Origin of the sequence: Bradyrhizobium sp. RDI18 (assembly GCF_043203335.1) — a bacterium.
In the GTDB taxonomy this organism is placed as follows: Bacteria; Pseudomonadota; Alphaproteobacteria; order Rhizobiales; family Xanthobacteraceae; genus Bradyrhizobium; species Bradyrhizobium retamae.
Window position 1 is genome coordinate 1,973,994 of sequence record NZ_JBICRN010000008.1, and the last position, 55,610, is coordinate 2,029,603.

Here is a 55,610-nt window from a genome sequence, read left to right on the forward strand (position 1 = left end):
AGGGTCGGATCGCAGCGAGACCGTTTCCCACACTGCGACCGCGATCATGATCGCGGTGGTCAGGATCGACAGCATCAACGGCGACAGCTCGCTTGCGAACCAGGCGAGCGCACAAAGCGCGATGATGCCCGCGCCGTGGGAGAGTTGAAGGAAGCCGCGAAAGCTCAGCTTGAACAGGATGGTCCCGAACAGAAACAGCAAGGGGCCACCGATCGCGCTCATTACCGTCTTGAGGTCGGAATGTCCGCCGGGGTGTTTCAGCACCAGTTCGTCCGCCACCGCCGCGACAATGATGCCGGCCACGATCGGCATGTGCAGATAGGTATAGGCCAGCCGCGCCAGCCTTCCCGGCTCGCTCGATTTTGAGAGCTGTTCGGAGCCGGCTTCGGCACCGATGTGGAAATAGATCCACCACATCGCAATGCTGCCGACCAAGGCCGAGACGAACGCCAGAACGTTTTCGGTGGTCCAGGCGAGTTCGGCAAAGGTTGCGCCGATCACCACGACGGATTCGCCGAGCGCGATGATGATGAACAGCGCGCAGCGCTCGGCCATGTGGCCGCCTTCGATCATCCAGTCCGAGACCGAGGACGCGCCATAGCGGGGAATCCAGAACCGCACCGCCGGCGAGATATATTCGATGACGAGCGCTGTGACCCACAGCATCAACCGCGGCTGCCCTTCCGCTATCCCGCCGGCGATCCAGAAGACGGCCGACAGCGAAAGCCAGGCGGCGATCCGGACGGCATTCATGCGCGTCCGCGGCCGCGACGGCGGCGTCGACAACCACAGAAATATCGTCTTGCCGACCTGCATCGCCGCATAGGCGATCGCAAACCACAAGCCGCGCTCGTCGAATGCCTTTGGGATGGATGTCGATAGCACCAGCCCGCCCAGCATCATTGCGAACAGCAGCAGCCGGACCGGAGTCTTTTCGGGATTAAGCCAGTTGGTGATCCAGGTAGTGAATACCCATACCCACCAGACCGCGAGAAACAGCAGCGTGACCTGTAACGCACCCAGCGGCGTAAAGTGAGCCAGCAGCGTGTGCGAAATTTGCGTGATCGCGAAGACGAAGACGAGATCGAAGAACAACTCCGCGTAGGTGACGCGGCTATGCTGGTGCGGCACGATCCGGCGAAACAGCGCGCCGTGTGCGTTGTCTGTCATCGATGCCCCCGCCGTCCGGGACTACCTCTCCGGTACCCCGGGTCCGCCAGGTACCCCGGTCTGCAGCGCCAGCGCATGCAGCAAGCCGCCCATCTGCCCCTTGAGCGACTGGTAGACGATCTGGTGCTGCTGCACGCGCGACTTGCCGCGGAACGACTCCGAGATCACGGTCGCGGCGTAGTGGTCGCCATCGCCTGCGAGATCGCGGATCGTCACCTCGGCATCGGGGATAGCTGCCTTGATCATCGACTCGATATCGTGGGCATCCATCGGCATTCCAGCATGTCTCCGTCAGGTGTTTCAGAATCACGGCCGGCTCGCGCGACCGTGAGGGCCAAACCTAGCGCGTACGCTCTTCTAGGTCACGCCTGGCGGCACTATATTACGGGCCGAAGCGTTTGACACCGCGAGATCGCGTCGCGCCCGATCATTTCGGGCTGACCGAAAAAGAGGCTCAAAATCATGAAATTGCCCGGTCCCGACCATCCGATCACGATTACGGCAAACCCCAAGCGCGTCCGGGTCTCGGTGGGCGGCGTGGTCATTGCCGATACCACCCGCGCGCTGACACTGAAGGAAGCCAGCTATCCGGCGGTGCAATATGTGCCGCGCGAGGACGCCAATATGGCGTTAATGTCCCGCACCGAGCGGACCACGCACTGCCCTTACAAGGGCGACGCGAACTATTTCAGCATCAACGCCAACGGCAAGAGCCTCGAAAATTCGATCTGGACCTATGAGACGCCCTTCCCGGCCATGGCCGAGATCGCCGGCCATCTGGCGTTCTATCCGGACAAGGTGACGATCGAGGAAGTGGCGTAGCAAGCGAGGACGTCATTCGGGGATGGCGCAAAGCGCCAGACCCGGAATCTCGAGATTCTCAGGTGCGCAATTGCGCACCGTAGTTCGATGCTTTCGCATCGCCCCGGAATGACGGCATTGAGCTACACCCTGAATATCGTGAGCCCGAGGATCAGGAGCACCAGGAAGATCACGACGAAGACATAGAACAGGAAGCGGGCGATGTCGGCGGAGGCCTCCGAAATGCCGGTGAAGCCGAGGATGCCGGCAACGATCGACACCAGAAAGAAGATCAGCGCCCATTTGAGAATTGTCATCGCTTGCTCCGGGACTTCCAGGGCCATGCCAGTGGTGGCCCATCAAATTCACCCGACCTAACGGCCGGTTGCACGGCCGGTTCCGATCAGCCCGGAGATGCGGGTTCGCCAGCGCCCCTATTTGGGCCTTGCTGAATCAGGTTCCGGGCGGCAACATTTGACCACATAGCCTGGCTGGGAGGCGCGCATGACATCGATTTCCACCGTGGGGCATGCCGACGTGGGCGCGGTGCCCAAGGCCAAATCGCGAAACCTTTCGCTTGATCGCGCGCGCACCTTCCTGACGCTGGTGGTGCTGCTCCACCACGCCGTCATCCCCTATACCTATTTCGGTCATACCGATCCGAAGTACTTCTTCGGCTTCGACATGATCGTGCTCGCCACTGATAGTTTCTTCATGGCGATGTTCTTCTTCCTGTCGGGACTGTTCGCCTGGTCTGGCATCGCCCGGAAGGGACCGCTGAGCTATTTGGCAGATCGCCTGCTTCGGCTTGGGCTGCCGTTCGTGATCTGCGCCTTCACGGTCATTCCGCTCGCCTATTACGCCATCTCCCTGCGGCACCATCCCGAGATCGGCTTTTCGGAATACTGGTGGAATATGATCACGAAGGGCCCGTGGCCGAGCGGGCCGATCTGGTTCCTTTGGGTCCTGCTCAGTTTCGATGTGGTGGCCTGCATCTTGTATCGGCTGTCACCCAACCTGCTCGATCCGGTCAACCGCCTCTCGCTGTACGGCCGCCGCCGGCCCGCAGTGTTCTTCGCGGTCATGCTTGCCGTCACCGCTGCGTTCTATATTCCCGGGCTGGTTCACTACGGACACAGCAGTTGGTTTGAGTTCGGGCCGTTCTCGGTCCAGCACGGGCGCGTGATGCTCTATGCGAGCTATTTCTTTTTCGGTGCCGGCATCGGCGTTGCGCAAATGGATCGCGGGCTGCTCGCTGCAGACGGCCGGATGGCGAAGGTAAGCTGGGACTGGATGGTGCTGGCGATCGTTCCGTATTGCCTGCTATGGGTGCTGATCTTCATCAAACGCGAAATACTGGGCAACCCGTCGCCATTGCCGGACTGGTATGAAGTGCTCTATGCGATCTGCTTCACCGTCTTCAGCGTGGCCATCATGTTTCTGATCCTGGCCATTTTTCAAAGATTCAGACAATCAGGCTCCGCCAAGCTACTCGATCCGATGCAGTCGGACGCCTACGGCATGTTCCTGGTGCACTACCCGATCGCGCTGTGGCTGCAATACTGGCTGTTCGACTATGACCTGCCGGCGATCGTCAAGGTCGCGATCGGGTTTGTGCTTACAGTCGCGGCGAGCTGGGCGCTGACGCGCGCGTTGCGGCAGATCCCGGGCGCGACAAGGGTGCTGTAGCTGTTTCAACCGTCATTGCGAGCGCAGCGAAGCAATCCATCTCACAGCAAGCGGCGGCATGGATTGCTTCGCTTCGCTCGCAACGACGTGGAAAGAGCGTCGCTAAGCCGCCTTCCCGCTCATATAGGCCGGCAGCCAGTGCTCGAACGCCGTTTTCAGCGCATCCACCGCGACCGGCGCTTCACCGGCAACGGCGATCGCATCGCCGCCCGTGGTGCCGATCCGCGCGCACGGCACGCCTGCGCCCTTCATCTTCGCCAGCACCAGGCCGGCGTCGGCTGCCGGCACCGTTACGATGTAGCGCGCCTGATCCTCGCCGAACCAGTAAGCGTGCGGCACGATCGCGTTCGGCGCCGCCAATAGCTGCGCGCCGATGCCACTGGCAATCGCCATCTCGGCCAAGGCGATCAGCAGGCCGCCGTCGGAGACGTCATGCACCGCGGTCGCGGTGCCAGCATGGATCATGCCGCGGACCACGTCGCCATTGCGCTTTTCGGCGGCGAGATCAACCGGCGGCGGCGCGCCTTCTTCGCGGCCGCAGATGTCGCGCAGGTAGACGGACTGTCCGAGCCAGCCTTGCGTATCGCCGATCAGGAGGATCGCTTCGCCGGCCGCCTTGAAAGCCAGCGTCGCCGATTTGGTGAAATCGTCGAGCAGACCGACGCCGCCGATCGAGGGCGTCGGCAGGATGCCGCGGCCGTTGGTTTCGTTGTAGAGCGAGACATTGCCCGACACGACAGGGAAATCGAGCGTGCGGCAGGCTTCGGAAATGCCCTTCAGGCAGCCGACGAACTGGCCCATGATTTCAGGCCGCTCCGGATTGCCGAAATTGAGGTTGTCGGTAATCGCGAGCGGACGGCCGCCGACCGCGGTGATGTTGCGCCAGGCCTCCGCGACGGCCTGCTTGCCGCCCTCGAACGGATCGGCCTCGCAATAGCGCGGCGTGACGTCGACGGTGAGCGCGAGCCCCTTCGGCCCGTCCTCGACGCGCACCACCGCGGCATCGCCGCCCGGACGCTGCACGGTATTGCCCAGAATGACGTGGTCGTATTGCTCCCAGACCCAGCGCTTCGAACACAGCTCCGGCGTGCCGATCAGCTTCTCCAGCGTCGCGGAAATGCCAACTGGGGGCTCCACTTCGCGTGCCTGCACCATCGGCAAGGCTGCGGATGGGACGTGCGGGCGGTCATACACCGGCGCCTCGTCGCCCAATTCCTTGATCGGCAGATCGGCCATGACGTCGCCGCCATGCTTCACCACGAAGCGCTTGCTCGGGGTGGTGTAGCCGACGATGGCGAAATCGAGCCCCCACTTCGTGAAGATCGCCTCGGCCTCTTTTTCCTTCTCTGGCTTGAGCACCATGAGCATGCGCTCCTGGCTTTCCGAGAGCATCATCTCGTAGGCGCTCATGCCGGTTTCACGGGTCGGCACTGCGTTGAGATCGAGTTCGACGCCGAGATCGCCCTTGGCGCCCATCTCGACCGCCGAGCAGGTCAGCCCGGCCGCGCCCATGTCCTGGATCGCGATCACGCAACCCTTTTCCATGATCTCGAGGCAGGCTTCCAGCAAGAGCTTCTCGGCGAAGGGATCGCCGACCTGCACCGTCGGCCGCTTCTCGGCGGAGTCATCGTCGAATTCGGCCGACGCCATCGAGGCGCCGTGAATGCCGTCGCGGCCGGTCTTGGAGCCGAGATAGACGATTGGCATGTTCACGCCGGAGGCTGCCGCGTAGAAAATCTTGTCGGTCTCGGCGAGGCCGACCGCCATCGCGTTGACCAGGATGTTGCCGTCGTAGCGGGTGTGGAAGCGCACCTGGCCACCGACCGTGGGCACGCCGAAGGAGTTGCCGTAGCCGCCGACACCGGCCACCACGCCCGACACCAGATGGCGCGTCTTCGGATGCTCCGGCGCGCCGAAGGAAAGCGCATTGAGGCAGGCAATGGGCCGCGCACCCATCGTGAACACATCGCGCAAAATGCCGCCGACGCCGGTGGTCGCGCCTTGATACGGCTCGATGTAGCTCGGGTGGTTGTGGCTCTCCATCTTGAAGACCACCGCCTGCCCGTCTCCGATGTCGATCACGCCCGCGTTCTCGCCCGGGCCCTGGATCACCCAGGGCGCCTTGGTCGGCAAGCCGCGCAGATGGATGCGCGAGGATTTGTACGAGCAGTGCTCGTTCCACATCGCCGAGAAAATCCCGAGCTCGGTGAATGTCGGCACCCGCCCGATCAGCTTGAGGATGCGCTCATACTCGTCGGGCTTCAGACCATGGCTGGCGACGAGTTCGGGGGTGATCTGGGGCTCGTTCATGGGTGCCTTAATAGGAAGATCGAGGGGGTGCGAAAAGGCCTTTTATGGCGCATTTCCGCCCTGTCCAGAGCTTTGCGCGGGCGCGCGTTGCGGGATCAGCGTTTGCACATCGTTCCCGGATCGGATTTAAGGGCTGAAACATCGAATTGAAGGTCATTTTTAGTGAACGAACTCCCCCAAAATGCATTTCACCGCCGCCCCGATCTGCATGTCGAAACCGAGGGCGAATTTGCCGGCTGGCGGACCTGGACCCGCGACAGTTTCGAGACCCACAACGGCCCGTTCTGGCACCGCATGGACGAAAACGGGAAGGTCCGCTGCGCGTTCCGGGTCGAGAAGAAGCACCTCAACGGCATGCGCAACGTCCATGGCGGCTGCTTCATGTCGTTCGCCGATTATTGCCTGTTTGCAATCGCCTCCTCCGTGCTGGAGGGGCCCGGCGTGACGGTATCGTTTGCCTGCGAATTTCTCGATGCCGCGCGCGAGGGCGAGCTGGTCGAGTGCGAGGGCGAAATCACCCGCGCCGGCGGCTCGCTGATCTTCCTGCGCGGCGTGCTGAAATCCGGCGAACGGTCGCTGTTCACCTTCTCCGGCACCATCAAGCGGGTGAAGTGGAAGAAGCCGACTGGCACCGGCGCCGTTGCCACCTGACGCGCTACAGGCACGTCGCGGCTGGCGCGACTACGCATTACTGCTCGCGCTGGCGTGCTGCTGGAGCTCGACCTATCCGCTGACCAAGATCGGCCTCGGCTCGATCCCGCCGGTCACCTTCATCTCGGCGCGCTCGCTGATCGCGGCGGGCTTCCTGCTGGTGATCCTGCGCGCCCGCGGTCTGCGGCTGCCGACGGACGGCAAGGCCTGGAGGCTGTTTGCATTCCAGCAGACCATCAACTCGACGATTCCTTTCCTGATGATCACCTGGGCGCAGCAATATGTGGCGGCGGCGCCGACCGTGGTGCTGGCCTCGACCACGCCGATCTTCGCTTTCCTCATCACCTGGGCCATCACAAGGCATGAGCCGGCGACGCTGCTGAAGCTGATCGGCGCCATTCTGGGCCTGGCCGGTACGGCCGTGACCATCGGCCTCGATACGCTCGGCGGGCTCTCCAGCAACCTCTTTGCCGAAATGGTCATCCTGATCGCCACTATCTCGTTCGCCTGCGCCACGATCTTCGGGCTCAAGCTGACCGATTACGACGCGATGGTGGTCGCAGCGGGCTCGCTGTTGTTCGGCGGCACGGTGCTGTTGCCGCTCGCGCTGATCGTCGATCATCCCTGGACCTTGCGGCCGACGCCAGAGGCGCTGATTGCCACGGCCGCGATGGGCATCTTCTCGAGCGCCTTCGGGCTGATGCTGTTCTACATGTGCCTGACGCGGCTCGGCACACTGACCACCAATGCGCAGGGATACTTGCGCATCCCGATCGGCGTCGGCCTGTCGGTCCTGCTGCTCGGCGAACCCGTGCCGCCGAATCTGGCACTCGGCCTCGTGTTGGTGATGGCGGGCGTCGCCGCGATGACCATCCCGCGCGGCCATTATCGCAAATGGATCGAGCGCCTGCGCGGGAAGCCGAAAGGCGGATGAAGATTGTCGCGCAATCAAGCCGATGCTGTTTTTCGGCGATCGAAAGCCACTCCGCCTGAGCCTGCGGGAACGGTGGTGGAACAGCAATCAACCGTGATTGACGCGCTGGAACGCATGCGAGCGCATCGTGTTGCGCCGTTACGCAGCAAGAAGAGGAGCAATCATGAAACTCGCAACAATCGGATTGGCCATGGCGCTGGCATTCACGAACACCTTCGCCCTGGCGCAAGCCGGCGGCAGCGGCGCGGGCGTAAGTTCGGGCACGGGCGGCGCGGCGGCAGGTGGTGCGGCAGGATCCTCCACCAGCGGAACGACCGCCGGCAGTGGAACGGGCGGTAATGCCACCACCGGCATGAGCAACGATGCCGGCAGTGCAGCAGCCGGCCGAAACAGTACAGTGAACCCGTCAGGGAACACCCACATCAACCCCTCGCCGAGCGGTTCGACCCTGTCGCCGACGGGGCCGGGTTCGACTACCGGCCGATAACAAAAGCCCCGCTCTGCGGGGCTTTTTATCACATGATCGCCGGCGCTACTTCTTCTCTTCCAGCAGCTTTTTGTATTTCTCGACGTCGCGCGTCACCAACTGGCCGAGCACTTCGCTCGCGTGCTCGTTGGCGTCGGGCGCAACGGTGGAGAGATCGTGAAAACGCTTCTTCACCGCCTCGCTCTCGACGGCGGTCCTGGCGGCGGCGTTCAGCTTCGCGATGATCGCAGGCGGCGTGCCTTTGGAGCGAACAGGCCGTTCCAGCCCTGCGCCTCGAATTCGGGAAGGCCGGCCTCGGAGGAAGTCGGCAGGGCGGGCAAGGTTGCAAGCCGCACCGTTGAGCCGACGACGAGACCCTTACCAGCTTGTCATCGATCGCCTGCGACACCGACGCGGCCGCGTCGCAGACGCCGTCGATCTGGCCGCCGATCGCATCCGTCAGCGCCGGCGCCGCGCCGCGATAGCCGACCAGCGTGACGTCGATGCCGGCCGCCTGCACAAAGCTCCTGCAGATCAGGAAATTCGAGGAGCCGGCGCCGGCATGGCCGAGATTGACCTTGCCGGGATTTTTCTTCGCATAGGCGATGAAATCCTGCAGGTTCTTGGCGGGGAAATCCTTGCGCAACGCGACGATACCGAACGTCTTGGCAACGACCGCGATCGGCACGAAGGAATCCGGCGTGAACGGCAGTTTCGGATAGATCGTATAGGTCGCGGCGCTGGTGCCGGCATTGCCGATCGCGATGGTATAGCCGTCTGCTTCCGCCCGCGCGGCACGCGTCAGCGCAGTCGAGCCGCCGGCGCCCGCGACGTTCTCGATTACGATCGGCTGCCCGAGCGACTTGGTCATCTCCTCGGCAACCACGCGCGCGATCACGTCGGAGGTGCCGCCGGCCGCGAACGGCACGATCATGGTGATGGGCCGCTTGGGATAATCCTGCGCGTGGGCTGCCACGGCGCATAGCAGCGCCACAACGACAATCGTCAGGCGCGACACCAAGAACCTCACGCGGCTTTTTCCAGATGCGCGGCCAGCCCTGCGAACAAGCCGCGGCCGTCGGTGCAGCCCATGATGTCTTCGACGTGGTTTTCCGGGTGCGGCATCATGCCGAGCACGTTGCCGCGCTCATTGACGATGCCGGCGATCGACTGCGCGGCGCCGTTGATGTTGGACTCCTCGTCGACGATGCCGTCGGCGGAGCAATAGCGGTAGAGCACGCGCCCCTCGCCTTCCAGCCGCTTCACCGTCTCCTCATCGGCCTCGTAGTTACCCTCGCCGTGCGCGACCGGCACGCGGATGACCTGGCCGGCATTGTAGCCGCGCGTGAACGGCGTATCCGAGCGCTCGACCCGCAGGTGCACATCCTGGCAGATGAATTTCAGCCGCGCATTGCGCATCAAGACGCCGGGCAGCAAGCCCGCTTCGCACAGGATCTGAAACCCGTTGCAGACGCCGAGCACGAGCCCGCCATCGGCCGCATATTTGCGCACCGCGTCCATGACAGGCGCGCGCGCGGCAATCGCGCCGCAGCGCAGGTAATCGCCGTAGGAAAACCCGCCGGGCACTACGACCAGATCGGTCCCCTTCGGCAGCGCAGTGTCGGCATGCCACACCATCGCAGCCTCCTGCCCCGAGGCGAGCTTGAGCGCGCGCGCCATGTCGCGCTCGCGATTGATTCCGGGGAAGACGAGGACGGCGGATTTCATGGAGGTTCCCGGTTGGAAACGAGAATCGTCGGCAGAACCGCCGACCCGGCAGAGACATAACCATTTGACGCCGGTTTTTCCAGTGCTAGCGTCGCCAAAACGGCCTGCGCGGCAGCCGTGCTCAACAACAATCGCTCAGGGATGGAAGCCATGAATGTCCCGTCGCGGGCGACCGCTGCGACCGAACCGATGACGTCCGAAGGTGTCGTCGCGGCCGGTGTTTACGTCGACGGCCGCCGCGTCGCCAATATCGCCATCGAGGAGGCTTCGAGCTGGCGCAGCAAGCCCGGTCACGTCGTGTGGATCGGCCTGTATGAGCCGGACCTGGCGCTACTGAAGAGTGTGCAGCAGCAGTTCGACCTGCACGACCTCGCGATCGAGGACGCCAACCACGCCCATCAGCGGCCCAAGATCGAGCAATATGGCGACGGCCTGTTCATCGTGGCGCGAACGGCGCAACTGATCCAGGGCAGGATCGCGTTCGGCGAAACTCATTTGTTCGTTGGCGAAGGCTATCTCGTCTCGGTCCGCCACGGCGCATCGACCTCGTATGCAGCAGTGCGCGAACGCTGCGAGAGCTGCCCCCGCGCGCTGGCGCGTGGCGAGGACTATATTCTCTACGCCATCCTCGATTTCATCGTCGACAACTATTCCCCTGTCCTGGAAACCATCCACGACGAGGTCGAGAAGATTGAAGACGACGTCCTCGCCAGCACCATCACGCGGGCCCAGGTCGAACGGCTCTACATGCTGCGCCGGGATCTATTGCGACTGCGCAATGCGATTGGCCCCCTGGTGGAAGTCTGCCGCCGGCTCGAACACGACAACCTTCCGATGGTGCGTTCGACCATGCAGGCGCTGTTTCGCGATGTCACCGACCACGTCAGGACCATTCAGGAGCGCACCGATTCAATGCGCGAGGTGCTGGCGTTCGCCTTCGAGGCAAGCCTTCTGGTCGGCCAGGCCCACGAGACGGCGGTCTCCAAGAAGCTGGCCTCGTGGCTCGCCATCATCGCCGTGCCGACGGCGTTGGCCGGAGTCTACGGGATGAATTTCAAGCACATGCCCGAACTGGAATGGGACTACGGATATTTCCTGGTGCTGGGGCTGATGCTCACCGCCTGCACCGGGCTGTACTGGCGTTTCCGCAGCGTGGGATGGCTGTGAGTGGCAAGCCCGCCGCTCACACCCTCATCCCAAAAGCTCGACCCGGTAGTTCTCGATTACGGTATTCGCCAACAGCTTGTCGGCGGCATCCTTCAATGCCGCCTCGGCCTTGGCCTTGTCCGAGCCAGAAAGCTCGATGTCGAACACCTTGCCCTGGCGGACGCTGGCGACGCCATCGACGCCGAGCGATTTCAGCGCGCCTTCGATGGCCTTGCCCTGCGGATCGAGGATGCCGGACTTCAACGTAACGGTAACGCGTGCCTTCACGAGATTTGCCCCAGTTCTACTTTAGCTCTTCACCAGCACCGGCCCCGAACCGGCCGGGCGCTCGTTCTCCATCAGAATGCCCAGGCGTTTCGCCACTTCGGTATAGGCTTCGAGCAAGCCGCCGAGATCACGGCGGAAACGGTCCTTGTCGAGCTTCTCGTTCGACTTGATATCCCACAGCCGGCATGAGTCGGGCGAGATTTCGTCGGCGACGATGATCCGCATCATCTCGTTCTCGAACAGGCGGCCGCATTCCATCTTGAAATCGACCAGGCGAATGCCGATCCCCAGGAACAGCCCTGTCAGGAAGTCGTTGACGCGGATGGCGAGCGCCATGATGTCGTCGATTTCCTGCGGCGTCGCCCAGCCGAACGCGGTGATGTGCTCTTCCGACACCATGGGGTCGTTGAGCTGGTCGTTCTTGTAATAGAATTCGATGATCGAGCGCGGCAGTTGGGTGCCCTCCTCGATGCCGAGGCGCTGCGACAGCGAACCGGCCGCGACGTTCCGCACCACCACCTCCAGCGGCACGATCTCGACCTCGCGAATCAACTGCTCGCGCATGTTGAGGCGGCGGATGAAATGGGTCGGCACCCCGATGTCGTTGAGGTGCTGAAACAGGTACTCCGAAATCCGGTTGTTGAGGACGCCCTTGCCCTCGATCACCTGGTGTTTCTTGGCATTGAACGCGGTCGCATCATCCTTGAAGTGCTGGATCAGGGTTCCCGGCTCCGGACCTTCATACAGGACCTTGGCCTTGCCTTCATAAATACGGCGTCGACGGCTCATTGGGATGTACCGTGTTTTGTTGAAATCCATGAAATTGGTGTGCTCCGGATGACAAGGGTTTGCGACCACGACGGAGCTGCCGTGAAGGCCAGGTCCTGAACTTAAGCGACCGGAAACAGAACAAGAACCTCGCCTGATGGCAACCTAACCGATTGGCCCATCCAGCACAATCGACCCGGCCCGATTGGGCCCAACTTATCCCGATTGCCTGCGGCTTAACGGACCGTTGTTTTACCGATTCGCCCCCTCTATCTAGGTAGTCCATCGGGCCGCGACAACGCGGCCTTATTTACCGTTTACGGGGATTGGAACCGAAGAATGACCACTTTCGACAAGCGCGAGGAAGGTTTTGAGAAGAAGTTCGCCCTCGATGAGGAGCAGAAGTTCAAGGCGGAGGTGCGCCGCAACAAGCTGCTCGGTCTTTGGGCAGCGGAAAAGCTCGGCCTGTCGGGCGATGCCGCCACCGCCTATTCCAAGGAAGTGGTCGCGGCCGATTTCGAGCAAGCCGGCGACAAGGACGTCCAGGACAAGGTGGTGAAGGATCTTACCGCCAAGGGCGTCGCCGTCACCGCGCAGGAAGTTCGCGTCAAGATGGACGAACTGATCGCGGTTGCCGCCGCACAGGTGAAGGCGGGGAACTAACCTGCTATTCCGGGACGTCGTGTAGCGATGGGTGCCCCTTGCGCCCCTGGAGAATCTCGAGATTCTCAGGTGCGCTATTGCGCACCATAGTTCGCGTCTTCGACGCGCCTCGGAATGACAGCGCGGGTCAGTGCCCGGGCTTTGCCTTTCCGTACTCCCTTCGAACGATCTCCATCAATCGCCGCGCCGCCGCGCTCAGGAAGCCGCCGCGGCGCGTTACTGTGACGACGTCATGGCTTGCCTTAAGATCGCCCACGACGATTGTCGAAACCGTCTTGTGTCGCAGTTCCTCTGCAGCGTTGCTCTCCGATAACAGCGCAATGCCAAGGCCGGCTTCGACCAGGCGCTTCTGCGCGGTCAGGCTGTCGACCGGCGTCCAATCGATCTCACCCAATCCATGGGTTTGAAACAGCGCAAAGACATGCGCCGCTGTGACCTCGCGCCTGCCAGGCACGATCGGAAAGGCGATCCAGCGCTCGCCGCGCAACCCGGCGAGCTTTGCGACACGGCGGCCGGCGCGCGGATGGTCCAGCGCGCACACCACCTGCAGCCGTTCGGAGACCAGCAATTCGCAGTCGAGGTCGCGCGAGCCGTCGCGGTCATAACGCAGGCCGATGGTCACCTCGCCGCGGCGGACCATGTCGCTGACCTCTGCGCTGGTCGCGGTACGCAGGCTCAGTTCGACGTCGGGATGCTCGGCCGCGAAGCGCCTGGAGAACCGCCGACAGCCGCCCGCCGGCAAGCGTGCCGACCACGGCGAGCGCGACCGGTCCTAAATCCGGCCGCGCCAGTGCGCGCACCGCATTCTCCGCATCCTGGGCCGCAGCCACCGCGCGCTCGGCATGAGGCACCAGCACTTTTCCGGCGTCACTCAACGTCGTGCGCCCCGTGATCCGCTCGAACAGCGGCACGCCGAGCTCCTGCTCAAGCAATGCAATGCGCCGCGAGATCGCCGGCTGCGAGCGGTGCAGCGCTTTTGCGGCATTCGAGATGCCGCCGCGGCGATGAACGGTCAGGAAGGTGAGAAGCGCATCGCTGTCCATGCTTCATCCATGCAAAAAGCTGATAATGTATAGAGAAATAACAACTTTGGCTGATGATCGATAGCCCGCTAGTTTCGTCGCCAACCAGACCCGACCAACCAACGAAGCGGAGATTGCCGATGCGAAGTCAGACGGAAAAAGCCGAAGCGTTTCGCGCGCTGCATGCGCGCCCGGGCGCCTTCATCATTCCCAATCCCTGGGACGCTGGCACCGCAAAGCTGCTCGCAGCGATGGGCTTTGAGGCGCTCGCGACCACGAGTCTCGGCCTTGCCAACACACTCGGCAGCGTCACGGTCAGCCTCGACGCCATCCTCGAGAATTGCCGAGCGATTGCGGAAGCCACCGACCTTCCCGTCAACGCCGACCTTGAAAACTGCGGCGCGGACGATCCGAAGACCGCGGCGAAGGCGATCGCGCGCGCGGCCGAAGCCGGCGCCGTCGGCGGCTCGATCGAGGATCTGACCGGCGATCCGCAGAACCCGATCTACGACTTTTCGCTCGCGGTCGAGCGCGTGCAGGCCGCGGTCGAGGCGGCGCGCGCACTCCCCTTCCCGTTCACGCTGACCGCGCGTGCCGAGAATTTCCTGTACGGCCGCAAGGATCTCGACGATACGATCAAGCGGCTACAGGCGTTCGAGGCCGTTGGCGCCGACGTCCTATATTCACCTGGGCTCTACGACATCGGCACCATTCGCACTGTGGTGTCCTCGATCAGCAAGCCGTTCAATCTGGTGATGGGATTTGCCGATCCGACGTTGACCGTTCCGCAACTCGCCGAGGCCGGCGTCAAGCGCATCAGCGTCGGCGGCGCGATGGAACGCTACGCGCTTGCGGCGTTCTTGAAGTGCGCGCGTGAGATGAAGGAGCGTGGCGCGTTCACGTTTGTGCGAGAGATGGCGCCGATTGGGGAAGTGAGGGCTGCGTTCGGGTGATAGGTCTCTCCCCGTCATTGCGAGCGCAGCGAAGCAATCCATTCCTCAGCACGGGGAAAGATGGATTGCTTCGTCGCTTCGCTCCTTGCAATGACGGCGGATGGACAGTCACTCCTCCTTAAATCCATACTCCGGCACATTCCCGCTCGCGCCGTAATATTTATACGGCAGGAATTTGCCGGACATCGTGATCTTGACCCGGTCGCCCTTGGGATTGGCGACGCGCTCCAATGCCATGTCGAAATCGATCGCCGACATGATGCCGTCGCCGAATTCCTCTTCGATCAGCGCCTTCCACGCCGGGCCGTTGACCATCACCATTTCGTAAAAGCGGTAGATCAAGGGATCGGTCGGCGGCATCGGCGTGCCGGTGCCGCGCATCGGCACCTCGTTGAGCATCGCCGTTTCCGCTTTCGACAGCCCGAACAATTCGGCGGCATTGGCGGCTTGCGGCTTCGTCAGTTTCATCTGGCCCATGATGGCGCCGACGATCAGCACTTCCGAATAGCCGCCGATCTTTTCGCAGATGTGTTTCCAGCTCCAGCCCTTCTCGCGCTTGATGTCGAGCAGCTTTTCGGTGAGGTCTTCGCGCTTCATGCCCTATCTCCTTGTGTACTCGTCATGCCCGGGCTTGTCCCAGGCATCCACGTCTTGTTTCGCATTGCCTAGGCAGACGTGGATGGCCGGGCCACGCTCGGCCATGACGCCTCAATCGAATCCTCAGCCTCCGCAGCCAGCACCAGTTCCGGCTTGCCCGGCCGCACGACCGGCACGTTGCGCGGATCATGATCGGTCACGGTGGCGGCAAACGTCTTGCTGCGGCTGACCAGGAAATCGATGATGTGATTGCGCACCGCGTAATAGAGCGGATGGCGGTGCAGATCGATGCGGCCGCGATCCTTCGGCAGCGGATTTTCCACGATCTCGGCCAACACGGCGCCGGGGCCGTTGGTCATCAGAAAAATCTTGTCGGCGAGATAGATCGCCTCATCGACATCATGGGTAATCATGAACGCCGTCTGCCCGGTCTCGAGGCAAATGCGCCGCACCTCGTCCTGCAGCGTACCGCGCGTCAGCGCGTCCAGCGCCGAGAACGGCTCGTCCATCAGCATGATCTTCGGCGTGATCGAGAGCGCCCGCGCAATGCCGACGCGCTGCTTCATGCCGCCGGACAGTTCCGACGGCCGCTTGTGCTCGGCGCCGGTCAGCCCGACCAGATCGATGAACGTCTGCGCATGCGCCTTCACCTTGGCGCGATCCCAGTTGCGCCACTTCGAAGTCACGGCATAGGCGACGTTGCCGAGCACCGTACGCCATGGCAGCAGCGCATGGCTCTGGAAGATCACGGCGCGATCGAGGCTCGTGCCTTCAATGGCCTGCCCGTCGACGATGACGGCGCCCTCGCTCGGCTGGTCGAGCCCCGCCAGGATATTCAACACCGTGGTCTTGCCGCAGCCGGAATGGCCGATCACGCAGCCGAATTCGCCGCGCTTCATCGACAGCCAGAGATCCTCGAAAATCGTGGTCTCGCCGCCGCCCGCGCCCGGATAACGCCGCGCGATACCCTCGATGGAAATGAATTTGTCGGTCATCGCCATCACTCCGGAAACGTGACCATGCGCGTAAACCGCGCCAGGATCTGGTCGAGCAACATGCCGACGATGCCGATCATGAGGATGGCGATGATGACGTTGGTGATCGAGAGATTGTTCCACTCGTTCCAGACGAAGTAGCCAATGCCGGTGCCGCCCACCAGCATCTCGGCCGCCACGATCACGAGCCAGGCGATGCCGATCGAAATCCGCATGCCCGTCAGAATCGTCGGCGCCGCTGCCGGCAGGATCACCGTGAAGGCGCGCCTGACGGTGCCGACTTCCAGCGTGCGCGCGACGTTGATCCATTCCTTGCGCACCGCGGCGACGCCGAACGCGGTGTTGAGCAACATTGGCCACACTGAGCAGATGAAGATCACGAAGATCGCCGAGATCGAGGAATCCTTGATGGTGTAGAGTGCAAGCGGCATCCAGGCCAGCGGCGAAATCGGCTTAAGGATTTGGATGAACGGGTCGATCGCCCTACTGATCAAGGGCGACATCCCGATCAAAAATCCGAGCGGAATGGCGACGATCACCGCGAGCAGATAGCCGAGGCCGACCCGCGCTATGGAATAGCCGAGCTGGATACCGAGCCCCTTGTCGTTCGGTCCGTTATCGTAGAACGGTTGCCTGAGATGCTCCCACAATTTCGCGCCGACATCTGATGGACCCGGCATCGCCGATTTGCCTTGGGTGGCCGTCAGCCCCATCAGCTTGGCGTATTCCGGCGACATGTTGGTAGTCGCAGCCGTCGGCCGCGTGGCGAGATGCCAGATGCCGAGGAACGTCGCGAACAGCACGATCGAAACGACGGCGGCACGGAAGCGAAGGGAGAAGGTCATTGGCGATAGTCCCTCAGCACGTCGTCCCGGCGAACGCCGGGACCCATACGCCGTGTCGGCTCTTTCAGGCACGATGTTAGAGGCCTTCCTTCGTTACTAACGCTGCGGGGTATGGGTCCCGGCGTTCGCCGGGACGACAGCGGCAAATGTAGTTGCGCCCCTGCCCTCACGACGCCTTCCTGATCTTGAAGCTGGCGAGATAATCTTCGGGCTTCGCAGGATCGAACGTCTTGCCCATCACCGAAAAACTCTTGGTGGTGGCGGCCGGCGGCGTCAGTCCTGCTTCCTTCATCAGCTTGGCGGCGTCGGTGGCGAGATAGACCTGCGCGGCGATGCCGGCATAGTCGATGTCGCCCTTGATCTGCCCCCAGCGCTTCATCTGGGTCATGATCCAGACCGCAAACGACTGCCACGGGAACGGATCGAAATCGACGCGGTTCGGCTGCTGGACGATGTTGCCGAGCCCGTCGGCGAAGGTGCCGGTCAAAATCTGCTCCAGCACGATCGGCGGCTGGTTGAGATAGTTCGCCGGCGCGATTGCCGCCGCAATCTCCTTGCGGTTCTCCGACTTGTGCGCGTACGCGGTGGCTTCAATGATCGATTTGAGCAGCGCGCCATAGGTATTCGGCATCGTGGTGACGAATTCCTTCGACGCGGCGAAGGCGCAGCACGGGTGGCCTTCCCAGATATCCTTGGTGAGGATGTGGATGAAGCCGGCGCCGTCGAACACCGCGCGCTGGTTCATCGGATCGGGCCCGAGGAAGCCGTCGATATTGTCGGCGCGCAGATTGGCGACCATTTCCGGCGGCGGCACCGCGCGGATCTGCACGTCGGTATCGGGGTCGATGCCATGCTCGGCGAGATAGTAGCGCAGCAGGTAATTGTGCATCGAATAGTCGAAAGGCACCGCGAACTTGAAACCCTTCCAGTCCTTCGGATTGCGCTTGTCCTTGTGCTTGATCGACAGCGTGATCGCCTGGCCGTTGATGTTTTCCACGGCCGGCATGGTGTAGGAATCGGATTGGAGCCGGCGCCCATGGTGATGGCGAGCGGCATCGGCGACAGCATGTGGGCGGCGTCGTATTCCTTGTTGATGGTCTTGTCGCGAATGACGGCCCAGCCGGCGGTCTTGATCACTTCGACGTTGAGGCCGTTCTTGGCATAGAACCCCATCGGCGCCGCCATGATGATCGGCGTAGCGCAGGTGATCGGGATGAAGCCGACCTTGAGATCCTTCTTTTCCAGCGGCCCGCCTTGCGCGAATGCTTCCGTCGCCGTCTTGAGCGGGAAGAATTGCGATAATGCCGCCGCTGCGGTTGCCGCGCCCACCGATTTCAAAAACGCGCGTCGCGCGACGTCCTGCGGAAACATCGCGCGCATCACGGCGGAGGCGACCACGCCTTCGTAGCGCTTCTGCTCGCTCTCGATGGCGGACTGGACCTGCAGTTGGGCGGCCTGGTGCTCTGCCTCGCTGACATGCTGGCCGCAGCTACAGCCACCGGCATGAAGCCGGCGGTTGGGATCGAATGGATTGTCGAAGGTAGACATCAGCCCTCCTGCGCGACGTTTGCCCCCTTATTAAGCAAGGCACATGCCAGCCCCGTTCTGCGGCGATAGCTCTGAGATCACAGCGATTCTGCTGACGTTGGCGGCTACGAAAATTCGTGATACACGAAATATCGTAATTGAATTACGAGATTTCGGAGCACCGACTGGATGGATCTGGCCCTCGGCTCAACCGCCCCGCAGGATGTCGAACTGCGCACCGCCGCATTCGAGTTCGCGATCGAGCCCGCGCTGCTGCTCGATCCCCATGCCGACCAGATCCTCGACGCCAATCCGGCGGCCTGCACCCTGCTCGGCTATGACCGCGCCTTGCTGCGCCAGACCAAGGCCAGCACACTGCATGCCGGACAATTGCCTGTTCTGATCGTGTTCACCCAGGCCGTGCTCGACAAGGGAGCGTACTGGACCAACGCGCTCACCCCGCGCCACGCGACGGGGCAAAGCCTGCGCCTCGAATATGCCGGCTCACTCGTGCCGGGCGAAGGCCGCTCGCTGGTGCTGCTCACCATGAGCGATCTCGACGCGCGGCGCCGACGCTATGTCGATGCGGCGGCCGAAGACCACATGCGCGGCGGAATCGCGACCTGGCAGCGGGTCGAACGGGTGTTCCAGGATATCGAGCGCGAAAACCAGTTGATCCTGCGCGCCGCCGGCGAAGGCATTTACGGCGTCAACGCCGAGGGCAAGACCACCTTCGTCAATCCGGCCGCCGAGCGCATGCTGGGCTGGGCTGCGGAAGAATTGGTCGGCAAGGCAATCCACCCGATCGTCCATCACACCCATCATGACGGGCGTCACTATCCCGATCATGATTGCCCGATCTACGCGGCGTTTCGCGACGGCGCCGTGCACCAGGTCGATGGCGAGGTGTTCTGGCGCAAGGACGGCACGCCGGTCTGGGTCGAATATACCTCGACGCCGATCCGCGACCGCGGCGTGGTGGTCGGCGCCGTCATCGTGTTTCGTGACGTCAGCCAGCGCCGCGAGGCCGATGAGAAGCTGCACGCGGCGCTTGCCGAGGTCGATCGCCTGCGCGAGCGGCTGGAGCTGGAAAACGCTTACCTTCAGGAAGAAATCCGCATCGAGACCAACCCGCGCGGCATCATCGGCCAGAGCGAAGCGATCCAGAAGACGCTGCGCCAGGTCAAGCTGGTGGCGCCGACCACCGCCGCCGTGATGATCACGGGCGAATCCGGCACCGGCAAGGAATTGATCGCGCGCGCCATTCATGAAGCGAGCAGCCGCCGCGACCGGCCGCTGATCCGCGTCAACTGCGCGGCGATCCCGCGCGAACTGTTCGAGAGCGAATTCTTCGGCCATATCAGAGGCGCCTTCACCGGCGCGATGCGCGACCGCATCGGACGGTTCGAGCTCGCCGACGGCGGCACGCTGTTTCTCGACGAGGTCGGCGAAATCCCGCTGGAGCTGCAGGGCAAGCTGCTACGGGTACTGCAAGAGGGCAATTTCGAGCGCGTCGGCGAGGAGCGCACCCGCGCGGTCGACGTGCGCGTGATCGCCGCCACCAACCGCGATCTCAAGCAGGAAGTGCAACGCGGCCGGTTTCGCGAGGACCTCTATTTCCGCCTCAACGTATTCCCGGTGGAATCGGTACCGCTGCGCGAGCGGCGTGAGGACATCCCGCTCCTGGCTCAGCATTTTTTGACGCGCGAGAGCAAGGCGCTGAAATCCGAGCTGCGACTATCGGAAGGCGACGCGCGCCGGCTTTCACGCTACGACTGGCCCGGCAACGTCCGCGAACTGCAGAACGTGATCGAGCGCGCGGCGATCCTGGCGCAGAACGGCCGCTTGCGCATTGATCTGCCCGATGTACCGGGCGTGTCGTCCTCCCCAGCCGCGGCGCGTGTGAAAGCAGATAGCCACCCCGCGGTCATGACGTCAGCGGAAATGCGCGCGCACGAGCGCGCCAACATTCTCGCCGCCCTTCAGGCCTGCTCTGGCAAGGTGTTCGGCCCCGGCGGCGCCGCGAAGCTGCTCGACATCAAGCCGACCACGCTGGCCTCGCGCATCAAGGCGCTGGGGATTGCGAATTGGCGTGGCTCGGCTGGCTAAGCTAGGGCATGTACTCATAATCAAGTCAGATCCGCTTTACTCTCGGAGACGGTTATCAAGCCAACATTGGTGCATGTTTGGGCCATCAACGAACGTTAGATCGCATCTGAATCAGGTCCGCTCATTCTTTGTTAGCACTGCAATCGGCTCGCTTTCCAGCATCTCGCACCAAACATCAGAGTTGCGGGCTCTCATAGAGCCGTGGCGCCGCTCATCGCCTCACCGATCACAGTTTCTTCCCCCGGCTCAGGGGACGGTTGAGAGCAGGTCTGCCCAGGCTCTCGCGGCCTTTTGCTCTCCCGATGATCCGAAATGGCAATCGTCGTACCGATCCAGATCGCCAAGCAAGGCGTCTGAGTTAACTCCGCTTCTCAGATTGGCACCGGGATCGGGAAGCGCCAGTTGAGCGCGCGCCACCGCGTTATCGGCAGAGTGGAAGCGCGTTCCTGCGTTGAGTGCTCCCAAACATTTGGTCGCGATGGCAACGTATACCGGCGCCGCGACGCCACGAGACCTCAACGAGCTGACCAGCGACACGAAGCGATCGCGGTAGTCCTTCTCGTTCGTTCCCTTCACGTAGTCGATCTCACCTTGGACCCAGAGGACGTGCGTCACAACATAACCTCGCTGCTGCAGCTGGCTCGCGGTGTCGGTCATGGTTCCGTTCAGATCGCCGCCCGGCGCCCAACGGGAGACCTCGGAGCCGCTTATGGACACGGGAGCCAGTATGACCTGGTCGAACGATCCGCGATCCAGCAGAAGGTTGCCGAGCAGGGTCCAATATTCCCCGCCGATACCGTCAGATCCCAGCAGGGGCGATGCGGCGACATAGCATCGCCCATCGAAGAAGTTGACAATCTTCTCTCCGTGTTCCGAGCGGAACCGCTGCCCCCCGTGATTTCCGGCGTTGGACTGCCCGATCAGCAGCAGCACGGCCGTACGGTCCGTCCGCTGCGGGCAGGCGACAGCTTTCTTCTGATCGCCCGATGCGAGCCGCCCCACTCGATCAAATGTGTAGAGGTCGTCGGGAGCCGTCGAGCCCGAGCGAGTTTTCAGCGCTTGAAGTAACGGGAAGGGAAATAATTGATGGCGAGCGCTGTACGCTCCAAACAAATACGTCGCGATCAAGACAAGAATCGCTAGCAAGAAGCTCGCGCGCGACATCTGCATTCGAACACCTGCAAACTTGGCCCCAGCGCGTTTTGGATAATTAGCGCAACGATTGATGGCGCGAAAGGGCCCTGGCACGCAGTGCGTTGTTCTGACGCCCTGTTTGGCGGAGGGCGACCAGGAGTTGCGGTTTCTTTTTGCTCTTCCCCGCGTGACCTGGTCTAGCCGCTGCCCTCAGGGCGCATGTCCGCTTGGGGGCCACAAGCCGCCGATCACGGTCAGACCGGGTGACTTCTGCTTTGCAGTGGGAAGCCGACGTTTATGAGTGCACGCCCTAGTAGCGGCGGCCGCCGACGGCGAACGGCGAAGCGCCGGGCAGCGAATTGAATTCGCTGTCGAGGCGGCCCGACTGCTGGACGTAGCCGACGCCGAGCGACAGGCTGAGATTCGACGTCGCCTGGAATTCGACGCCGGCATTCACGCTGGAGATCGGCAACGTACCCGACTTGGAGTCGAACGGCGCGAACGGGCCGCCGATGCCGGTATTGTATTTCAGCGTGTCGAACCCGGCATAGAAGGTGACGGGCAAGCCGCTGTTCTTGAGGCTGTAGCCGAACTGCACGCCTTCGCTATAGAGCGAGCCGAAACCGCCGAACGCACTCTGGCTGAGACCGCTGAGGCCCAGGCTGCTGCGCTGGCTGCCGACAAAAAAGCCGTTCGAAAAATTGTACCGCGCATAGGACGAGCCGTTTCCGACGTCGCGGAAGTCGAAGCTCGGAAAATTGCCGTATGCGTTCGGGCTCTCGCCCGCATCCCCGCTGAAACCCATCGGCCAGCCCGGAATCCAATAATTCATGGGAGATGCCTGAGCGTGGGCCGTCCGCCCGCCGAGACAGAGCATCGCGAAAGCGAGTGTAAGACCTAAGCTGCGTGTGAAATTAGACATTCGCGCGACCACCAGTGCGCCGTGATTATACGCACTGGAGGTCGGGAACGCCAGAGCGACGCGGTGGCGCGGTTCCACCACATCGATGTCGAGGCCGCGTGGTTGCAGTCCGATTCCATGGAATCAGACCGCTCCCCTCGGACACGCCGTTACGCCGCCTTGATAGTGAGCTTGGCCTCCATCGGCAGCCCCTCCTCGATCGGCAGCGAGGGATCGCGCGACCATTCGTTCCAGGAGCCGAAATACATTCGCACATCCTTCACGCCGGCGTTCTTCAAGGCGAGGAACGTGTTCGAGGCGCGCGCCCCCTTGAAGCAATAGAGATAGACCGGCGTATTCTGCGTGATGCCGACGGTGGCGCATTCCGCCAGGATTTCGTTCTTGGACTTGAAGCGCGGCCCTTCCGCGGTCGGCTTCATCATGCGGTACCATTCGAGCCAGACGGCGCCGGGGATGCGTCCCTTGCGCGGGCAGAAATCCTTCCCATACGGAGAAGAGCTTTCGCCGATCCATTCGTCGATGTCGCGCACATCGAGCAGCGCAATGCCCGGCTTGCCGACGGCCGCCAGCATGGTCTTGGCATCGATCAGGATGTCGCCCGCTTCAGGCAGAACCGCGAACGACGCCTTCACCGGCGACGGCACCTCCGTGGTCACCGGCAGGCTAGCCGCCATCCAGGCATCGAAGCCGCCATGCAGCACCTTGACCTTGGGATAGCCGAGCATGGTCAGCAGATAGTAGCCGCGGCAGGACTGCCCGAAGCCGGAATTCATCGACTGCTCGTAGATGACCGCGGTCTCCTTGCCCGACAAGCCTGCGGCGCCAAACGCATCGGCGAATTTCGTCTTGAGCTCGTGAATACCTTCCGGCGTCGAGGTCGCGAGATAGGTGAAGATTTCATGGACGTTGATGGCGTTCGGGAGATGCCCCGCGCCGTAGCCTTCCGGATTGCGGGTGTCGATGACGACACACGGCTCTTGCTTGAGGAATTCCGCGAGTTCGCCGGCAGTAATCAGAACGTCCGTCATGGCAGGCCTCTCCTGTTCGTGGTTGCGGGTTGTGGTCGATCGGAAATCAGTGCTCGTCGCCGGCCAGCATCTTGCGCAACTGCTTGGTGGCGGGCGTGACGATGGCGACGAAATAGGCTTCGCGAAGCCTGCGCTGGGCGCGGTGGCTCTTCAAATAACCGCGCGCGCCGCAATGAAGCATCGCCGCATGCGCAGCCGCGACGCTGGCGTCGCCGAGCCGGAGCCGCAGCGCGATGACGCGGCGCCAGTAGCTATCGTCGGAATTGTAGGGGTCGCGCGCCAGTGCCATCGTCTCCTTCTCGAACTCGGCATGGAGTTCATGGAATTGAGTAGGCTGTTGCGGCAAATAACGGTTGATATGGCTCAAGGGCGCGTCGACCTCGTCCATGATCTGGATGCAATCCTTGATCAGGCCGAGCGCCATGCCGGCCTGCAGCAGGATGAAACCGGCGCGGATTTTCTTCACGAACGGTCCCGCCGGTTCGGCGAGGATCAGCCCATCCGGCACGAAGACGTCCCGAAACTGCACGGCATAGGTGCCGGTGCCGTCCATCGCGAGAAATGGTTTGCATGGCTGCAGCGTGATCGCGGGATCGGAGCAATCGGCAAGGAACATGACGATGCCGCCGCCCTCGTCCTCGCGCTCGAAGATGGTGCCGAAGAAGTGATCGGGACCGAGGTTCGACACCCAGGGCAGCGCGCCGCGCACGACGTAACCACCCTCGACCTTGCGTCCCCTGAGTTTGAGTTTCTCGATACCGAAGAAGCTCTTCATCGGATTGGACAGCCCAGTGCCGCCGAGCATCTCGCCGCTGGCAAAGTTGCCGGCGAATTTGGCAACGAGTTTTGGATTGTTCGAATTCGAGGCGTACCAGACCAGCGTGTTCTGGCACCACGCCATGAAGGCGGTGGCGCCGCAGACCTCGCCGAGCACCGCGATCGATTGAATGGCGCAGCGCAGGTCCGCCATGCCATCCGCAGGCTGGTGACTGCCCCACGCGCCGACGTGCCCGAGCCGCCGCAGCAAGGCATCCGGATAGACGGTGCCCTCGTCGATGGCCGCGGCCTGGGGTGCGAGTTCTCTACGCGCAATCGCCGCGACCTGATCCACGATCGATGCCGCGGGGAGATCTTCGGCAACTGCGAGCCGCGATACCGCCACTGAACCCATGAGAACCTCCGCACCCCAGTGCCTGTTGCGACTGCTTATGCGCTGACTTCGAGATTGACGGGCCGCGTAAAGGTGTTGGCGACCGGCGACCATCTCTTGACGTGGGCGACCAGCGCATCGATCTCGCTCTTCGGAATGCCCTCGCATTCCATGTCGACCTTGACGCGCACATCGGTGAAGCCGACCGGCTTTTCGCTGACGTCGCCGGTGCCCCACACCGCCGTGATATTGAGGTCGCCCTCCAGCTCGAGTTCGAGCTTGTTGACGATCCAGCCGCGATGAACGGCGTTGGCGTGCAGGCCGACCGCAAGGCACGAGCCGAGCGCAGCGAGCGAGGCTTCGGAAGGATTCGGCGCGGTGTCGTCGCCGAGCAGGCCCGGCGGCTCGTCGACGATGTAGGGCGCGAGATTGCGAATGTAGTTGGCGTGGCGGAACTTGCCCTCCGCCACCGTCCTGCACTTCAAGGTCTTGATGACCTTCGGATTGGCCTTGCCGTTGGCGATGAGCTGCTCGAGCCCATTTTTGTCGATCGGGGCCAGGCAGCCCGTGAGCACCGTTTTTTGAGCGACCGCGGTCATCATTTCTCTCCCTTGGGTAGGATACCGAACGTTCTGTTTCCTGCATGAAGCGTGCCAGATCAGGCCGAAATCAAAAGCTGAACGTCTCTCGTCGCTTAGTGTGCCTGCCCGGAAATTGGTCAGCGCCCTGCTGCACAGGCGCGAAGCAATTGCCGCGTGCTTGCGATTATTTTCGGCGCAAAGATGCGGCTTGATGATTGCGCCGCGCTCCGATTAACTGCGGCGCATGGGCAAATCAGTCTCCAAGAGGAAAGCTGTCGCGGCGTCGGCCGCAGGCGACGAGGAATCAGCGCGCGGCCGCCTGCTCAATGCGGCGACGCATCTGTTCTGCAAGAACGGCATCAACGCCACCGGCATCGACGCGATCATCGACGAGGCCGGCACCGCCAAGACCACGCTCTACAAATTGTTCGGCTCGAAGACCAACCTCGTCAACGCCGTGCTGGAAAGCGAAGGCAAGGCCTGGCGTGAATGGTTCATCGGCGCGATGGAGGATGGCGGCGGCGATGCGCAGGCGAAGCTGAAGCGGATTTTTCCGGCGCTGAAGTGCTGGTTCGCCGAAGAGCGCTTCTACGGCTGCCCCTTCATCAATGCGGTGGCCGAGCACGACAAGGACGCCAAGCAATTCCGCAACGTCGCGCTGCGCCACAAGAAGGTGGTGCTGACGCACATCGAAAAGCTCGCAAGTGAAATGGGCGCCGCCGAACCACAGGTGCTGGCCCATCAACTCGCGCTGTTAATAGACGGCGCCATCGTCGCCGCCATGGTCTCGCGCGATCCCGGCGTCGCGGATACCGCGGGGCTTGCGGCGGCCAATCTGTTCGGGCCTGCCAGGGTGAAGAAGACAAAGCGCGCCGGTAACCCTGCGGAGCTTGTCGCCGTCTGAGGCGAGCTACAGCGATGCGGAAGCCGTAACGACGAGACTGCGCGCCAGCACCACCCCGCCGGCCAGGATCAGGCCAACACCTGCGATGCGGCTGAGCCACGGGCTGCGGGCGAGCAGCTTCTCGAAGGCGACATAGATCGCCACCGCCGCGATCCACACCAGGTTCATCACGCCGGCAACGAACAGCAGCGCCATCAAAAACCAGCAACAGCCGACACAGTAAGTGCCGTGCCGAAAACCCATGCGCAGCGCGCCCATGGCGCCCGGTTGCCAGTAGCGGCTGAGGAAGAACACCGGGCTCTGGCAGTAGCGCAGGCAGGCGCGCTTGACCGGCGTGAGCTGATAGAGCCCGGCGGCAAGCAGGATGATCCCGGCGAGTGTGCTGCTGGTGCTCGCCATCATGCCGGACAGCAGCCCGGCCTGATCGAGTGCCCACTGCACCGCGACCGCGGCGAGACTAAAGCCGGCCCATATCAGGAGATAGCCGGCGAGAAAGAGCCAGCTCGTGAAGACGGGATTATCCGTCTCCTGCCTGCGCTTGATCGCCGTAAACAGCAGCACCATCGGCGCGGCGCTCGGCACCATCATCGCGACCATCATCACCCACCACATCGCGAACATCAGCGCGGCCTGCGAGGGCGACCATGGCTCGGGGTCCATCGGCATGTCGGCCATGCTCATGTCGATGCCAGCGCCGGCGATCAGATAACCCCAGGCGAAGGCGACGACGGCAGCCATGCCGAATGCCACGATCAGGCGATCGTGGCGCAAGGTCTGTTCAAGCGCAGAGGTCCCGGACATGGACTTAACCTCCGCCACGGAAACGGCGCGTCGAAAGGGTGCCTGCAGCGCTAGGCCGCGACACCTTCCGGCGTCTGGACCACGTTGGCCAGCGAGCTGTGTGCCTTCGGTGTCGAACCTGATGGCGCCGGTCGAGCGGATGTTGGACGAGGCGACCTCCGCAGCCCTGTGTTCGAAGCCCTCAGGCATCACGACCTGGATGCGGTGGGGCTCTCCGGTCACCGGATTCTTGATCGGCTCGACCTCGGTCTCAAGCACACCCTTGGCCACCATGCGCGCGACGCGTCCATCCTTGTCGAATGAAAACTCGATCGGCACAAATAACGGCTCATGCATTTTAGTCACGATCAGGCTGAGAATCTGGAACAGCGTGCCTTCGGCGGAGTTCTGGCCCGACATGATCTTGAAAAGCGCGTCGCGTTGTTCGGGTGTGGCGCGCTCGTCGATGATCGGCTGTAGCTGGCCGTTGCCCTCATGCAGCGCACCCGGAAAATGAACGGTCGCCGCGAAAACCAGACCGTCGAGTTTCGTCTTTTCGAAATGTCCCTTGGTGATCCTCATGCCGACCAGGCCCTTGCAATAGCCGTGGGTCGGCCGCGCATTGAAGTCGCACGGACAGCCAAATGCGCAATTGCAGTTCTTGATCCATTCGCCTTCGAGACGCCAGTCAGATGTCGCCATCGCACACCTCCGATTTGCGTTGTCGATTGGACTGCAGCCGCTTGAATGCGAGCTTACCTCGTTTGTGCCCCAAGGGACAGCGACCGGGTGGGCCAAGCCACCGGATCGCGCGAATGTGCACCCCGCGACGAGCGCAAGGCGCTCGCGGAGTGATGACAGGCTCTGTGCCCACCATTCAAGACAACGGTGCCGACAAATGGTGGGCACGGCGCTAGCGCGCCTTTGCCCACCCTACGGCTTTCTCCAGCCGCTCCAGCTCGGTCGCCAGATCCCGCTCGACATCGGCAACCCGCATCTCGATCACGCGGTAATCCCGTGCCTCCAGCCACGCCTTCCGCCCGGCGCGGTCGGCGACAATTGTTTCCGTCTCGTTCGGGTTGACCAGTTCGATCGCCAGGCGATGCACAAACGAGACGAAATCCGGAATGTGGCGGCCGACCGGGGTCTGGCGCTTGAACTGGCCGGCGAAGCGGCGGTCGCGGGTCAGCGCCTGCCACAGAATGCGCTCGGCATCGGTCGGGTTGCGGCGAAGCAGCCGGGCCAGCCCGCGCACGGTAGAGCTGTCGCCGGGCACCGCCGGCCCCTGCCCGTGCTCGGCCAACAGCGCCCGCAGCCGTGTCGCCTGTTCACCGTCGAGCACGCCGCCCTTGGCCGGTCCCTTGCGTCCCTCGGCGATCGCCATCACCACGCCGTGCAGGGTGTGCATGTCCTGCTTGGTCGGGTCCATCCGGGTGAAGATGTTGCGCAGGTTGACCAGCATGGTCTCGCGCTTCTCGCGCGGGCGGAGGAATTCGACCTTGTCGAGTTCCCGAACCAGATTATCGAAGAAGGCCTGCATCTGGTGCTGCGACGCCGGCTCGGAGCGTTCCGGCATTGCGAACGGCAGGGCGCCGCCGGTCGACAGCTTGAACCACTCGTAGCCGATCAGCAGCACTGCCTGCGCCAGATTGAGCGAGGCGAAGCCGGGATTGACCGGAAAGGTGATGATCCGGTTGGCCAGCGCCACCTCCTCGTTCTGCAGGCCGTACCGCTCGCGGCCGAACAGGATGCCAGCCCCGCCGCCGCTTCCGACATGGGCCACGATCTCGGCCGCCGCTTGCGCCGGCGCGACCACCGGCTTGGCCTGATCATGCGCGCGGGCGGTGGTCGCGAACAGCAATGTGAGATCGGCGACCGCCTGCTCCACCGTGTCGAACAACTGCGCCTGTTCCAGAATCTGGTCCGCGCCGGCCGCCGCCCGTTGTGCCGCGATGTTCGGCCAGCCGTCGCGCGGATTGACGATCCGCAGGCGCGACAGGGCAAAATTGCCCATCGCGCGCGCGGCCATGCCGATATTCTCGCCGAGCTGCGGCTCGACGAGGATCACAATGGGTCCGGCTAAGTCCAACCCAGACTTGGTTTTATCGGTGCCCGAACCGGACATTTTTGGCTTCACTTTCTGATTCAACTTCCAAAGCAACTTCTGAAGATTTGAATCCGCGCGCGATGCGCATACGATTCAATCTCTCACGCTTGCCCGTTTTAGAAAGGCGGCCGGAATTCGCCAGCCTGAGAATCGGGTTAGTAGCGTTTCCGCTAGTTCGCTCAAAGCCTCAATTGGGCCTCATCCGGAACGTCGGCGCAGCGCTACCGGACGATGCTACGCATCGCCTGGGCCGCACCGCGTCCGGGACACCCGATATCCCATGCATTCCGCGCCTGAAAGATGGGCTAAAAGTCGGGGCCGCACCAGCTTTCGCCGGCCGATTTGCGGTGCTATAGCCCGCCTATAATCACCCACCCCGCCCCAAACGCGCGGTTTTCCGAGAAAAGGCCCCCTCCATCATGGCAAAAATCAAGGTGACCAACCCCGTCGTCGAACTCGATGGCGACGAGATGACCCGGATCATCTGGCAGTGCATCAAGGACAAGCTGATCACCCCGTTTCTGGATGTCGAGCTGCTGTATTTTGACCTCGGAATGGAGTACCGCGACCAGACCAACGACCAGGTCACGATCGACGCCGCCAACGCCATCAAGAAGGTCGGCGTCGGCGTCAAATGCGCCACCATCACCCCCGATGAAGCCCGGGTGAAGGAATTCGGCCTGAAGGAGATGTGGAAGTCGCCGAACGGCACCATCCGCAACATCCTCGGCGGCGTGATCTTCCGCGAGCCGATCATCTGCAAGAACGTGCCGCGCCTGGTTCCCGGCTGGACCAAGCCGATCATCATCGGCCGCCACGCCTATGGCGACCAGTACCGCGCCACCGACATCAAGTTCCCCGGCAAGGGCACGCTGACCCTGAAATTCGTCGGCGAGGACGGCACCGTCATCGAGAGGAAGTGTTCAAGACCCCGGGCTCCGGCGTCGCGATGCAGATGTACAACCTCGACGACTCCATCATCGATTTCGCCCGCGCCTCCTTCAATTACGGCCTGATGCGGAACTATCCGGTCTATCTCTCGACCAAGAACACCATCCTGAAAGTCTATGACGGCCGCTTCAAGGACATCTTCCAGGACATCTACGACCGCGAGTTCAAGAAGGAATTCGAGGCCAAGCGGCTCACCTACGAACACCGTCTGATCGACGACATGGTCGCTTCCGCGCTGAAATGGTCCGGCGGCTATGTCTGGGCCTGCAAGAACTACGACGGCGACGTGCAGTCGGATACGGTGGCGCAGGGCTACGGCTCGCTCGGCCTGATGACCTCGGTGCTGCTGACGCCCGACGGCAAGACCGTCGAAGCCGAAGCCGCGCACGGCACGGTGACCCGGCACTACCGCGAGCACCAGAAGGGCAAGGAGACCTCGACCAATTCGATCGCGTCGATCTTCGCCTGGACCCGCGGCCTCGCCCACCGCGCCAAGCTCGACAACAACCCGCAGCTCGCAAAATTCGCCGACACGCTGGAGAAGGTCTGCGTTGCGACCGTCGAGGAAGGCTACATGACCAAGGACCTCGCGCTCCTGGTCGGCGCCGATCAGCGCTGGCTGTCCACGACTGGCTTCCTCGACAAGGTTGCGGCCAATCTCGAGAAGGCGATGGCGGCATAATTGGCTGACGATGGTGTTGGTCCTTCGGGGCCAACACCATGGATTTGCGATGCCGATTGTCCGAAACACCGCTCTCGCTCTGCTTTTGTCATCGGCGACGCTTTTGAGCGTGCATGCCCAGACGCCTCTTCCCGACACCATCGCGGCGCCGGGAGAAAAAACCGTGCTCACCCTCCACGCCGAAGGCGCGCAGGTCTACGAATGCAAGGCCGGCTCCGACGGCAAGCTCGCCTGGGCGTTCCGCGAGCCGATCGCGACGCTGCTGCTCGACGGCAAGACCGTCGGCCGGCACTACAACGGTCCGAACTGGGAGCACATCGACTCTAGCGCCGTCGTCGGCAAGGCAGCCGGCAACGCCCCCGGCGCGACGGCGAACGACATTCCCTGGCTGAAGCTGGAAGTGACGTCCGGCCGCGGCACCGGGATCCTCTCCGGCGTCACGACCGTGCAGCGGATCAATACGTCGGGCGGAAAACTCGAAGGCGCCTGCGACGAGGCAGGCAGCTATCGCAACGTGCCCTACTCCGCGGACTACGTGTTCCTGCGTAAGGGCTGAACTCTCCACGTCATTGCTGTCGATGACGGGGCACGACCAAGCCCGCGGCGATCGCCTGCTAGCCCATCGCCACCCTGTCGCCGCGGTGCTCGCGTTGGTCGAGCCACATCGTGCCGAACGCGAACGCCAGCCAGCCGAAATTGTAGACAAGGCCAATTATCAGAATGACCCAGCCGGGAATTGGTCCGACTGCGGCGCGATCGACAAATTCCGCCAAGGTTGACGCGGGCGTCGGATGGATTGCGATCTTGCCGTAATAGGCAATCACCTGGACGGCGAGAATCCAGACGTAGTTGCGACGCAGCCGCCGCCCCGCCGCGCGGACAAACGAAATGTGGTGGCGGGGCGCGGTGTAGTCGCGCCCGAGCGTCACCTGCCAGCTATCGTCGCGGGCTTCACCGGTGAATATCGGCGCGTAGAAATTTGTCTCCATCCATCGAGCTCGGGCGCGCCAGACATTGAAGTACCGATAACGTCGCGCCTCCATGCCGAGAAACACGGCAATGAGCAGGCCTACGAGCAGGAGTGGCAGCGGTGAAGCTTCCGGACTCGAAAAGGTCGTCGACAGGGCGATGCCCATTGTGACGATCGCCCAGTTGGTCGTGTTGTCTAGCCGCGTTCTCCAGATCGTCGAACGGTAGACTTCGCCCCGGTAGAGATGAGCGATGGCGCCCATTTCGGCAGAGCTGAAGCCATGTTGGCGCTGTGTTTCGCTGTGAGCCGTAACAGACATGGCGGGACTCCGGTTGTCCGAACCGCGGATCACCGGCGTTGATCGGTAGCGTCCACCTCATCGACGCCGATGAACCTATCCGGAATTGTGACGTCGCAACTATGCTCGCCCAGAAGCCGAATTGCCAGCCACAGGGCGAGCAATATAACGATGCACCGCACTATCGCGGCCTGGCGTCCGCATCGGGTCGCGCGTTGTGGCTATGCTCCACCTCAGCGGAGAGAGACCAGCGCAGTCCCGGCCATGCCAAGCACACGGGCGGCCCCAGTGGATAGGTCGATGCACCGTCCCTTCACGAACGGACCACGATCATTTATCCGGACGGTGACACTTCGCCCGGTGGAATGTGAGGTGACTGTGACGCGAGAGCCGAACGGTCTGGCGCGATGGGCCGCGGTCATCACATTTGGATTCATCCGCTCTCCCGATGCAGTTCGACCGCCGCTGTAGCCATAGCGCGAAGCAATGCAGGTTTCGGCGAATGCCGGCACCGATAGACAGGCAAGCGCCAAGGCGGCGCATATCGGGCGAATCATCGTCACCCTTCCAGGACCGAGGCTCTATTGGCCAACTGCCAACTTTTGCCCAGCCTCTGAGTTCCAGCAAGCGCGTCAGAATGACGAAAGCGGCGCAGCATGGCTGCTGTCGGCGCCCTACCTCTTGGCCCCAAGATACGTCGTCCATACGGCGCTGGCCAAGGTCTGTGATGTTTTGCGAGCGCACACCTTTTCGACTTCTGCAACGATCGACGAGACGTTGATTCTCGGCTGTGTTTGGCCACTCGCCGCGGCAACGTAATTAAGTCCCGTCCAGAAACCGTGAATCCAGACAGTGCCCTCTAACTGATGCTCTTCCGTAGATCGCCAGTGAGCGCAACTCATGCTCCCTACTCCGATCATGTCGACCGAAACTTTGGCGTCCTGCGCTGACGCCACGCAGACTGACGCGCCAAAGGCGATCGACGCAAATAGAGATGGCTTTATCGTCCACCAGGTCATTCTGGCACCTCTCGCCCGAACGCCAAAAGTCGGCTGTCGCGTAAGTCCAGCGATCGGGTTGTCTACCGGAATGCCGCTACCAATGATGCCCGCAAGGTCCGTGGCATCATCGAGGGTTCGATCAACGTGGATTCCTGCAGCATCACCAGGAATTAGGCTGCAGCGTGACAAATGCAGATGGCGTTAGCCCATTCTGCTGTTCCGCTTGTAGGCGGGATGGCTGGCGCCTGCTCAGCAGGTTGATCCATCATCAGCCATTGCATCGCAGCGACAGCGCTGGCGATCGCGGCCAAGGCGCCTATGATTTCACGCCTCAGCTTGCCCCTAAGCCCCCGCCATCGCCTGCTCGATCGCCGACAGCGCCGCATTAGCCTTGGCGCCGTCGGGCCCGCCGGCCTGCGCCATGTCGGGCCGGCCGCCGCCGCCCTTGCCGCCAAGCGCCTCGGAGCCCTTGCGCACCAGTTCGACCGCGTTGAATCGCGCCGTGAGATCGGCGGTGACGCCAACGACGATGCCGGCCTTGCCGTCCTCGGTGACGCCGACGATCGCGACCACGCCGGAGCCGATCTGCTTCTTGCCGTCGTCGACCAGGCTCTTCAGATCCTTGGTCTCGACGCCTTCGACCGCGCGCGCCAGCAGCTTGACGCCGCCCGCTTCGCGCACGCCGCCCGCTGCCGCGCCGTTGCCCGCGCCGCCACCCATCGCGAGCTTCTTGCGCGCATCCGACAGATCGCGCTCCAGCTTCTTGCGCTCTTCCATCAGCGCCGCGATGCGCGCCGGCATGTCGTCGACGCTGGTGCGCAGCTCGAACGCCGCCGTCTTCGCAATCGCCATCGTATCATTGGCGTGCTTGCGGGCGTGACGTCCGGTCAGCGCCTCGATGCGCCGTACCCCTGAGGCGACCGCGCTTTCGCCGGTCACCGAGATCAGCCCGATGTCGCCGGTGCGGCGCACATGGTGCCGCCGCACAGTTCGACCGACCAGCCGAGCGCGTTCTGGCCGTGAGCGCGGGCCTGCTTGCCCATCGACACCACGCGAACCTCGTCGCCGTATTTCTCGCCGAACAGGGCGCGCGCGCCGGCCTCGCGGGCGTCGTCGACCGCCATCAGCCGCGTCGTCACCTCGTCGTTTTCGAGCACCACCTCGTTGGCGATGTCCTCGACACGGGCGAGCTCTTCCGCCGTGATCGGCTTTGGATGCACGAAGTCGAAGCGCAGACGATCGGGCGCCACCAGCGAGCCGCGCTGGGCGATATGGTCGCCGAGTACCTGGCGCAGCGCCTCGTGCAGGAGATGCGTCGCCGAGTGATGGGCGCGGATCGACGACCGGCGCGCATGATCGACCTCGAGCTGCAGCGCGGTGCCTACCTTCAGCGTGCCCTGCTCCACCGTGCCCAGATGCACGAACAGATCGCCCGCCTTCTTCTGCGTGTCGGTAACGCGGAACTTGACGCCCTCGCCCGTCAGCAGGCCGATGTCGCCGACCTGGCCGCCGGACTCCGCATAAAACGGCGTCTGGTTCAGCACGATCGCGCCGGTCTCGCCGGCCCTCAGGCTGTCGGCATCCTTGCCGTCCTTGACCAGCGCGGTCACCACGCCCTCGGCGCTCTCGGTGTCATAGCCGAGGAATTCGGTGGCGCCGAGCTTTTCGCGCAACGGAAACCAGATGGCCTCGCTAGCAGTATCGCCCGAGCCGGCCCACGATGCGCGCGCCTTCACGCGCTGCCTATCCATGGCGTCCGAAAACGCCGCCTGATCGACGCTAATGCCGCGCGACTTCAGCGCATCCTGCGTCAGGTCGAGCGGGAAGCCGTAGGTGTCGTACAGCGTGAACGCAGTGTCGCCGTCGAACATGTCGCCCTTCTTCAGGCCGGCGCTCTTCTCGTCGAGGATCGCAAGGCCCCGCTCCAGCGTCTTGCGGAAGCGGGTCTCTTCCAGCCGCAGCGTTTCCTCGATCAGCGTTTCGGCGCGTACCAGATCCGGATAGGCCTGGCCCATCTCGCGCACCAGCGCCCAGACCAGACGATGCATCAGCGGCTCGCGCGCGCCGAGGAGCTGTGCGTGGCGCATCGCGCGGCGCATGATCCGGCGCAGCACATAGCCGCGGCCTTCGTTCGACGGCAGCACGCCGTCGGCGACGAGGAAGGCTGAAGAGCGCAGGTGGTCCGCGATGACCCGGAACGACGCGACGTTCTTCTCGTCCGGTCCATGCCCGAGAGCCGAAGCGGCGGCGTCGATCAAATGACGGAAAAGATCGGTCTCGAAGACGCTGTCGACGCCCTGCAGGATGCAGGCCATGCGCTCCAGCCCCATGCCGGTGTCGATCGAGGGGCGCGGCAGCGCGACGCGCTCGTCCTTCGTCACCTGCTCGAATTGCATGAAGACCAGGTTCCAGAATTCAAGGAACCGATCGCCGTCCTCTTCCGGGCTGCCCGGAGGCCCGCCCCAGATATGCTCGCCACGATCGATGAATATCTCGGAGCACGGACCGCACGGGCCGGTATCTCCCATCGCCCAGAAATTGTCCGAAGTCGCGATCCGGATGATGCGGTCATCCGAGAAGCCGGCGATGTTCTTCCAGTGACGCGCCGCCTCCTCGTCGTCGTGGTAGACGGTGACGAGCAGCTTGTCCTTCTTCAGCCCGAACTCCTTTGTGATCAGGTTCCAGGCGAGCTCGATCGCACGCTCCTTGAAATAGTCGCCGAACGAGAAATTGCCGAGCATCTCAAAGAACGTGAGATGCCGCGCGGTGTAGCCGACATTGTCGAGGTCGTTGTGCTTGCCGCCGGCGCGCACGCATTTTTGCGAGGTGGTGGCGCGCTGATAAGCGCGCTTCTCGACGCCGGTGAAGACGTTCTTGAACTGCACCATGCCGGCATTGGTGAACATCAGCGTCGGGTCGTTGCGCGGCACGAGCGGCGACGACGGCACGATCTCGTGGCCGTTCTCCGCAAAGAAATCCAAAAATTTCGACCTGATCTCGTTGACGCCGCTCATGTTCATCCAATCGGAAAAAAGGGCTGGGTCAGGCTACAACCGCCTTTAACCCTTCCGGCGGAACGCTTTTAGACAAGGCGGCCTGCGGTGTCCAGAAACTGTGCAGGCAGATCATAGGCTTGCCGCAGCACACAAGATGGGCGCGCAAGTCCCGTTGATAATGCTGCGGCTGCGTTGACAGGCTTGGCAGGGCTGTGTTTCCCTCTTATCTGTAAGACGTCACGTCGGGAGAGATCGGCTTAAGCGCCGGCGCCGAAGGAGCAACCGCCCCGGAAACTCTCAGGCAAACGGACCGCGTGACGAAATAGCATCTGGAAAGAGACGCCGGGCCGCATGCGCCCAAGGCGTCCGCCGACGGGATAATACTCTCAGGCACAGCGACAGATGGGGCTTTCTTTGGGTTTTTGGAGACTGGTCTCCGGAACCCATGAGGGCCTTGACGATGCTGGCAAGCGATAAATCCTCCCTCAGACGCACTCCGTTGCACGGGCTCCATGTGGCGCGCGGCGGCAAGATGGTTCCGTTCGCGGGCTATGAGATGCCCGTGCAATTCCCGGCCGGGGTCCTGAAGGAACATCTGCATACGCGAAGTGCCGCCGGCCTGTTCGACGTCTCGCATATGGGCCAGCTCGCGCTGCGGGCGAAATCCGGCCGAGTCGAAGACGCGGCACTGGCGCTGGAGCGTCTGGTGCCGCAGGACATCTTGGCGGTTGCGCCGCGACGGCAACGCTATGCCCAGTTCACGAATGGCAACGGCGGCATTCTCGACGATCTGATGGTGGCGAATTTCGGCGACCACCTGTTTCTGGTCGTCAACGCCGCCTGCAAGGCCGAGGACGAAGCGCATCTGCGCGCGCATCTGTCCGAGACCTGCATCATCGATTCGCTGGCCGATCGCGCCCTGATCGCATTGCAGGGACCGAAGGCGGAATCAGCGCTGGCGAAACTTTGTGCAGACGTGACTGCAATGCGGTTCATGGATACCGGGCCGCGCAAGGTGGCGGGCTTCGACTGCTTCGTCTCCCGCTCCGGCTATACCGGCGAGGACGGTTTTGAGATTTCGGTACCGGCCGAACAGGCCGAGGCGTTGGTGACGCTACTCCTGGACAATCCGGACGTGCTGCCGATCGGATTGGGCGCGCGCGACAGCCTGCGGCTGGAAGCCGGGCTTTGCCTCTACGGCCACGACCTCGACACCACGACGACGCCGGTCGAGGGCGCGCTGGAATGGTCCGTGCAGAGAAGCCGTCGCAGCGGCGGCGCCCGCGCCGGCGGCTTTCCGGGCGCCGAAAAAATCCTCTCACAGTTTGAAAAAGGCGCATCGCGTCGCCGCGTCGGCTTGCGCGCGCAAGGCCGCGCGCCGGTGCGCGAAGGCGCGCAATTGTTTGCGGACACCGCTTCAAGCGAGCCGATCGGCAAGGTGACGTCAGGCGGCTTCGGCCCGAGCCTCAATGCACCGGTTGCGATGGGCTATCTGCCGACCGCGCTTGCCGCAAACGGCACCCAGGTTTTCGCCGAAGTGCGCGGCCAGCGCCTGCCGCTGCAGGTCGCAGCCATGCCATTCGTTCCCAACACCTACAAACGCTGAACCTGCAAACGCCAAAGGGAAGTTTCATGACGACGCTGTTCACATCCGACCACGAATGGCTCCGCATCGAGGGCGATGTCGCCACCATCGGCGTCACCGATTATGCGCAATCGCAGCTCGGCGACGTCGTATTCGTCGAATTGCCGAAAGTCGGCCGCGCCCTGAAGAAGGCCGAAGCCGCCGCCGTCGTGGAGTCGGTGAAAGCCGCTTCCGATGTCTACGCGCCGATCTCGGGCGAAGTGATCGAGGTCAACGAGGCGCTCGCCGCCGAACCCGCGCTGGTGAATTCCGACGCCGGCGGCAAGGCCTGGTTCTTCAAGCTGAAGATCGCGGACAAGAGCGAACTCGGCGGCCTGATGGATGAGGCCGCCTACAAGGCACATACGGCGTGAGAACGATGAGGCACTCCGCCACTACACACTCCCTGTCATCGCCCGGCCTTGTGCGCAATTGCGCACTGGGACCGGGCGACCCGGTACGCAGCGGCCTTTCGGCCCTATCGCTGACTTCCCGGCGTACTGGATCGTCCGCCCCAGTGCGCAATTGCGCACAAGGCGGACGATGACACCGAATTTGCAAATTCCAGCGAGGCACCCATGAACGCGCCGTTGAAAACCACCGCCGCAGCCGCCACCGATTTCGTGCGCCGCCATATCGGCCCCTCGCCCCGCGACATCAGTGCGATGCTGGAGAGCGTCGGCGCGAACAGCCTCGCCGAGCTGATGGGCCAGACGCTGCCCTCCTCTATCCGGCAGGAGAAACCGCTCGATCTCGGCCCCGCGTTGAGCGAAACCGAGGCGCTTTCACATATGCGCGAGCTCGCCGCGCAAAACCAGGTGTTCACCTCGCTGATCGGCCAAGGCTATTCCGGCACCATTTTGCCCACGGTGATCCAGCGCAATGTTTTGGAGAACCCGGCCTGGTACACGGCCTATACGCCGTATCAGCCGGAAATCAGCCAGGGGCGGTTGGAAGCGCTGTTCAACTTCCAGACCATGGTCTGCGACCTCACCGGGCTGGATGTGGCCAACGCCTCGCTGCTCGATGAAGGTACCGCCGCGGCGGAGGCGATGGCGCTGGCCGAGCGCACCTCGCAGGTGAAGACAAAATCGTTCTTCGTCGATGCGGAAGTGCATCCGCAGACGCTTGCGGTGCTGCGCACCCGTGCCGAGCCGCTGGGCTGGAATCTGATCGTCGGCGATCCCCTCGCCGATCTCGAAGGCGCCGATGTGTTCGGTGGCCTGCTGCAATATCCGGGAACGACCGGCGCGGTGCGCGACCTCCGGCCGGCGATCTCGGCGTTGCGTGCGAAGGGCGCACTCGCCGTCGTCGCGGCCGATCTCCTGGCGCTGACGCTGATCGCCTCCCCCGGCGAGCTTGGCGCTGACATCGCCATCGGCTCGGCGCAGCGGTTCGGCGTGCCGATGGGTTATGGCGGTCCGCACGCGGCCTACATGGCGGTGCGCGATGCGCTAAAGCGTTCGCTGCCCGGCCGCATCGTCGGGCTGTCGGTGGATTCGCGGGGGCAGCCCGCCTATCGACTGGCGCTGCAGACCCGCGAGCAGCACATCCGCCGCGAAAAGGCGACCTCCAACATCTGTACCGCGCAGGTGCTGCTGGCGGTGATCGCCTCGATGTACGCGGTCTATCACGGTCCCGAAGGGCTGACGCATATCGCGCGCACCGTGCACCGCCGCGCGGCGGTGCTGGCGGCGGGGCTGACAAAACTCGGCCATGCACCGACGGCGCCGGCGTTCTTCGATACGATCACCGTCGCCGCGGGCGCGAAGCAGAGTGAAATCGTAGCCCGCGCGCTCGCCGAGAAGATCAATCTGCGCATCGGTGACGGCACGCTCGGCATCGCCGTGGACGAAACGACCACGCCTGCGACTGTGGAAGCGGTGTGGCGCGCCTTCGGCAGCGAGCTGTCCTATGTGGATGTCGAGCTGGGCGCGCGCGAAGCGCTGCCCGCCGAACTGAAGCGCGACAGCGCCTTCCTCGTCCATCCCGTGTTCCACACGCACCGCTCCGAAACCGAGCTGCTGCGCTACATGCGCAAGCTCTCAGATCGCGACCTCGCGCTCGACCGCGCCATGATCCCGCTCGGCTCCTGCACCATGAAGCTGAACGCGACCACGGAAATGATCCCGCTGACCTGGCCCGAATTCGGCTCGCTCCATCCGTTCGCGCCACGCGAGCAGGCGGCCGGCTATCACGCGCTGTTCGCGCGGCTGGAAAAATGGCTGTGCGACATCACCGGCTATGACGCGATCTCGCTGCAGCCGAATTCCGGCGCGCAGGGCGAATATGCCGGACTGCTCGCGATCCGCGCCTATCATGCCGCGCGCGGCGAGCCGCACCGCAAGGTTTGCCTGATCCCCTCCTCCGCGCACGGCACCAATCCGGCGTCTGCCCACATGGCCGGCATGGAAGTGGTGGTGACCGCCTGCGACGCGCGGGGCGATGTCGATGTCGACGATCTCCGCGCCAAGGCGGAGAAGCATTCGAAGAATCTTGCCGCCGTGATGATCACCTATCCCTCGACGCATGGCGTGTTCGAGGAGCACATCACGGATATCTGCGACATCGTGCATAGCCATGGCGGCCAGGTCTATCTCGACGGCGCCAACATGAACGCGCAGGTCGGCCTCTCCCGCCCCGGCGATTACGGCGCCGACGTCTCGCATCTCAATCTGCACAAGACCTTCTGCATTCCGCATGGCGGTGGCGGCCCGGGCATGGGCCCGATCGGCGTCAAGGCTCATCTTGCGCCCTATTTGCCAAGTCATCCTTCAAATTGCCATCCCGCAACCGACGGCGCGGTGCCGCATCCCATCGGCCCCGTGTCGGCGGCGCCGTTCGGCTCGGCGTCGATCCTGACGATTTCCTACATCTACATCCTGATGATGGGTGGCGAAGGCCTGACGCGCGCCACTGAAATGGCGATCCTCAACGCCAACTACATCGCCAGCCGGCTCGATCCGCATTTCCCGGTGCTCTACAAGAACGCCAAGGGACGCGTCGCGCATGAATGCATCGTCGATCCGCGGCCGCTGAAGACGACGAGCGGCGTCACCGTCGATGACATCGCAAAGCGCCTGATCGACTACGGCTTCCACGCGCCGACCATGAGTTTCCCGGTGCCGGGCACGCTGATGATCGAGCCGACCGAATCGGAATCGAAGGCGGAACTGGATCGGTTCTGCGACGCGATGATTGCGATCCGAAGCGAGATCACGGAGATCGAGATCGGCCGCTGGAAGGTCGAAGCCTCGCCCTTGCGCCACGCCCCGCACACCGTGCACGACATTGTCGATGATGCATGGAACCGCCCCTACAGCCGCGCCACCGGTTGTTTCCCCGATGGCATCTCGCGCACCGACAAATACTGGAGCCCGGTCGGTCGCGTCGACAACGTCTACGGCGACCGCAATCTGGTGTGCTCATGCCCGCCGGTTGAGGATTACGCGCAAGCCGCGGAGTAGCTTCGTAGGACAAGTGGAGCGAAGCGATACCATCATCGCGCCGCCCTGCGGTGATAGACGCAATGGGTTTCGCTGCAGCGATGCCCATCCTGCTGCCGGAGTTAGTCGGGCCAACGCAGCAGGCTTGCAGATCGCGCCATAAGGTTCTGACAATGGGCGGCTCCGACTGTGCGCGCCCAAGCTTGGGATTCGTCGATCAGGTCTTGCAAGTCGGTGAGCGCCTGTGCCTGCCAGTGCGCTCGTTCACCGCCAAGCGGCAGAGCTTCGGTTTCAGAATCGATTCCGACAAACGGCAAAATATCAGGATCGTCCTCGAGTCGTGCCTTGAAGCGACGCCTCGCAATGATCCTGGCCCCTTCCACGGGGGAAACGCTCCCAGACAGCACGCCCTTCGCCGTCTCAATGACAATTCGGCGCTCAGCAACAACCTCGGATTGATCCCAACTCACAACAGACTCAGTCTCGGCAGCATCAAATTGGTCACCTCTGCCTTCCTATCATAAAACAAAACGGGCACTGAGGACGTCGGCAACTCAACGTCCGCAGCACCCGTCGTCACGTTTCAGGCCTTAACCCCTGAAGCGTTTCTCAAAACTTATTCGTCGTCTGCCGGCTCCTCGCCGTCGGCGTCGCGCTCGGCGGGACCGGCCAAGATCTGCTCGGCGATCAGGCCGGAGTTCTGGCGGATCGCTGTCTCGATCTTGGCGACCATGTCGGGATTGGCCTTGAGGAAGGCTTTTGCGTTCTCGCGTCCCTGGCCGAGACGCTGGCTGTCATAGGAGAACCAGGCGCCGGACTTTTCGACGATGCCGGCCTTGACGCCAAGGTCGAGGATCTCGCCCATCTTGGAGACGCCCTCGCCATACATGATGTCGAATTCAACCTGCTTGAAGGGCGGCGCCAGCTTGTTCTTCACCACCTTGACGCGGGTGGTGTTGCCGACCACTTCGTCGCGCTCCTTGATCGCGCCGATGCGCCGGATGTCGAGGCGGACGGAGGCGTAAAATTTCAGCGCGTTGCCGCCGGTGGTGGTTTCAGGCGAGCCGTACATCACGCCGATCTTCATGCGGATCTGGTTGATGAAGATCACCATGGTGTTGGACTTGTTGATCGAGGCGGTGAGCTTGCGCAGCGCCTGGCTCATCAGCCGCGCCTGCAACCCCGGCAGCGCATCGCCCATCTCGCCCTCGAGTTCGGCCTTCGGCACCAGGGCCGCCACCAGATCGACCACCAGCACGTCGATCGCGCCGGAGCGCACCAGCGTGTCGCAGATTTCCAGCGCCTGCTCGCCGGTATCGGGCTGCGAGATCAGGAGCTCGTCGATGTTGACGCCGAGCTTGCGGGCATAGACCGGATCGAGCGCGTGTTCGGCGTCGATGAAAGCGCAGATGCCGCCCTTCTTCTGTCCTTCCGCCACCGTGTGCAACGCCAGCGTGGTCTTGCCGGAGGATTCCGGCCCGTAGATTTCGACCACCCGCCCCTTCGGCAGCCCGCCGACACCGAGCGCAATGTCGAGCCCGAGCGAGCCCGAGGAAACCGTCTCGACATCCATCGAACGGTCGTTCTTGCCCAGCTTCATCACCGAGCCCTTGCCGAACTGGCGCTCGATCTGGGAGAGCGCGGCAGACAGGGCCTTGGTCTTATCCATGGAGGATCCTTCAACGATACGCAGGGCAGTGGCGGACATAATACGTGCTCCTTATGGCGGGGATTCGCGAGCGGGACAAACGGCGGTGAGCAGCTTTTTGGATTCGATTTCGGTAGGAATCCATGTACCACCTTTGTTCTATGTTCGCAATATGTTCTTTTCGAAAGATGGGTACTGGCCTGTTTCCATCCGCAGTGGCCTAGTTTGGCCGGCAGTGGCCTAATTCGAAGATGCCACATAGCGGAACTCAATTTCTCTCGACTCCCGAACGCAAAGGGAATGTAGTTCCATTATCACCGCCCCGTCCGGCATCTACCGGTGACTGAGAGTGTTGCGCTCCCGCCTGACTTTAAGGTGAGCGTCATGACCCAAAGCCTCTCGCGTCCCGATTGTCCGAAGTGCGGCCAACCTATGCACTCGCTGGTCGCAGAAGACGGCATCGGCAAGTTTCAATGTGTCAAATGCGACCACGTTGATCCGATGCAGTTGTTAGACATTCAGGATTTGATCAAGAGCGAACTGCGACCGCCTGAGTAAGGCCGCCTCAGTTGGCGGCCTCTTTCATTCCATGCATCTCGGCTTTTCATCTTCTTGATCGGCGAGGATTTCCTTATCGAGTTCCAGCTTCTTAATCAGGCGCTCGACCTCCTTCACGCCGATGTTGCCGGTGACGATCAGCCGAAAACTGGCATCTTTAGCTAGCAGCCCGGTCGTAAGTTCTCGCTCTCCGGCCATGATCTTCACCTATCCCGCGAAGCAGATTGAAGTCATTGCCACCCTTTGCGAGCGCGTCGGCATCCGGACTGTCGCGCGCCTGACCGGCGTCACCGAGTGGCCCAAAGAAACGGCCCCAGCTCGGGGACGTCTGAGGCCGTTCTAGGTCGGAGCGCTCAGTCGGCGGAACGCACCCGACTACTCAAGGGACGCACTCTGCTTTTGTTCCAATCTAAGGACTCTGCGAGTGGCCTTTGAACCTTGGCACGACGTGTGCAGACATACCCTTGCTGGGGGATTGCAATGTCCAGCCTTGCAACACCGCCACTGAGCAATATTCAGCTCGGTGGCGTTGTCGTTTTCACAGTGGCTCACTTTGAAACGGAGGGTGGCCTGTTTCGGCCAGTACCGCCGCCCCCCTTTCGCCGGCCCCCTTGATCACGAAAACAGAAAGACCCCGATCAGCAAACCTGCTGCAAATGCCCACAGGCCTAGTGTGCAAGCCGAGACAATACGGACGAGAATACGAAGGTCCTGCGGGACCTCATGGGATTGGTCCGCCATGCAGCCGTCCCCCTGAGCAGCAATTGGCTGGGGTCGTCCTTTTTATGGACGGGCGGCATCCTGGCCGCCTGGCCATGCATTAAACCCCAACTCCGGTGCCGTCTGTCAAGCTTCCGACATTGTCGGTTTTCGGGGGCCTGATTTGAATTGGCGAGTGGCCTATTTCGGCCAGCACCGCGAGTGCCAGGTTCGTGGCCCCTTTAATTTGGGGTGGTCTCCTTTGTCTTCGAACCAATCTATCCCCCGCGTAGTTACATTGTCCGAACCCCGGAGGAGGAACGGCGATGAAATGGGCCTTAGTGGTTGTCGGCGTAACGATGCTCGCCAGTCCGGCATTGGCCGATCCATGGAAAGACGAAAGCGGTAAGGGCCGCTGGGGCCATGATCGCGGCGGCTACTATGGCCGCAGCTACAACGAAGCACGCGAGTACAAGCAGGAGTTTTACCGAGGCCCCTGCAAGATCGAACGCAAGTGGGAGCGCAACGGCGAGTATAAAGAAGAGACAAAGTGCAAGGGCTACCGTTAGCGCCCAACAGGCCGCCTCTGTTGGCGGCCTTTTGCCGCAAAACCTCGCGCGCAAATTGAAAGGGCCGCCTTTCGGCGGCCCCCAGCCGGTACAAATTGGTTCGGGATGAAAAGCAGCCCCGGCGACATCAAGCATAGAGTTTTCCACACCCACTTTTGGAGTCCGTAACACCACGGTGTCCAATACCGGAACTTCGGGGGGATCTCCGATCCCATCTCTCCTATGCGTCCTGACGGGGAGGCACCCCACTCGTCGCCTTTCGCTGCCCGGACGATCCCCCAACTACGCAAACATACGGAAGTGACCCGGCACCCCGCCTCGGAATATCTCTCGCCCATGACGGGCCGACATATTCTTTTCGCATGCCCACGGGCTGGGCACGAAGGTGCAGCATTGGCTTCCGGCGACCGCGCCGGAGGGCGAGCCGAATTCGTATGTGCCTCGCCTGCACCCGGCTTCACTTCATCCATAAGGAAACCGGGAAGCTTTTGGGCGAGGACTGATACCGCTCCACCCAGCCTCGCGGGGCTGGCGCCTTCGGCGCCCCGCCCCAGACAAGTCCGAACGCACGATCCCGCGTCAGCGCACCCGACTTAAGTATAGTTTTGCACTTTTCCCCGGAACGGATTTCGCCGCAGTGCGTAATTGCAGCGGGTGCGGCAGGTAGTGACGGGTAGTAACGAGTAGTAACGGGGAACCAGTATTGTGCCGGGCAAGAAATACCTCACGGAACAAGCCGCAACCTTTCTCAAATTTGCAATGGCCACGACGGATCCGGAGATCGCCGCGGGCTTTCTCGACAAGGCCGCCGACCTTCGGGCCAGAAGTGAAGAGGCGCCGGACGCCAGCCCCCGGGCGCCTGATGTAGAGCAGCCGGAAGGCTAGCTCTCGCGCGATGAGGCCGCCGAACCGGCGGCCTCATCGTTGTCCGACCCTGCAAATCGGGACGCAGTGACGTCGCCTACAATTTTAAGCGTGCTTGCGGCTCCATCTGAACCGTCCATCAAGGCGCTGCACGCTATGCCAGCGGCATGCAGATACAAACGACCGCCCCTGTGACCGTCCTTGCCGTCGAACCCGTCCTGCCGACGCTTCAACACCATGGCGCCCATCTCCTGACCTGGCTGCTGAACCTCAGCCGCGCGCCGGAGCCCTCAAGGGTGCCGCAGCCCGTCCGGCCGGACGCGCCGTCGAGAACCCATAATCCGCCGCGGCAGCCTTATCCATCGCGGCAGGAGTAGGAAGCCGGCACCCCGGGCGGCCGCGCCCCCTATGCGTGCAAATCGCCGGGCAGATTTGTCTCGGGCACGTTGAACCTTTTTCATGTCCCCCCCGACAAAATTCTTGCCTGGGACATTGCATCACTCGGGGAATAGGCCTGCGCCGCCAAGCGACCATACTCCGCTTGCGCGGCGCAGTGCTTTTTGCGCGCCGCGGAAATTAGGCTTGGCAAGGGAATTCGGTGACGCCCATGGGGTTTGAAGCCCCGCGAGCGGATTTCGGCCGTGCGCGTCGCGGCAAAGGCATTGCCTGCGGCAAGAACAATTGCAATTTTAAGTCAGAGGTCCGGTTTGAAGCGCTCGGGAGCCGCAGCGGGATTTCTCTATGATCCACAAGGGCGTCGAATACACCGTGACGGCGGTCGCTCCGGGCATCTGGAAATGGCAATTCCGTATCGGCGACAGGGTCGTCACGGGCAAGACCGAAGCCAGGCTCAATCTGCTTGCCATCCGGCGGGTCCAGCTTCGGATTGATCGCGAACTGAAAAAAGCCGAACGGGAGTAACCCGGCGGCCGCTCTCGCAGGCCTTTCACCGGAGAAGTTTCCCTGCAACTACATTAGGTTAGACTGATCGATAACCCGATCTATATGCCCGGCAACGTGCTTTGGCCCGTAAAAACCCGGGGTTGATCTTTCGATATGCGAGGAATCCACTCCCCGGCAAATGGGGGATCTCAGGGCCAACGGCGGCCCCATTTGACATTTGGTCAGCTTGCCATGCCGATCTTTTTCTTCAGCGTTCGACATGGCGAGGATGCGTGCGTCAGCAATGACGGTGCGGAATTTCCCGATCACCACGCCGCGTGGAAGGAAATGACTGGGGTCTGCGGCGACATGATCGCGGACGTTTCCCGCAAGCTGCCTGAAAACACCGAGTGGCAGATGGAATTGCTGGATGAATCCAGGAGGCCAATCTTCCGGATTCGCCTGGTGGCCGAGACGCTGCAGGATCCCGATTAAACGGACGATAGATTAGGCGTGGGCCTTGCGGGAAGCGGTATCGGGTTCACTTGGCGGCGCCACGCCGTTGCGCAGCTCCCGGCCGGAGACGAAGCGGACGCCGACCGATTCGCCCCTGCGCCAGATTAGTGTGCATACCCGCCGCACCTCGCCGCCCGCAGTGAGAGAAAGGCCGAACACCTTGGGAACCGCGAGGTCGCCCACATCCAGACAGGCGCCGTTGTCGGAAATGTCGAGGATGTAGCACTCGATCCATGGAGCATCCGGCGCCGGAATCAGGAATCCCGGCTTGCGCAAGTCGACCCGAACGAACTTGCGGGCACCAAGGTCTTTGCGGTCTCTCGCCATGATTTCTCCTGTGCGGGGAAACACTAGGCGGAATACCTGAATACCGGGTTATCGGTATCAGGCAAAAATCCTGGAGTCGCCGTTAATTCCGGCACTAGCTGAGGGTCGCCTAATCGGCGCTGGCAAGCCGGCGCATGGTGAATTCGATGTCGCCACTGGGCAGCTCGCGCCAGCTTTCGACCGAACTCATATAGGCCGCCTTGGGATAGCGGTTGAGGAAGTCGCGCGCCCTCGCCCTCGCCTGGTCACGCGGCAGCGTAAACGTCTCGCGCAGGTAGCCGTCGCCAAGCTTGCGCCGGCCGGCCATCCGGCTCGCGAGATCGCGCGGACGAAAGACCATGTCGTAACTCCAGACACGATGACGACAGGTCAAATATAGGGGTAGCGGCGAACAGATCCCACCCGCCGCCTTGGCGGGGAAGCTACTGGCTGCTGCTGCCGGTCTTGTTCTTCTTGGCGGGCGCCGCGGCCTTGGGCGCCTCGGTGCTGCGCACCGTGCCCCAGGGATCGGAAGAGGTCTTGGCATCGGGAATCTTCCGCAAGGAATCCTTGTAAGCCTTCTCCTTGATCGCGTCCTGCTCCCTTTCCTCCGGCGATTTGGACTGGAGTTCCGGCATCAGGTTGATATTGGGAGTCATCTGCGCGTGGGCCGGCAGCATCAACACCACCACCATTACGGCCGCGCTCAGCATTCTCATGACGCTCTCCTTTGCGATGCTTTCAGCGTTTCGGCAAAGATACCACCGACGTAACCGCCAAGCCAAGCAGGCGCGGACAAGCCTTTGGTTCGACGCCTGCAGGATCTCGGGCGCTTGCGCCCGATCGCTTTGCGGATCGCCCTGGACTGGCAGCCCACGCCGCTGTTCCCTTCGCCGCAATGACCACTACAATGCGCCGACAACAAGATCGGACGAGGAAACGGACGTTCATGCAACAACAGCCGCAAGCGGGCGAATTCGGCATCGCGGAAGCAACGCGCGTGCTCGGCGAGGTATTTGCGCCATGGGTGATGGATCTCAACCTGTCGATCGAGCGCTTTGACTCTGCTCCGCCCGGCGATGCCGCCGACTGGCAGCCGGGCGCGATCCTGCGCCTGCCGTTCTCGGAGCGGCTGTGCCGCAATGGCGGCACGGTCTCGGGCCAGGCGCTGATGGCATTCGCCGACACCGCGATGGTGATCGCCAACCTCGCCGCCAACCGCGGCTACCGTGCAATGACGACGGTCGACCAGACCACGCATTTCATGCGCGCGGTGTCTGCCTCCGACGTACTGGCCGATGCGCGCGTGGTCCGCCTCGGGCGCACCATGAGCTTCGGCCGGGTCACGCTGCTTTCGGCCACCGACAACAAGCCGGTGGCGATGGTCTCAAGCGCGTTCGCGATGCTTTAGAAAATTGTAGGGTGGGCAAAAGCGAAGCGTGCCCACCCTTTATCATCGAGCGCACTTTCCGATGGTGGGCACGCGGAGCCTGTCATCGGGCGCGCATTCGCGCGACCCGTTGGCTTTGCCCACCCCTGCAAACTGCGAACTGATTGCCACGCGCCCAAGCAAAATTTCAATGCGCGGCTGCGACCGAATTGGCACGACGGGCAAATCACTTCTGATTTTCAGAAATCGCGTCAAGCCCGGGAATCAAAAATATTCCGCTTAACTTGTCACGCAAATCAGCCGCATATTTCCGCCCGTCTCACCCATTGAGGGGCGCTCGCGATCGTCACGAACGTGCGGTGAGATGCGATGGACGCGGAAAGCGCAAGACGTAGGCGCAGGAAGCGTACGGCGAAGTCGTGTGGTTCGGGCGCCGCGGTGCTGGCGCTAAGCTGCGTGAAACTATTTGCGCAGCGACGGAGGCAAAAGAGCCGTTCTCCGGGAAGAGCACGAAGTAAGCCGTAAAGCCATTGCGCAGGGAAGGCCGGGATGCTCCCGCTGTACCTGTATGCTCGTGTGCATCTTTTTATGCGCAAGCAGCACACGAGACCGCGGGTGCAGCCAGCACCCGGTCTTCCCTGCGCCCTCTCTCAACGAGAGGGCCAAACGAAGATGCAAAGCTCGGGCGGAACGCGCCGCGGGAACGCGAAACTATGTCCACCGTCATTGCGAGCGAGTTGTTTGACGGTCAAATCCAAAATCCATCCTCACGTCGTCCCTGCGAACGCAGGGACCCATAGCCACCGGCCGAAGTTGTTTTATCAGGTCGTAGTTAGCTTGTCGTTTCTAACAAGAACTGCCGCGGAGTATGGGTCCCTGCGTTCGCAGGGACGACGATGGAGTTGTTGCGGAATCTACACCTTGACCACCCTGCTCCGCCGCCAGCGCCACAGCACGATCGCCATCACCACGATCACCAACCCGACCGCAATCGCCCCGCTCATGAACCGTCCACCGGGCCGGTCGATGGTGCGCGACCACAGCGAGGGCGCCTCGCCCGGCCGCGCCAGGCGGAACGCCACCACGCTGTCGCCGATCGTGGTGCCGGACTCGGAATGACCGCCGGCGCCGATCGCGACATATTGCTCGCCCTTCCACATGTAGGTCATGGGATTGGCGACGCCCGGCACCGGCAGACGGCCCTGCCACAGCTCCCGCCCCGATCGGGCGTCGAAGGCGCGCAAATAAGCATCCATCGCGCCGGTGAAGACGAGGCCGCCGGCGGTGATCGCGACGCCGCTGACGAGCGGCGTGCCGAAGGGAAAAGCGATGCCGAGCGGCGCACGATCTTCCGTGGTGCCGACTCTCGATCGCCAGAGAATCTTGCCTGCCTTCAGATCGACCGCGACCATCTCGCCCCAGGGCGGCTTGTTGCACAACAGACCCAGCGGCGACAGTGCAACGGCGCGCGTCATCGCAAACGGCGTGCCCTGTTGCCGTCCGAAGTCGTGACCGGGCGGCGGGCTAAAGCCATCGGCAACAGCGGCACGTGGAAGCAATTTGATAATGTGAATCGCCCGCGTCGCATTGGCGTAAAGGATCTGGTTGACCGGATCGAATGCGACGCCGCCCCAGTTCACACCACCGCCGGTCATTGGAAACACCACGGTGCCTTGCGTGGACGGCGGCGTGTAGAGGCCTTCGTTGCGCGCCGATGCGACCTGCGCGCGGCAGGCCCCGCTGTCCCAAAACGGAATCAGGCCGAACACGTCGTCAGCCGAGATTTGTTGCGGCAGCAGCGCCGGGACGTGGGTCGGAAACGGCTGCGTCGGCGAGAGCTGCTCGCCTTCGGCGCCGCCCTGCGGCACCGCGCGTTCCTCCACCGGCCATATTGGCTCGCCGGTGTCGCGGTCGAGCACGAACACAAAGCCCTGCTTGGTGGGCTGGATCACGACGTCGCGCTCGCCTTTGCCGGTGTCGATCCGCGCCAATGTCGGCTGCGCCGGCAGGTCGTAATCCCAGACATCGTGGTGCACGGTCTGAAACGACCAAACCCGTTCGCCGGTCTCGGCGCGCAGCGCCACCACCGAATTGGCGTAATCATTGTTGCCGGGCCGTTTGCCGCCCCAGAAATCCGGGCTCGGCGAGGACGTAGGCAAGAATACCAGGCCGCGCTCCTCGTCCACCGACATCGGCGCCCAGACATTGGCGTGGAAGGCAATCACGCCATCATGCACCAGCGGATCGAAGCTCCAGCGCGGTTGCCCGGTTCGCGCATCGAAAGCGCGCACCGTGCCCGGCGGCGCTTCGACGCGGCGATTATCTGCAATTGCAGAGCCGACGATGACGGTGTCGCTGATAATGACGGGCGCCGACGTGATCTGGAATTCGCCGGGCCACTCCAATGGCCCGAGTGCGAACTTGATCTCGCCATTGTTGCCGAAATCGGCGCAGCGGACGCCGGTCCTGGCGTCGAGCGCGATCAAGCGCACGTCGTTGGTGCCCATGAATATCCGTGCGCGGCAGGCGGCAGTCTCGGCGGCGCGCTCGTCGAGCCAATAGGCAACGCCGCGGCAAGTGTAGCGGTTGGCCGGGCGTTGAGCGGTCGAGATATCAGGATCATATCGCCACTTCTGCACACCACTGCCGGGGTCGAGCGCGATGATCTCGTTGAAGGGCGAGCAGAAGATCAGGCTGTCCTCGACAAGCAGCGGCGTGGCCTGAAACTTGGTCCGCTTCATCGCCTCGACCGGCCGGCGATCGAGATCGCCGGTGCGAAACTCCCAGGCGCGAACGAGACTGCCGACATTGTCGGGCGTGATCTGCTTGAGCGGCGAAAACCGCGATCCGCCGCGATCGCCACCCCAATGCTCCCAGGCGGAAGCAGGAAGCGGATTGGCCGCGCAGAAGATGGCAACGATCAAAGCGAACAGACAAACCGGATTTCGCATCCTGCCCCCGCAAGCGCAACCCACGCTTGCGGGATCGATTACCCTATTGGCAGGTCAGTATCTACCCCGACTGCCGTGGTCGCCATAATTGCCGCCGCGTCCGCCGCCGAATCCACCGAGACCGATCCCGATGCCGATGCTGACCGGCGGTGGCGGTGGCGGCTGCTCGTAGACCACGCGCGGGGGCGGACGGCGAACGACCACAACGTCGTCATCCGGCTCACGCTCGCGCCGCGGCGGCCTGCGATCGACCCGCTTCGGTGGATCCGGCTCGACGCGCTTGACCGGCACATTGACCTTGATCTTCGGCTGCTGCGGCGGCTGGATGTTGCAGGGACACATCGGCGCGGCGAGCGCGACGTTCTGCGGCACGGCTGCGTTGGCGGCCACAACGGCCGGGGTGAAGTCGGGACGGTTGCGCAGCCGCTCCTCCAGCTTGCGCGCGGTCGCGGCCAGATCGCTGTCGGGGAATCGGGTCAGGAACGAACGATAAGCGGACGCGGTGTTGATCAGCACAGCGTTATTCCACGCCACCATGCGCCGGTGACGGACCAGCCAGTCCCGCGCCAGCCGCCCGAGCGACGTTTGCGGGTAAAGGCCGGCAAAGGCCTCATAGGCTTCGTCGGTGCCGTCGGCCACGATCAATTCGTTCGCAGCCTCGACCGGCTTGCCCGTCAGATCGCGCGTCCACTCGGCAACCGTCTTCTTCGGAGCTGCGGCAGGCTTGGGTCCGGCGACCGAGGCGCCGAAAAAGCGGAAATCCTCGGTCAGCGAAGAGCTGTCCCACGGCGTCTGCCGCCCTTCGGTGACCTTGTTCACCGCAAGCCGCACCCGCTTGAAGGTCTCCTCGATCGGAATCCCCTGCTGCTTGCCGGCCGCGAGCAGCGCGGTGGTATACGGGCTGTTGGAGCCCGAGCCGTCTTCCGCGACCGCGCCGGGCGAAGTCGAGAACGACAGGAACGTGCCAGGCGAGCCGACCTTGGCATCGACCAGCGCAAGGCCGCTGCCGGCGGTCTTGAGATCGGGGAACGGATTGTTGCGGCAGGCATCGAGCATCAGGATGCGCATCCTGCTCGGCACCGATGTCAGCGTGTTCAGGATGTCGTTGAGGCGCACCGCCTGGATAGGAATGTCGGCTTCCCGCTTCGGATCGATATCGACCGGGACCAGAAAATTCTCGCCGTCGATCTGCAGCCCATGGCCGGCGTAAAACACCAGGGCGATCGTATCGGCGCCTTTCGCGGCCACCTTGCCTGCGAATTCGCTAACCACCTCCCGCATTTGATTCTGCGAAAGATCGGCAGCGGTCGAAACCTCGAAGCCGGAATCGGTCAGCAATTGCGTGACCGCCCTGGCGTCATTGGCCGGATTGGGCAGCGCAGGCACCGAGCGATAGGCGGATTGGCCGATCACCAGTGCGAGGCGACTTTCGGCGGAGGCCGAATGGGCGCCCAGCAGAACCGCCGCAGGAATCATCAGCTTGAGCAGCGCGTGACGGAACATGATGCCACCTCCCGACAATGCAGGCTTCGGATTGGTCACGGCCTCGAAGCCAAAGGTTCAAGCCGGCCGCGCGATGTGAGGCGCGACGGCGGCCCCATTCAACGGCGATCTTGTCGCAGGCTCAAAATCCCGCGCAGTGATCCAAATCACAGTCGCGAGATCATTATGTGCACGGCAATCCCCTGTCCGAGATGGCGCCGCCGGGGTAAAACAACCTCCGATGCGGCGGATCGTGGTTCACATAGCGCTGGTAGCGGGCGCAGCGCTGACGCTTGCGGGTTGCGGTTTTGCCGACGTCCGCGCGCCGGTGCCCGACTTCATGCGCGGCAAGGCGCCCGACCCGCCCGCGCTCGGAACACCACCGGACGTCAAGATGCTGCTGCGGCAGAAACTGGATTCGGTGTTCGTGGCGGCCTCGCAACCGACCCAGGTCCGCGTCTCCGAGCCGCGCCCCAACCTCCGCGGACCGGGCTGGACCGCCTGCGTCAAGGCCGAAGTGGTTTCGGTGACCGGCACGCCGCTGGGCACGCAGACCTATCGGATCGAAATTTCCGACGGCGCGATCGCCGATCGCCAAAAGGTCGAAGCCGAGGATACCTGCGCGACCGAGAGCTACGAGCCGGTGTAGCCCTACAAACACCGCGTCGTCGCCCTTACCGGACACAGCTTCAGCGCGCTCGTCAGCGAGAACAGTACCCTCGCCCCGCGGGTGGGGTTGTCAGGCGCGCGGTAGCTGAGCGGCGCGGCGGCGCCGATGTCGGCCTGCAGGCCTTCCTTGAGGAAGAAGCGGACGCCGCCGCCGGCCGAGGTCAGCGAAAGGCCGTCGCTGAGCTGGTAGCCGTCATTCCAGGCGACACCGCTGTCGACGAAGCCGTAGAGCTGGTAGCCGCTCAGATATTGCAAGTTCGTCTTCTGGTCGAAGCGCAGTTCGAGCGAGCCCGCGAGGCCGTTGTCGCCGCTGATCTCGGCGCTGCCATAGCCGCGGCCGAACGCAATGCCGCCGAGATAGAATTGCTGCGATGTGAAGAGCGGGCGGGACGCCGCCTGGCCGGCGGCCGCGAGCTTCACCGACCATGCATCCGTCAGCGTCTGATAGCGCGTGAACCAGAAATTCAGCGCGGAGAAAGTGCCGGACGCGCCGACGCGCGACAGATAATCGTCGTCGCGGTTCGAGGCGTCGAGAATGTCGAGGCCCTGGCGATAATTCACCGTCAGATAATTGGTGCCGCCGAAATTGTCCTGCAGGCGGTAGTCCGACGTAAGGCTAGCGATGCGGATGCGATCCGCGTAGATCGGGCCGAACACATCATTTTCAGTGGCATTGGTGAATCCGGCAGCCGCGGTCAGCGTCAGGCTGGACTTCTGCGACTGCAACGGAGCGATGCTGCCCCGAAGTTCGAACGAATGGGTCTTGATGTTGTCGCTGTAGAGACGGCGGTAATCGCCGGGCCAGACTTCGCTGTAATAGCCGGACGCACCGATACGCGCACCGTCAGTGCCGACGGGCACTTCGTAGGACAGACGGCCGAATGCGAGCTGCCTGGGATCGCCGGGCGTGGTCGAAAGGTTGAACACGAGCGAATCGCCGGGCGCGAGATAGGAGTTGAACGCGGCTGTCCCGTAGCTTTGCCAGGGTCCGACCGACGACGATCCGAGATTGTCGATGCCGAACGAGGTGAAGACGTGCCAGGTTTTCACGGAGACGATCAGGCGGAAATGGCCGGTTGTCGTGCCGATCTCATCGATCGCGGTGTCAATGATGCGCACGCCTGGGCGGCCATTGATCAGCAGCAATTGCCGCTCGAGCGTTGCAAGCCGCGAGGGCCGTTCGGCCAACACGGCATCGAGCATCGGCCGGACGCCGAATTCGTCGGCGCCGTCCCCCTTCACCGTCAGCTCCGTGATGCTGCCTTCGACGACCTGAATGCGAAGCTCGCCGCTCTGGATATCCTGCGGCGGGATGACCGCCCGGCTGAGGTGAAAGCCAGCGGCGCGATAGACCTCGCTGACCGCACTGGCCATCGCCGTCAGGTCGGCCTGCGACACCTTTTTCCCGATGTAGGGTTGATACGCCGTCACCAGCCGGTCCTGCGGTATCGCGACGGCGCCGCTGATCGAGACGTGCCGAAGCAGGAACAGCGGCTTGGTGTCTCCCTGCCCCTCCGTCCCGGCGAATTGCGGCGACGGCAACCGGGGCCGCCCGTTCGCGCCCGGGCTCGATTGCTGGTCCTCGAAACGCTTTTCGGTCTGCCGCGGATCGTAACCGGGCTGATGCGCTTGCTGCGCTTGCGCCGGCAAACAGATGAGCGAAGTCCACAGCCCGAGGCCAACCACCACACGGGACAAAGCTGAACAGGCCGACTTCCGTAATTGTACGGACAAGAAACCGAAATCGTGAGCGGAACCGCTAGCCATCTGATTTTTAATAGAAAATTATGGTCAACGAATGGTTAACGCGTCCCTCACAGAGCACGGCTTCTGCTCACTC

The 55,610-nt window shown here is 62.9% G+C and carries 52 protein-coding genes, 4 pseudogenes and 1 riboswitch (1 of these 57 only partly in view); of the genes and pseudogenes, 23 read left to right on the forward strand and 33 right to left on the reverse strand.

Annotated features, from left to right (window positions below):
- Nucleotides 1–1,170, reverse strand: partial view of a low temperature requirement protein A gene (locus ACFXS9_RS18635; RefSeq protein ID WP_392690947.1) — the 5' portion only. 9 nt of this gene lie to the left of the window's left edge; the window shows 1,170 of its 1,179 coding nt (coding positions 1–1,170); the start codon lies at nt 1,168–1,170; its stop codon lies off the left edge, out of view.
- 21 nt (nt 1,171–1,191) lie between these two features.
- Nucleotides 1,192–1,446 (reverse strand): BolA family protein, encoded by a 255-nt coding sequence (locus ACFXS9_RS18640; RefSeq protein WP_025590827.1) that lies wholly within the window; start codon nt 1,444–1,446, stop codon nt 1,192–1,194.
- A 186-nt stretch (nt 1,447–1,632) separates the two neighbouring features.
- On the opposite strand from ACFXS9_RS18640, the gene ACFXS9_RS18645 reads away from it, so the two are divergent.
- On the forward strand, nt 1,633–1,992 hold the full coding sequence (locus tag ACFXS9_RS18645; RefSeq protein WP_057843766.1) for a DUF427 domain-containing protein: 360 nt from the start codon (nt 1,633–1,635) through the stop codon (nt 1,990–1,992).
- Between the two features lie 122 nt (nt 1,993–2,114).
- On the opposite strand, the gene ACFXS9_RS18650 is transcribed toward ACFXS9_RS18645, so the two are convergent.
- Nucleotides 2,115–2,288: a DUF1328 domain-containing protein gene (locus tag ACFXS9_RS18650; RefSeq protein ID WP_028349982.1), complete on the reverse strand. Its 174-nt coding sequence runs from the start codon at nt 2,286–2,288 to the stop codon at nt 2,115–2,117.
- Between the two features lie 187 nt (nt 2,289–2,475).
- On the opposite strand from ACFXS9_RS18650, the gene ACFXS9_RS18655 reads away from it, so the two are divergent.
- Nucleotides 2,476–3,660, forward strand: a complete 1,185-nt coding sequence (locus ACFXS9_RS18655; protein WP_392690950.1) for an acyltransferase — start codon at nt 2,476–2,478, stop codon at nt 3,658–3,660.
- A 102-nt stretch (nt 3,661–3,762) separates the two neighbouring features.
- Here ACFXS9_RS18655 and purL read toward each other — a convergent pair whose 3' ends face one another.
- Complete coding sequence (gene purL / locus ACFXS9_RS18660; RefSeq protein WP_392690952.1) at nt 3,763–5,970, reverse strand: phosphoribosylformylglycinamidine synthase subunit PurL; 2,208 nt, start codon at nt 5,968–5,970, stop codon at nt 3,763–3,765.
- A 162-nt stretch (nt 5,971–6,132) separates the two neighbouring features.
- On the opposite strand from purL, the gene ACFXS9_RS18665 reads away from it, so the two are divergent.
- The 3 genes from ACFXS9_RS18665 (at nt 6,133) to ACFXS9_RS18675 (ending at nt 8,042) form a co-directional block, all read left to right on the forward strand.
- Nucleotides 6,133–6,621, forward strand: coding sequence for a PaaI family thioesterase (locus ACFXS9_RS18665; RefSeq protein WP_334374331.1), 489 nt, complete (start codon nt 6,133–6,135; stop codon nt 6,619–6,621).
- The gene (locus ACFXS9_RS18670; protein ID WP_392690955.1) at nt 6,611–7,555 is read left to right on the forward strand and encodes a DMT family transporter; all 945 of its coding nucleotides are present in this window, start codon (nt 6,611–6,613) and stop codon (nt 7,553–7,555) included. Before ACFXS9_RS18665 ends, ACFXS9_RS18670 begins: the two co-directional genes overlap by 11 nt.
- A 163-nt stretch (nt 7,556–7,718) precedes the next feature.
- Nucleotides 7,719–8,042, forward strand: a complete 324-nt coding sequence (locus ACFXS9_RS18675) for a hypothetical protein (protein WP_392690958.1) — start codon at nt 7,719–7,721, stop codon at nt 8,040–8,042.
- A 45-nt stretch (nt 8,043–8,087) separates the two neighbouring features.
- Here ACFXS9_RS18675 and ACFXS9_RS18680 read toward each other — a convergent pair.
- A pseudogene (locus ACFXS9_RS18680) lies at nt 8,088–9,051 on the reverse strand (tripartite tricarboxylate transporter substrate-binding protein).
- Entirely contained in the window at nt 9,048–9,749 is a 702-nt protein-coding gene (purQ, locus tag ACFXS9_RS18685) for a phosphoribosylformylglycinamidine synthase subunit PurQ (RefSeq protein WP_392690959.1), read from the reverse strand. Before purQ ends, ACFXS9_RS18680 begins: the two are co-directional and overlap by 4 nt.
- A 150-nt stretch (nt 9,750–9,899) precedes the next feature.
- Here purQ and ACFXS9_RS18690 point away from each other — a divergent pair, with 150 nt between their 5' ends.
- Nucleotides 9,900–10,916 carry a CorA family divalent cation transporter gene (locus ACFXS9_RS18690; RefSeq protein WP_392690961.1) on the forward strand — a complete coding sequence of 339 codons (1,017 nt, stop codon included), beginning with the start codon at nt 9,900–9,902 and terminating at the stop codon, nt 10,914–10,916.
- Nucleotides 10,917–10,940: 24 nt separating this feature from the next.
- On the opposite strand, the gene purS is transcribed toward ACFXS9_RS18690, so the two are convergent.
- Together purS and purC are read right to left on the reverse strand one after the other, a co-directional pair.
- Nucleotides 10,941–11,183, reverse strand: a complete 243-nt coding sequence (gene purS / locus ACFXS9_RS18695) for a phosphoribosylformylglycinamidine synthase subunit PurS (RefSeq protein ID WP_065728615.1) — start codon at nt 11,181–11,183, stop codon at nt 10,941–10,943.
- Nucleotides 11,184–11,204: 21 nt separating this feature from the next.
- Entirely contained in the window at nt 11,205–11,972 is a 768-nt protein-coding gene (gene purC / locus ACFXS9_RS18700; RefSeq protein WP_008974302.1) for a phosphoribosylaminoimidazolesuccinocarboxamide synthase, read from the reverse strand.
- A gap of 318 nt (nt 11,973–12,290) precedes the next feature.
- Between purC and ACFXS9_RS18705 the strand changes: the two genes are divergently transcribed.
- The gene (locus tag ACFXS9_RS18705; protein WP_334363628.1) at nt 12,291–12,614 is read left to right on the forward strand and encodes a DUF1476 domain-containing protein; all 324 of its coding nucleotides are present in this window, start codon (nt 12,291–12,293) and stop codon (nt 12,612–12,614) included.
- Between the two features lie 127 nt (nt 12,615–12,741).
- Here ACFXS9_RS18705 and ACFXS9_RS18710 read toward each other — a convergent pair whose 3' ends face one another.
- Nucleotides 12,742–13,293, reverse strand: coding sequence for a substrate-binding domain-containing protein (locus ACFXS9_RS18710; protein WP_392699849.1), 552 nt, complete (start codon nt 13,291–13,293; stop codon nt 12,742–12,744).
- Nucleotides 13,214–13,657, reverse strand: a complete 444-nt coding sequence (locus tag ACFXS9_RS18715) for a LysR family transcriptional regulator (RefSeq protein WP_392690967.1) — start codon at nt 13,655–13,657, stop codon at nt 13,214–13,216. The genes ACFXS9_RS18710 and ACFXS9_RS18715 overlap by 80 nt, the downstream gene beginning before the upstream one ends.
- Before the next feature lie 119 nt (nt 13,658–13,776).
- Here ACFXS9_RS18715 and ACFXS9_RS18720 point away from each other — a divergent pair, with 119 nt between their 5' ends.
- A complete protein-coding gene (locus tag ACFXS9_RS18720) occupies nt 13,777–14,589 on the forward strand; it encodes an oxaloacetate decarboxylase (RefSeq protein WP_392690970.1) in 813 nt (270 codons plus the stop codon).
- Between the two features lie 108 nt (nt 14,590–14,697).
- On the opposite strand, the gene cynS is transcribed toward ACFXS9_RS18720, so the two are convergent.
- From cynS to ACFXS9_RS18740, 4 genes and pseudogenes are all read right to left on the reverse strand, one after another.
- Complete coding sequence (gene cynS / locus ACFXS9_RS18725) at nt 14,698–15,186, reverse strand: cyanase (protein ID WP_392690973.1); 489 nt, start codon at nt 15,184–15,186, stop codon at nt 14,698–14,700.
- A 68-nt stretch (nt 15,187–15,254) separates the two neighbouring features.
- Nucleotides 15,255–16,181: an ABC transporter ATP-binding protein gene (locus ACFXS9_RS18730; RefSeq protein WP_392690975.1), complete on the reverse strand. Its 927-nt coding sequence runs from the start codon at nt 16,179–16,181 to the stop codon at nt 15,255–15,257.
- Nucleotides 16,182–16,186: 5 nt separating this feature from the next.
- Nucleotides 16,187–17,026, reverse strand: coding sequence for a nitrate ABC transporter permease (gene ntrB, locus ACFXS9_RS18735; RefSeq protein WP_392690978.1), 840 nt, complete (start codon nt 17,024–17,026; stop codon nt 16,187–16,189).
- Between the two features lie 166 nt (nt 17,027–17,192).
- Nucleotides 17,193–18,574 (reverse strand): annotated as a pseudogene (locus ACFXS9_RS18740) (CmpA/NrtA family ABC transporter substrate-binding protein).
- Nucleotides 18,575–18,742: 168 nt separating this feature from the next.
- Here ACFXS9_RS18740 and ACFXS9_RS18745 point away from each other — a divergent pair.
- Nucleotides 18,743–20,662 carry a sigma 54-interacting transcriptional regulator gene (locus ACFXS9_RS18745; protein ID WP_392690980.1) on the forward strand — a complete coding sequence of 640 codons (1,920 nt, stop codon included), beginning with the start codon at nt 18,743–18,745 and terminating at the stop codon, nt 20,660–20,662.
- Between the two features lie 246 nt (nt 20,663–20,908).
- Here the strand turns inward: ACFXS9_RS18745 and ACFXS9_RS18750 are convergent, their stop codons facing one another.
- The 5 genes from ACFXS9_RS18750 to ACFXS9_RS18770 all read right to left on the reverse strand — a co-directional run bounded on the left by ACFXS9_RS18750 (nt 20,909) and on the right by ACFXS9_RS18770 (nt 25,495).
- Entirely contained in the window at nt 20,909–21,832 is a 924-nt protein-coding gene (locus ACFXS9_RS18750) for a sialate O-acetylesterase (RefSeq protein WP_392690983.1), read from the reverse strand.
- Nucleotides 21,833–22,106: 274 nt separating this feature from the next.
- Nucleotides 22,107–22,628 (reverse strand): hypothetical protein, encoded by a 522-nt coding sequence (locus ACFXS9_RS18755; protein WP_392690985.1) that lies wholly within the window; start codon nt 22,626–22,628, stop codon nt 22,107–22,109.
- A 239-nt stretch (nt 22,629–22,867) separates the two neighbouring features.
- The gene (locus ACFXS9_RS18760; protein ID WP_392690988.1) at nt 22,868–23,746 is read right to left on the reverse strand and encodes a sulfurtransferase; all 879 of its coding nucleotides are present in this window, start codon (nt 23,744–23,746) and stop codon (nt 22,868–22,870) included.
- A 46-nt stretch (nt 23,747–23,792) separates the two neighbouring features.
- Nucleotides 23,793–24,917: an acyl-CoA dehydrogenase family protein gene (locus tag ACFXS9_RS18765; protein WP_392690991.1), complete on the reverse strand. Its 1,125-nt coding sequence runs from the start codon at nt 24,915–24,917 to the stop codon at nt 23,793–23,795.
- A 35-nt stretch (nt 24,918–24,952) separates the two neighbouring features.
- The gene (locus ACFXS9_RS18770) at nt 24,953–25,495 is read right to left on the reverse strand and encodes an OsmC family protein (protein ID WP_392690994.1); all 543 of its coding nucleotides are present in this window, start codon (nt 25,493–25,495) and stop codon (nt 24,953–24,955) included.
- 226 nt (nt 25,496–25,721) lie between these two features.
- Between ACFXS9_RS18770 and ACFXS9_RS18775 the strand changes: the two genes are divergently transcribed.
- Complete coding sequence (locus ACFXS9_RS18775) at nt 25,722–26,381, forward strand: TetR/AcrR family transcriptional regulator (RefSeq protein WP_392690996.1); 660 nt, start codon at nt 25,722–25,724, stop codon at nt 26,379–26,381.
- Between the two features lie 6 nt (nt 26,382–26,387).
- Here ACFXS9_RS18775 and ACFXS9_RS18780 read toward each other — a convergent pair whose 3' ends face one another.
- Nucleotides 26,388–27,863, reverse strand: coding sequence for a DUF2182 domain-containing protein (locus ACFXS9_RS18780; RefSeq protein ID WP_392690998.1), 1,476 nt, complete (start codon nt 27,861–27,863; stop codon nt 26,388–26,390).
- Nucleotides 27,864–28,074: 211 nt separating this feature from the next.
- On the reverse strand, nt 28,075–29,286 hold the full coding sequence (locus ACFXS9_RS18785) for a TrmJ/YjtD family RNA methyltransferase (protein WP_334381587.1): 1,212 nt from the start codon (nt 29,284–29,286) through the stop codon (nt 28,075–28,077).
- Nucleotides 29,287–29,738: 452 nt separating this feature from the next.
- Between ACFXS9_RS18785 and ACFXS9_RS18790 the strand changes: the two are divergent.
- From ACFXS9_RS18790 to ACFXS9_RS18800, 3 genes and pseudogenes are all read left to right on the forward strand, one after another.
- A pseudogene (locus ACFXS9_RS18790) lies at nt 29,739–30,053 on the forward strand (isocitrate/isopropylmalate family dehydrogenase); the annotation flags it as partial.
- Entirely contained in the window at nt 29,960–30,901 is a 942-nt protein-coding gene (locus ACFXS9_RS18795) for an NADP-dependent isocitrate dehydrogenase (protein WP_392691000.1), read from the forward strand. The pseudogene ACFXS9_RS18790 and the gene ACFXS9_RS18795, both read left to right, overlap by 94 nt.
- 49 nt (nt 30,902–30,950) lie before the next feature.
- The gene (locus tag ACFXS9_RS18800; protein ID WP_392691003.1) at nt 30,951–31,457 is read left to right on the forward strand and encodes a DUF3455 domain-containing protein; all 507 of its coding nucleotides are present in this window, start codon (nt 30,951–30,953) and stop codon (nt 31,455–31,457) included.
- Nucleotides 31,458–31,515: 58 nt separating this feature from the next.
- On the opposite strand, the gene ACFXS9_RS18805 is transcribed toward ACFXS9_RS18800, so the two are convergent.
- Together ACFXS9_RS18805 and ACFXS9_RS18810 are read right to left on the reverse strand one after the other, a co-directional pair.
- On the reverse strand, nt 31,516–32,190 hold the full coding sequence (locus ACFXS9_RS18805) for a DUF2270 domain-containing protein (RefSeq protein WP_392691006.1): 675 nt from the start codon (nt 32,188–32,190) through the stop codon (nt 31,516–31,518).
- A 212-nt stretch (nt 32,191–32,402) separates the two neighbouring features.
- Nucleotides 32,403–32,726 carry a septal ring lytic transglycosylase RlpA family protein gene (locus ACFXS9_RS18810; protein ID WP_392691008.1) on the reverse strand — a complete coding sequence of 108 codons (324 nt, stop codon included), beginning with the start codon at nt 32,724–32,726 and terminating at the stop codon, nt 32,403–32,405.
- Here ACFXS9_RS18810 and ACFXS9_RS18815 point away from each other — a divergent pair.
- The gene (locus ACFXS9_RS18815; protein WP_392700334.1) at nt 32,656–32,988 is read left to right on the forward strand and encodes a hypothetical protein; all 333 of its coding nucleotides are present in this window, start codon (nt 32,656–32,658) and stop codon (nt 32,986–32,988) included. The genes ACFXS9_RS18810 and ACFXS9_RS18815 overlap by 71 nt on opposite strands.
- Nucleotides 32,989–33,512: 524 nt before the next feature.
- Here ACFXS9_RS18815 and alaS read toward each other — a convergent pair.
- Nucleotides 33,513–36,184: pseudogene (alaS, locus tag ACFXS9_RS18820) on the reverse strand (alanine--tRNA ligase).
- A 214-nt stretch (nt 36,185–36,398) separates the two neighbouring features.
- Nucleotides 36,399–36,489: riboswitch (glycine riboswitch) on the forward strand.
- Nucleotides 36,490–36,626: 137 nt separating this feature from the next.
- Between alaS and gcvT the strand changes: the two are divergent.
- The 3 genes from gcvT to gcvP all read left to right on the forward strand — a co-directional run bounded on the left by gcvT (nt 36,627) and on the right by gcvP (nt 41,257).
- On the forward strand, nt 36,627–37,772 hold the full coding sequence (gene gcvT / locus ACFXS9_RS18825; RefSeq protein WP_392691011.1) for a glycine cleavage system aminomethyltransferase GcvT: 1,146 nt from the start codon (nt 36,627–36,629) through the stop codon (nt 37,770–37,772).
- A 26-nt stretch (nt 37,773–37,798) separates the two neighbouring features.
- Complete coding sequence (gene gcvH, locus ACFXS9_RS18830; protein WP_065728594.1) at nt 37,799–38,164, forward strand: glycine cleavage system protein GcvH; 366 nt, start codon at nt 37,799–37,801, stop codon at nt 38,162–38,164.
- A 204-nt stretch (nt 38,165–38,368) separates the two neighbouring features.
- Entirely contained in the window at nt 38,369–41,257 is a 2,889-nt protein-coding gene (gene gcvP / locus ACFXS9_RS18835) for an aminomethyl-transferring glycine dehydrogenase (RefSeq protein WP_392691014.1), read from the forward strand.
- Nucleotides 41,258–41,358: 101 nt separating this feature from the next.
- On the opposite strand, the gene ACFXS9_RS18840 is transcribed toward gcvP, so the two are convergent.
- The 3 genes from ACFXS9_RS18840 to ACFXS9_RS18850 form a co-directional block, all read right to left on the reverse strand.
- Nucleotides 41,359–41,706: a hypothetical protein gene (locus tag ACFXS9_RS18840; protein WP_392691017.1), complete on the reverse strand. Its 348-nt coding sequence runs from the start codon at nt 41,704–41,706 to the stop codon at nt 41,359–41,361.
- A gap of 146 nt (nt 41,707–41,852) precedes the next feature.
- Nucleotides 41,853–42,944, reverse strand: coding sequence for a recombinase RecA (gene recA / locus ACFXS9_RS18845; RefSeq protein WP_392691019.1), 1,092 nt, complete (start codon nt 42,942–42,944; stop codon nt 41,853–41,855).
- A 522-nt stretch (nt 42,945–43,466) separates the two neighbouring features.
- Nucleotides 43,467–43,649: a hypothetical protein gene (locus ACFXS9_RS18850; RefSeq protein ID WP_392691021.1), complete on the reverse strand. Its 183-nt coding sequence runs from the start codon at nt 43,647–43,649 to the stop codon at nt 43,467–43,469.
- 818 nt (nt 43,650–44,467) lie between these two features.
- Between ACFXS9_RS18850 and ACFXS9_RS18855 the strand changes: the two genes are divergently transcribed.
- From ACFXS9_RS18855 to ACFXS9_RS18870, 4 genes are all read left to right on the forward strand, one after another.
- Nucleotides 44,468–44,710, forward strand: a complete 243-nt coding sequence (locus tag ACFXS9_RS18855) for a hypothetical protein (RefSeq protein ID WP_392691024.1) — start codon at nt 44,468–44,470, stop codon at nt 44,708–44,710.
- A 705-nt stretch (nt 44,711–45,415) separates the two neighbouring features.
- Complete coding sequence (locus ACFXS9_RS18860; RefSeq protein WP_156434032.1) at nt 45,416–45,595, forward strand: hypothetical protein; 180 nt, start codon at nt 45,416–45,418, stop codon at nt 45,593–45,595.
- 720 nt (nt 45,596–46,315) lie between these two features.
- A complete protein-coding gene (locus ACFXS9_RS18865) occupies nt 46,316–46,495 on the forward strand; it encodes a hypothetical protein (RefSeq protein WP_213285841.1) in 180 nt (59 codons plus the stop codon).
- A gap of 213 nt (nt 46,496–46,708) precedes the next feature.
- Nucleotides 46,709–46,951, forward strand: a complete 243-nt coding sequence (locus ACFXS9_RS18870; protein ID WP_392691026.1) for a DUF6894 family protein — start codon at nt 46,709–46,711, stop codon at nt 46,949–46,951.
- Nucleotides 46,952–46,963: 12 nt separating this feature from the next.
- On the opposite strand, the gene ACFXS9_RS18875 is transcribed toward ACFXS9_RS18870, so the two are convergent.
- The 3 genes from ACFXS9_RS18875 to ACFXS9_RS18885 all read right to left on the reverse strand — a co-directional run bounded on the left by ACFXS9_RS18875 (nt 46,964) and on the right by ACFXS9_RS18885 (nt 47,997).
- Complete coding sequence (locus ACFXS9_RS18875) at nt 46,964–47,299, reverse strand: PilZ domain-containing protein (RefSeq protein WP_392691029.1); 336 nt, start codon at nt 47,297–47,299, stop codon at nt 46,964–46,966.
- Nucleotides 47,300–47,408: 109 nt separating this feature from the next.
- The gene (locus ACFXS9_RS18880; protein ID WP_028350018.1) at nt 47,409–47,639 is read right to left on the reverse strand and encodes a hypothetical protein; all 231 of its coding nucleotides are present in this window, start codon (nt 47,637–47,639) and stop codon (nt 47,409–47,411) included.
- An 82-nt stretch (nt 47,640–47,721) separates the two neighbouring features.
- On the reverse strand, nt 47,722–47,997 hold the full coding sequence (locus ACFXS9_RS18885; RefSeq protein ID WP_392691032.1) for a hypothetical protein: 276 nt from the start codon (nt 47,995–47,997) through the stop codon (nt 47,722–47,724).
- 230 nt (nt 47,998–48,227) lie between these two features.
- On the opposite strand from ACFXS9_RS18885, the gene ACFXS9_RS18890 reads away from it, so the two are divergent.
- On the forward strand, nt 48,228–48,689 hold the full coding sequence (locus ACFXS9_RS18890) for a PaaI family thioesterase (protein WP_213285844.1): 462 nt from the start codon (nt 48,228–48,230) through the stop codon (nt 48,687–48,689).
- 893 nt (nt 48,690–49,582) lie between these two features.
- Here the strand turns inward: ACFXS9_RS18890 and ACFXS9_RS18895 are convergent.
- Entirely contained in the window at nt 49,583–51,619 is a 2,037-nt protein-coding gene (locus ACFXS9_RS18895) for a pyrroloquinoline quinone-dependent dehydrogenase (protein ID WP_392691036.1), read from the reverse strand.
- A gap of 54 nt (nt 51,620–51,673) precedes the next feature.
- Nucleotides 51,674–53,122: a caspase domain-containing protein gene (locus ACFXS9_RS18900; RefSeq protein WP_392691039.1), complete on the reverse strand. Its 1,449-nt coding sequence runs from the start codon at nt 53,120–53,122 to the stop codon at nt 51,674–51,676.
- A 220-nt stretch (nt 53,123–53,342) separates the two neighbouring features.
- On the opposite strand from ACFXS9_RS18900, the gene ACFXS9_RS18905 reads away from it, so the two are divergent.
- On the forward strand, nt 53,343–53,750 hold the full coding sequence (locus ACFXS9_RS18905; RefSeq protein ID WP_392691042.1) for a hypothetical protein: 408 nt from the start codon (nt 53,343–53,345) through the stop codon (nt 53,748–53,750).
- A gap of 2 nt (nt 53,751–53,752) precedes the next feature.
- Here the strand turns inward: ACFXS9_RS18905 and ACFXS9_RS18910 are convergent, their stop codons facing one another.
- Nucleotides 53,753–55,459 carry a ShlB/FhaC/HecB family hemolysin secretion/activation protein gene (locus ACFXS9_RS18910; RefSeq protein ID WP_392699851.1) on the reverse strand — a complete coding sequence of 569 codons (1,707 nt, stop codon included), beginning with the start codon at nt 55,457–55,459 and terminating at the stop codon, nt 53,753–53,755.
- Nucleotides 55,460–55,610: the final 151 nt, after the last annotated feature.

What these genes read in the sequence shown, in the direction of transcription:
- ACFXS9_RS18640 (WP_025590827.1), bottom strand. Translation starts at nt 1,446, where the DNA reads ATGCCGATGGATGCCCACGATATCGAGTCGATGATCAAGGCAGCTATC.
- ACFXS9_RS18645 (WP_057843766.1), top strand. Translation starts at nt 1,633, where the DNA reads ATGAAATTGCCCGGTCCCGACCATCCGATCACGATTACGGCAAACCCC.
- ACFXS9_RS18650 (WP_028349982.1), bottom strand. Translation starts at nt 2,288, where the DNA reads ATGACAATTCTCAAATGGGCGCTGATCTTCTTTCTGGTGTCGATCGTT.
- ACFXS9_RS18655 (WP_392690950.1), top strand. Translation starts at nt 2,476, where the DNA reads ATGACATCGATTTCCACCGTGGGGCATGCCGACGTGGGCGCGGTGCCC.
- purL (WP_392690952.1), bottom strand. Translation starts at nt 5,970, where the DNA reads ATGAACGAGCCCCAGATCACCCCCGAACTCGTCGCCAGCCATGGTCTG.
- ACFXS9_RS18675 (WP_392690958.1), top strand. Translation starts at nt 7,719, where the DNA reads ATGAAACTCGCAACAATCGGATTGGCCATGGCGCTGGCATTCACGAAC.
- purQ (WP_392690959.1), bottom strand. Translation starts at nt 9,749, where the DNA reads ATGAAATCCGCCGTCCTCGTCTTCCCCGGAATCAATCGCGAGCGCGAC.
- ACFXS9_RS18690 (WP_392690961.1), top strand. Translation starts at nt 9,900, where the DNA reads ATGAATGTCCCGTCGCGGGCGACCGCTGCGACCGAACCGATGACGTCC.
- purC (WP_008974302.1), bottom strand. Translation starts at nt 11,972, where the DNA reads ATGAGCCGTCGACGCCGTATTTATGAAGGCAAGGCCAAGGTCCTGTAT.
- ACFXS9_RS18705 (WP_334363628.1), top strand. Translation starts at nt 12,291, where the DNA reads ATGACCACTTTCGACAAGCGCGAGGAAGGTTTTGAGAAGAAGTTCGCC.
- ACFXS9_RS18715 (WP_392690967.1), bottom strand. Translation starts at nt 13,657, where the DNA reads ATGGACAGCGATGCGCTTCTCACCTTCCTGACCGTTCATCGCCGCGGC.
- ACFXS9_RS18720 (WP_392690970.1), top strand. Translation starts at nt 13,777, where the DNA reads ATGCGAAGTCAGACGGAAAAAGCCGAAGCGTTTCGCGCGCTGCATGCG.
- cynS (WP_392690973.1), bottom strand. Translation starts at nt 15,186, where the DNA reads ATGAAGCGCGAAGACCTCACCGAAAAGCTGCTCGACATCAAGCGCGAG.
- ACFXS9_RS18730 (WP_392690975.1), bottom strand. Translation starts at nt 16,181, where the DNA reads ATGACCGACAAATTCATTTCCATCGAGGGTATCGCGCGGCGTTATCCG.
- ntrB (WP_392690978.1), bottom strand. Translation starts at nt 17,026, where the DNA reads ATGACCTTCTCCCTTCGCTTCCGTGCCGCCGTCGTTTCGATCGTGCTG.
- ACFXS9_RS18745 (WP_392690980.1), top strand. Translation starts at nt 18,743, where the DNA reads ATGGATCTGGCCCTCGGCTCAACCGCCCCGCAGGATGTCGAACTGCGC.
- ACFXS9_RS18750 (WP_392690983.1), bottom strand. Translation starts at nt 21,832, where the DNA reads ATGCAGATGTCGCGCGCGAGCTTCTTGCTAGCGATTCTTGTCTTGATC.
- ACFXS9_RS18755 (WP_392690985.1), bottom strand. Translation starts at nt 22,628, where the DNA reads ATGAATTATTGGATTCCGGGCTGGCCGATGGGTTTCAGCGGGGATGCG.
- ACFXS9_RS18760 (WP_392690988.1), bottom strand. Translation starts at nt 23,746, where the DNA reads ATGACGGACGTTCTGATTACTGCCGGCGAACTCGCGGAATTCCTCAAG.
- ACFXS9_RS18765 (WP_392690991.1), bottom strand. Translation starts at nt 24,917, where the DNA reads ATGGGTTCAGTGGCGGTATCGCGGCTCGCAGTTGCCGAAGATCTCCCC.
- ACFXS9_RS18770 (WP_392690994.1), bottom strand. Translation starts at nt 25,495, where the DNA reads ATGACCGCGGTCGCTCAAAAAACGGTGCTCACGGGCTGCCTGGCCCCG.
- ACFXS9_RS18775 (WP_392690996.1), top strand. Translation starts at nt 25,722, where the DNA reads ATGGGCAAATCAGTCTCCAAGAGGAAAGCTGTCGCGGCGTCGGCCGCA.
- ACFXS9_RS18780 (WP_392690998.1), bottom strand. Translation starts at nt 27,863, where the DNA reads ATGGCGACATCTGACTGGCGTCTCGAAGGCGAATGGATCAAGAACTGC.
- ACFXS9_RS18785 (WP_334381587.1), bottom strand. Translation starts at nt 29,286, where the DNA reads ATGTCCGGTTCGGGCACCGATAAAACCAAGTCTGGGTTGGACTTAGCC.
- ACFXS9_RS18800 (WP_392691003.1), top strand. Translation starts at nt 30,951, where the DNA reads ATGCCGATTGTCCGAAACACCGCTCTCGCTCTGCTTTTGTCATCGGCG.
- ACFXS9_RS18805 (WP_392691006.1), bottom strand. Translation starts at nt 32,190, where the DNA reads ATGTCTGTTACGGCTCACAGCGAAACACAGCGCCAACATGGCTTCAGC.
- ACFXS9_RS18815 (WP_392700334.1), top strand. Translation starts at nt 32,656, where the DNA reads ATGCAGGTTTCGGCGAATGCCGGCACCGATAGACAGGCAAGCGCCAAG.
- ACFXS9_RS18810 (WP_392691008.1), bottom strand. Translation starts at nt 32,726, where the DNA reads ATGATTCGCCCGATATGCGCCGCCTTGGCGCTTGCCTGTCTATCGGTG.
- gcvT (WP_392691011.1), top strand. Translation starts at nt 36,627, where the DNA reads ATGCTGGCAAGCGATAAATCCTCCCTCAGACGCACTCCGTTGCACGGG.
- gcvH (WP_065728594.1), top strand. Translation starts at nt 37,799, where the DNA reads ATGACGACGCTGTTCACATCCGACCACGAATGGCTCCGCATCGAGGGC.
- gcvP (WP_392691014.1), top strand. Translation starts at nt 38,369, where the DNA reads ATGAACGCGCCGTTGAAAACCACCGCCGCAGCCGCCACCGATTTCGTG.
- recA (WP_392691019.1), bottom strand. Translation starts at nt 42,944, where the DNA reads ATGTCCGCCACTGCCCTGCGTATCGTTGAAGGATCCTCCATGGATAAG.
- ACFXS9_RS18855 (WP_392691024.1), top strand. Translation starts at nt 44,468, where the DNA reads ATGAAATGGGCCTTAGTGGTTGTCGGCGTAACGATGCTCGCCAGTCCG.
- ACFXS9_RS18865 (WP_213285841.1), top strand. Translation starts at nt 46,316, where the DNA reads ATGATCCACAAGGGCGTCGAATACACCGTGACGGCGGTCGCTCCGGGC.
- ACFXS9_RS18870 (WP_392691026.1), top strand. Translation starts at nt 46,709, where the DNA reads ATGCCGATCTTTTTCTTCAGCGTTCGACATGGCGAGGATGCGTGCGTC.
- ACFXS9_RS18875 (WP_392691029.1), bottom strand. Translation starts at nt 47,299, where the DNA reads ATGGCGAGAGACCGCAAAGACCTTGGTGCCCGCAAGTTCGTTCGGGTC.
- ACFXS9_RS18880 (WP_028350018.1), bottom strand. Translation starts at nt 47,639, where the DNA reads ATGGTCTTTCGTCCGCGCGATCTCGCGAGCCGGATGGCCGGCCGGCGC.
- ACFXS9_RS18885 (WP_392691032.1), bottom strand. Translation starts at nt 47,997, where the DNA reads ATGAGAATGCTGAGCGCGGCCGTAATGGTGGTGGTGTTGATGCTGCCG.
- ACFXS9_RS18890 (WP_213285844.1), top strand. Translation starts at nt 48,228, where the DNA reads ATGCAACAACAGCCGCAAGCGGGCGAATTCGGCATCGCGGAAGCAACG.
- ACFXS9_RS18895 (WP_392691036.1), bottom strand. Translation starts at nt 51,619, where the DNA reads ATGCGAAATCCGGTTTGTCTGTTCGCTTTGATCGTTGCCATCTTCTGC.
- ACFXS9_RS18900 (WP_392691039.1), bottom strand. Translation starts at nt 53,122, where the DNA reads ATGTTCCGTCACGCGCTGCTCAAGCTGATGATTCCTGCGGCGGTTCTG.
- ACFXS9_RS18905 (WP_392691042.1), top strand. Translation starts at nt 53,343, where the DNA reads ATGCGGCGGATCGTGGTTCACATAGCGCTGGTAGCGGGCGCAGCGCTG.